Source organism: Serratia sp. BFP-2025 (assembly GCF_050880365.1).
Classification (GTDB): Bacteria; Pseudomonadota; Gammaproteobacteria; order Enterobacterales; family Enterobacteriaceae; genus Serratia; species Serratia surfactantfaciens.
Map to the genome: position 1 here is coordinate 57672 of NZ_JBPAFV010000004.1, position 56805 is coordinate 114476.

The 56805-nt window shown below is 61.8% G+C and carries 50 protein-coding genes (2 of these 50 running past the window's edge); 26 read left to right on the forward strand and 24 right to left on the reverse strand.

Features of this window, described 5'->3' with window-relative positions; translation table 11 throughout:
• Both gyrB and yidA read left to right on the forward strand, forming a co-directional pair.
• Positions 1–1054, forward strand: partial view of a DNA topoisomerase (ATP-hydrolyzing) subunit B gene (gene gyrB / locus ACRAWE_RS20980; RefSeq protein ID WP_049200580.1) — the 3' end only. 1361 nt of this gene lie to the left of the window's left edge; 1054 of the gene's 2415 nt are visible here — the last part of the coding sequence; its start codon lies off the left edge, out of view; its stop codon occupies positions 1052–1054.
• 124 nt (positions 1055–1178) lie between these two features.
• Complete coding sequence (gene yidA / locus ACRAWE_RS20985; RefSeq protein WP_063918278.1) at positions 1179–1994, forward strand: sugar-phosphatase; 816 nt, start codon at positions 1179–1181, stop codon at positions 1992–1994.
• 25 nt (positions 1995–2019) lie between these two features.
• On the opposite strand, the gene ACRAWE_RS20990 is transcribed toward yidA, so the two are convergent.
• A complete protein-coding gene (locus tag ACRAWE_RS20990; RefSeq protein ID WP_063918277.1) occupies positions 2020–2961 on the reverse strand; it encodes an ornithine cyclodeaminase family protein in 942 nt (313 codons plus the stop codon).
• The gene (locus tag ACRAWE_RS20995) at positions 2948–3916 is read right to left on the reverse strand and encodes a threonine/serine dehydratase (RefSeq protein ID WP_063918276.1); all 969 of its coding nucleotides are present in this window, start codon (positions 3914–3916) and stop codon (positions 2948–2950) included. The genes ACRAWE_RS20990 and ACRAWE_RS20995 overlap by 14 nt, the downstream gene beginning before the upstream one ends.
• 478 nt (positions 3917–4394) lie before the next feature.
• Between ACRAWE_RS20995 and ACRAWE_RS21000 the strand changes: the two genes are divergently transcribed.
• Complete coding sequence (locus ACRAWE_RS21000) at positions 4395–5675, forward strand: DUF3748 domain-containing protein (protein ID WP_019455502.1); 1281 nt, start codon at positions 4395–4397, stop codon at positions 5673–5675.
• A 30-nt stretch (positions 5676–5705) separates the two neighbouring features.
• Here ACRAWE_RS21000 and ACRAWE_RS21005 read toward each other — a convergent pair whose 3' ends face one another.
• Positions 5706–6053 carry a YceK/YidQ family lipoprotein gene (locus ACRAWE_RS21005; RefSeq protein WP_019455503.1) on the reverse strand — a complete coding sequence of 116 codons (348 nt, stop codon included), beginning with the start codon at positions 6051–6053 and terminating at the stop codon, positions 5706–5708.
• Positions 6054–6362: 309 nt separating this feature from the next.
• On the opposite strand from ACRAWE_RS21005, the gene ibpA reads away from it, so the two are divergent.
• From ibpA to ACRAWE_RS21020, 3 genes are all read left to right on the forward strand, one after another.
• Positions 6363–6776, forward strand: coding sequence for a small heat shock chaperone IbpA (gene ibpA, locus ACRAWE_RS21010; protein ID WP_004933919.1), 414 nt, complete (start codon positions 6363–6365; stop codon positions 6774–6776).
• Between the two features lie 106 nt (positions 6777–6882).
• The gene (gene ibpB, locus ACRAWE_RS21015) at positions 6883–7311 is read left to right on the forward strand and encodes a small heat shock chaperone IbpB (RefSeq protein WP_004933922.1); all 429 of its coding nucleotides are present in this window, start codon (positions 6883–6885) and stop codon (positions 7309–7311) included.
• A 167-nt stretch (positions 7312–7478) separates the two neighbouring features.
• Positions 7479–9137 (forward strand): putative transporter, encoded by a 1659-nt coding sequence (locus ACRAWE_RS21020; RefSeq protein WP_019455505.1) that lies wholly within the window; start codon positions 7479–7481, stop codon positions 9135–9137.
• Positions 9138–9179: 42 nt separating this feature from the next.
• Here ACRAWE_RS21020 and ACRAWE_RS21025 read toward each other — a convergent pair whose 3' ends face one another.
• Positions 9180–10433 carry a valine--pyruvate transaminase gene (locus ACRAWE_RS21025; RefSeq protein WP_432525838.1) on the reverse strand — a complete coding sequence of 418 codons (1254 nt, stop codon included), beginning with the start codon at positions 10431–10433 and terminating at the stop codon, positions 9180–9182.
• A 135-nt stretch (positions 10434–10568) separates the two neighbouring features.
• Positions 10569–12632, reverse strand: coding sequence for an alpha-amylase (locus tag ACRAWE_RS21030; protein WP_432525839.1), 2064 nt, complete (start codon positions 12630–12632; stop codon positions 10569–10571).
• A gap of 196 nt (positions 12633–12828) precedes the next feature.
• Here ACRAWE_RS21030 and ACRAWE_RS21035 point away from each other — a divergent pair, with 196 nt between their 5' ends.
• Positions 12829–12981: a hypothetical protein gene (locus ACRAWE_RS21035; RefSeq protein ID WP_019455508.1), complete on the forward strand. Its 153-nt coding sequence runs from the start codon at positions 12829–12831 to the stop codon at positions 12979–12981.
• 1 nt (position 12982) lies between these two features.
• Here ACRAWE_RS21035 and ghrB read toward each other — a convergent pair whose 3' ends face one another.
• From ghrB to ACRAWE_RS21075, 8 genes are all read right to left on the reverse strand, one after another.
• On the reverse strand, positions 12983–13960 hold the full coding sequence (ghrB, locus tag ACRAWE_RS21040) for a glyoxylate/hydroxypyruvate reductase GhrB (protein WP_063918273.1): 978 nt from the start codon (positions 13958–13960) through the stop codon (positions 12983–12985).
• Between the two features lie 73 nt (positions 13961–14033).
• Positions 14034–15302: an MFS transporter gene (locus ACRAWE_RS21045; protein WP_063918272.1), complete on the reverse strand. Its 1269-nt coding sequence runs from the start codon at positions 15300–15302 to the stop codon at positions 14034–14036.
• A gap of 131 nt (positions 15303–15433) precedes the next feature.
• Positions 15434–16399 carry a sugar kinase gene (locus ACRAWE_RS21050; protein ID WP_025160293.1) on the reverse strand — a complete coding sequence of 322 codons (966 nt, stop codon included), beginning with the start codon at positions 16397–16399 and terminating at the stop codon, positions 15434–15436.
• A gap of 7 nt (positions 16400–16406) precedes the next feature.
• Positions 16407–17159 (reverse strand): sugar phosphate isomerase/epimerase family protein, encoded by a 753-nt coding sequence (locus ACRAWE_RS21055; RefSeq protein WP_019455512.1) that lies wholly within the window; start codon positions 17157–17159, stop codon positions 16407–16409.
• Between the two features lie 165 nt (positions 17160–17324).
• Positions 17325–18359, reverse strand: a complete 1035-nt coding sequence (locus ACRAWE_RS21060) for a LacI family DNA-binding transcriptional regulator (RefSeq protein ID WP_019455513.1) — start codon at positions 18357–18359, stop codon at positions 17325–17327.
• A gap of 124 nt (positions 18360–18483) precedes the next feature.
• Positions 18484–19146: an OmpA family lipoprotein gene (locus ACRAWE_RS21065; protein WP_016929583.1), complete on the reverse strand. Its 663-nt coding sequence runs from the start codon at positions 19144–19146 to the stop codon at positions 18484–18486.
• Positions 19147–19392: 246 nt separating this feature from the next.
• Complete coding sequence (locus tag ACRAWE_RS21070) at positions 19393–19845, reverse strand: N-acetyltransferase (RefSeq protein WP_063918270.1); 453 nt, start codon at positions 19843–19845, stop codon at positions 19393–19395.
• Complete coding sequence (locus tag ACRAWE_RS21075; protein ID WP_019455515.1) at positions 19842–20408, reverse strand: DNA-3-methyladenine glycosylase I; 567 nt, start codon at positions 20406–20408, stop codon at positions 19842–19844. The genes ACRAWE_RS21070 and ACRAWE_RS21075 overlap by 4 nt, the downstream gene beginning before the upstream one ends.
• 196 nt (positions 20409–20604) lie before the next feature.
• Here ACRAWE_RS21075 and ACRAWE_RS21080 point away from each other — a divergent pair, with 196 nt between their 5' ends.
• The 3 genes from ACRAWE_RS21080 (at position 20605) to glyS (ending at position 26356) form a co-directional block, all read left to right on the forward strand.
• Entirely contained in the window at positions 20605–22593 is a 1989-nt protein-coding gene (locus ACRAWE_RS21080; RefSeq protein WP_432525840.1) for an autotransporter outer membrane beta-barrel domain-containing protein, read from the forward strand.
• Positions 22594–23359: 766 nt separating this feature from the next.
• Positions 23360–24277, forward strand: coding sequence for a glycine--tRNA ligase subunit alpha (gene glyQ, locus ACRAWE_RS21085; RefSeq protein ID WP_004933966.1), 918 nt, complete (start codon positions 23360–23362; stop codon positions 24275–24277).
• A gap of 9 nt (positions 24278–24286) precedes the next feature.
• Positions 24287–26356: a glycine--tRNA ligase subunit beta gene (gene glyS, locus ACRAWE_RS21090; protein ID WP_019455517.1), complete on the forward strand. Its 2070-nt coding sequence runs from the start codon at positions 24287–24289 to the stop codon at positions 26354–26356.
• Positions 26357–26397: 41 nt separating this feature from the next.
• On the opposite strand, the gene ACRAWE_RS21095 is transcribed toward glyS, so the two are convergent.
• The gene (locus ACRAWE_RS21095) at positions 26398–27459 is read right to left on the reverse strand and encodes a Fic family protein (RefSeq protein WP_244889055.1); all 1062 of its coding nucleotides are present in this window, start codon (positions 27457–27459) and stop codon (positions 26398–26400) included.
• Positions 27460–27610: 151 nt separating this feature from the next.
• Here ACRAWE_RS21095 and ACRAWE_RS21100 point away from each other — a divergent pair, with 151 nt between their 5' ends.
• The 4 genes from ACRAWE_RS21100 to ACRAWE_RS21115 all read left to right on the forward strand — a co-directional run bounded on the left by ACRAWE_RS21100 (position 27611) and on the right by ACRAWE_RS21115 (position 32638).
• Positions 27611–28330, forward strand: coding sequence for a DUF3053 domain-containing protein (locus tag ACRAWE_RS21100; RefSeq protein WP_019455519.1), 720 nt, complete (start codon positions 27611–27613; stop codon positions 28328–28330).
• 544 nt (positions 28331–28874) lie between these two features.
• Positions 28875–30788 carry a PTS mannitol transporter subunit IICBA gene (locus ACRAWE_RS21105; protein ID WP_019455520.1) on the forward strand — a complete coding sequence of 638 codons (1914 nt, stop codon included), beginning with the start codon at positions 28875–28877 and terminating at the stop codon, positions 30786–30788.
• Between the two features lie 58 nt (positions 30789–30846).
• Entirely contained in the window at positions 30847–31992 is a 1146-nt protein-coding gene (locus tag ACRAWE_RS21110; protein ID WP_063918268.1) for a mannitol-1-phosphate 5-dehydrogenase, read from the forward strand.
• A gap of 94 nt (positions 31993–32086) precedes the next feature.
• Positions 32087–32638 (forward strand): MltR family transcriptional regulator, encoded by a 552-nt coding sequence (locus tag ACRAWE_RS21115; RefSeq protein WP_016929575.1) that lies wholly within the window; start codon positions 32087–32089, stop codon positions 32636–32638.
• On the opposite strand, the gene ACRAWE_RS21120 is transcribed toward ACRAWE_RS21115, so the two are convergent.
• Positions 32635–33243 carry a LysE family translocator gene (locus tag ACRAWE_RS21120; protein WP_004933983.1) on the reverse strand — a complete coding sequence of 203 codons (609 nt, stop codon included), beginning with the start codon at positions 33241–33243 and terminating at the stop codon, positions 32635–32637. The two genes, ACRAWE_RS21115 and ACRAWE_RS21120, sit on opposite strands and share 4 nt — an antisense overlap.
• 142 nt (positions 33244–33385) lie before the next feature.
• Between ACRAWE_RS21120 and ACRAWE_RS21125 the strand changes: the two genes are divergently transcribed.
• Both ACRAWE_RS21125 and ACRAWE_RS21130 read left to right on the forward strand, forming a co-directional pair.
• Complete coding sequence (locus ACRAWE_RS21125) at positions 33386–34852, forward strand: PLP-dependent aminotransferase family protein (RefSeq protein WP_063918267.1); 1467 nt, start codon at positions 33386–33388, stop codon at positions 34850–34852.
• Positions 34853–34925: 73 nt separating this feature from the next.
• A complete protein-coding gene (locus ACRAWE_RS21130) occupies positions 34926–35288 on the forward strand; it encodes a YibL family ribosome-associated protein (RefSeq protein WP_063918266.1) in 363 nt (120 codons plus the stop codon).
• Between the two features lie 10 nt (positions 35289–35298).
• Here ACRAWE_RS21130 and ACRAWE_RS21135 read toward each other — a convergent pair whose 3' ends face one another.
• From ACRAWE_RS21135 to sodA, 4 genes are all read right to left on the reverse strand, one after another.
• Complete coding sequence (locus ACRAWE_RS21135; RefSeq protein ID WP_432525842.1) at positions 35299–36078, reverse strand: class I SAM-dependent methyltransferase; 780 nt, start codon at positions 36076–36078, stop codon at positions 35299–35301.
• 103 nt (positions 36079–36181) lie between these two features.
• Positions 36182–36853 carry a 6-hydroxyaminopurine reductase gene (gene yiiM, locus ACRAWE_RS21140; RefSeq protein ID WP_033631409.1) on the reverse strand — a complete coding sequence of 224 codons (672 nt, stop codon included), beginning with the start codon at positions 36851–36853 and terminating at the stop codon, positions 36182–36184.
• Positions 36854–36951: 98 nt separating this feature from the next.
• Entirely contained in the window at positions 36952–38880 is a 1929-nt protein-coding gene (locus ACRAWE_RS21145) for a methyl-accepting chemotaxis protein (protein ID WP_432525843.1), read from the reverse strand.
• A gap of 125 nt (positions 38881–39005) precedes the next feature.
• Complete coding sequence (gene sodA / locus ACRAWE_RS21150) at positions 39006–39626, reverse strand: superoxide dismutase [Mn] (protein ID WP_004934003.1); 621 nt, start codon at positions 39624–39626, stop codon at positions 39006–39008.
• Positions 39627–40054: 428 nt separating this feature from the next.
• Between sodA and fdnG the strand changes: the two genes are divergently transcribed.
• The 8 genes from fdnG (at position 40055) to selB (ending at position 50307) form a co-directional block, all read left to right on the forward strand.
• Positions 40055–43102 (forward strand): formate dehydrogenase-N subunit alpha, encoded by a 3048-nt coding sequence (fdnG, locus tag ACRAWE_RS21155; RefSeq protein ID WP_154618190.1) that lies wholly within the window; start codon positions 40055–40057, stop codon positions 43100–43102.
• Positions 43103–43114: 12 nt separating this feature from the next.
• Positions 43115–44017: a formate dehydrogenase subunit beta gene (fdxH, locus tag ACRAWE_RS21160; RefSeq protein WP_004934014.1), complete on the forward strand. Its 903-nt coding sequence runs from the start codon at positions 43115–43117 to the stop codon at positions 44015–44017.
• Entirely contained in the window at positions 44014–44649 is a 636-nt protein-coding gene (gene fdoI / locus ACRAWE_RS21165) for a formate dehydrogenase cytochrome b556 subunit (protein ID WP_004934017.1), read from the forward strand. The genes fdxH and fdoI overlap by 4 nt, the downstream gene beginning before the upstream one ends.
• Complete coding sequence (fdhE, locus tag ACRAWE_RS21170) at positions 44649–45578, forward strand: formate dehydrogenase accessory protein FdhE (protein ID WP_019455528.1); 930 nt, start codon at positions 44649–44651, stop codon at positions 45576–45578. The genes fdoI and fdhE overlap by 1 nt, the downstream gene beginning before the upstream one ends.
• Positions 45579–45692: 114 nt before the next feature.
• A complete protein-coding gene (locus tag ACRAWE_RS21175; protein WP_019455529.1) occupies positions 45693–46343 on the forward strand; it encodes a DcrB-related protein in 651 nt (216 codons plus the stop codon).
• A 40-nt stretch (positions 46344–46383) separates the two neighbouring features.
• Positions 46384–46989: a glutathione S-transferase gene (locus ACRAWE_RS21180; RefSeq protein WP_432525844.1), complete on the forward strand. Its 606-nt coding sequence runs from the start codon at positions 46384–46386 to the stop codon at positions 46987–46989.
• A 70-nt stretch (positions 46990–47059) separates the two neighbouring features.
• Positions 47060–48454 carry an L-seryl-tRNA(Sec) selenium transferase gene (selA, locus tag ACRAWE_RS21185; RefSeq protein ID WP_198636762.1) on the forward strand — a complete coding sequence of 465 codons (1395 nt, stop codon included), beginning with the start codon at positions 47060–47062 and terminating at the stop codon, positions 48452–48454.
• The gene (selB, locus tag ACRAWE_RS21190; protein ID WP_432525845.1) at positions 48451–50307 is read left to right on the forward strand and encodes a selenocysteine-specific translation elongation factor; all 1857 of its coding nucleotides are present in this window, start codon (positions 48451–48453) and stop codon (positions 50305–50307) included. The genes selA and selB overlap by 4 nt, the downstream gene beginning before the upstream one ends.
• On the opposite strand, the gene ACRAWE_RS21195 is transcribed toward selB, so the two are convergent.
• Positions 50297–51208: a LysR family transcriptional regulator gene (locus tag ACRAWE_RS21195; RefSeq protein WP_074055679.1), complete on the reverse strand. Its 912-nt coding sequence runs from the start codon at positions 51206–51208 to the stop codon at positions 50297–50299. The two genes, selB and ACRAWE_RS21195, sit on opposite strands and share 11 nt — an antisense overlap.
• A gap of 121 nt (positions 51209–51329) precedes the next feature.
• Between ACRAWE_RS21195 and ACRAWE_RS21200 the strand changes: the two genes are divergently transcribed.
• Positions 51330–51962: a LysE family translocator gene (locus ACRAWE_RS21200; protein ID WP_063918261.1), complete on the forward strand. Its 633-nt coding sequence runs from the start codon at positions 51330–51332 to the stop codon at positions 51960–51962.
• 52 nt (positions 51963–52014) lie between these two features.
• Here ACRAWE_RS21200 and ACRAWE_RS21205 read toward each other — a convergent pair whose 3' ends face one another.
• Complete coding sequence (locus tag ACRAWE_RS21205; protein ID WP_432525846.1) at positions 52015–53262, reverse strand: MFS transporter; 1248 nt, start codon at positions 53260–53262, stop codon at positions 52015–52017.
• Positions 53263–53478: 216 nt separating this feature from the next.
• Here ACRAWE_RS21205 and ACRAWE_RS21210 point away from each other — a divergent pair, with 216 nt between their 5' ends.
• Positions 53479–54471, forward strand: coding sequence for an acyltransferase (locus tag ACRAWE_RS21210; RefSeq protein ID WP_154747395.1), 993 nt, complete (start codon positions 53479–53481; stop codon positions 54469–54471).
• On the opposite strand, the gene ACRAWE_RS21215 is transcribed toward ACRAWE_RS21210, so the two are convergent.
• The 3 genes from ACRAWE_RS21215 to ACRAWE_RS21225 all read right to left on the reverse strand — a co-directional run.
• Complete coding sequence (locus tag ACRAWE_RS21215; RefSeq protein ID WP_154747394.1) at positions 54466–55389, reverse strand: GlxA family transcriptional regulator; 924 nt, start codon at positions 55387–55389, stop codon at positions 54466–54468. The genes ACRAWE_RS21210 and ACRAWE_RS21215 overlap by 6 nt on opposite strands.
• A gap of 2 nt (positions 55390–55391) precedes the next feature.
• Positions 55392–55943, reverse strand: a complete 552-nt coding sequence (locus ACRAWE_RS21220; RefSeq protein WP_160125831.1) for an isochorismatase family protein — start codon at positions 55941–55943, stop codon at positions 55392–55394.
• A gap of 100 nt (positions 55944–56043) precedes the next feature.
• A protein-coding gene (locus tag ACRAWE_RS21225; protein WP_432525849.1) for an amidohydrolase family protein crosses the window boundary here: on the reverse strand, positions 56044–56805 show its 3' portion. The gene runs 627 nt beyond the window's last position; only the last 762 of its 1389 coding nucleotides appear in the window; its start codon lies off the right edge, out of view; its stop codon occupies positions 56044–56046.

Sequence of the window (56805 nt, forward strand, 5' to 3'; positions counted from 1 at the left end):
GAAAGCGCGTTTCGACAAAATGCTTTCTTCGCAGGAAGTGGCGACGCTGATCACCGCGCTGGGTTGCGGCATCGGCCGCGACGAGTACAGCCCGGACAAGCTGCGTTACCACAGCATCATCATCATGACCGATGCCGACGTCGACGGTTCGCACATCCGTACGCTGCTGTTGACCTTCTTCTACCGCCAGATGCCGGAAATCATCGAGCGCGGCCACGTGTTCATCGCGCAGCCGCCGCTGTACAAGGTGAAGAAAGGCAAGCAAGAGCAGTACATCAAAGATGACGAGGCGATGGATCAGTACCAGATCGCCATCGCGATGGACGGCGCTACGCTACACACCAACGCCAGCGCGCCGGCGCTCGGCGGCGAGCAGCTGGAGAAACTGGTGGCTGAGCACTATAGCGTGCAGAAGCTGATCGGCCGCATGGAGCGCCGCTACCCGCGCGCGCTGCTGAACAGCCTGATCTACCAGCCGACGCTGAACGAAGGCGATCTCAGCGATGAAGCCAAGGTGAAAGCCTGGATCGCTTCGCTGGTGCAGGCGCTGAACGACAAAGAACAGCATGGCAGCAGCTATGACTTCGTGATCTTCGAGAACCGTGAACGCCAGATGTTCGAACCGGCACTGCGCATCCGTACCCACGGCGTGGATACCGATTATAAGCTGGACTTCGACTTCATCCACGGCGGCGAATACCGCAAGATCTGCCAGCTGGGCGAGAAGCTGCGCGGGCTGATCGAAGAGGGTGCGTTTATCGAGCGTGGCGAACGCCGTCAGCCGGTAGACAGCTTCGAGCAGGCGCTGGAGTGGCTGGTGAAAGAGTCGCGCCGCGGTCTGTCGGTGCAGCGTTATAAAGGTCTGGGCGAGATGAACCCGGAACAGCTGTGGGAAACCACCATGGATCCGGAAAGCCGCCGCATGCTGCGCGTGACCGTCAAGGACGCCATCGCCGCCGATCAGCTGTTCACCACGCTGATGGGCGATGCGGTTGAACCGCGTCGCGCCTTTATCGAAGAAAACGCCCTGAAAGCGGCGAACATCGATATCTGATGCGTTAATGGCTGTGAAAATCCGCGCCGGGCGACCCGCGCGGATTTTTTTACGCCTTTTTTGGCGCTGACAGCCGAGGCTGAAACGCGTTAGCATGGAAAAAAACCACTGGGAGAAGCGTTGAATGGCTATTGAACTGATTGCGATCGACATGGATGGCACGTTGCTGGATCCGCAGCACCAAATCACGCCGGCGGTAAAGCAGGCTATCGCGGCGGCGCGGCGCAAAGGGGTGCATGTGGTGCTGGCCACCGGGCGGCCTTATGTCGGCGTGCAGGACTATCTGCGCCAGTTGGACATTCAGGGCCCCGGCGATTTTTGCATCACCTACAACGGCGCGCTGGTGCTGCGTGCGGCCGACGGCGCCTGCATCCTGCAGGAAACCCTGGGCTTCGAGGATTATCTGCACTTCGAGCAGATGGCGCGCGAGTTCGGCGTTCACTACCAGGCGTTTGATTTCGATACCCTCTATACCCCGAACAAGGACATCGGCAAGTACACCATCCACGAGGCGGCAATGACCGGCATCCCGCTGAAATACCGCAGCGTGGAAGAGATGGATCGCCAGATGCGTTTCCCGAAAGTGATGATGATCGACGAGCCGGAGCTGCTGGACAGCGCCATTGCGCGCATCCCGGCGGAAACGCGCGAGCGCTACACCATTCTCAAAAGCGCGCCTTACTTCCTCGAGATCCTGCATAAGAACGTCGATAAGGGCGCCGGGGTGAGAATGCTGGCCGAGCACCTCGGCGTGGCGCGGGAAAATATCATGACGCTGGGGGATCAGGCCAACGATACGGCGATGATCGAATATGCCGGCGTCGGCGTGGCGATGGGCAACGCCATTCCCGAGCTGAAAGCGGTGGCGCAGTTTGTCACCAGCGCCAATACCGAAGACGGCGTGGCGCGCGCCATCGAGAAATTTGTGCTCAACGCCTGAGAAAACGGGGCGCTGCGGCGCCCCTTTATATTGCCGCCAGCACCCCTTTGGCGATCTGCAGATCCTGAATCGCCAGCCCGGTAAGATCGGCGATGGTGATGTGTTGCGGCTCGCTTCGCACCTGCTCCCCCTGCGCCAATGCGGTGCCAATTTCGACGATCGGCGTTGAAGTCAGCTTGTTCTGCCGATAAGCCGTCGCGATCTCGCCATATTCCGCACACTGCGTCAGCGCATCGACCAGCAGCGTGTCCGCCTTGGCCACCAGATCGGTCGCCAGCTCTTGCTTGCCGGGCGCGTCGGCGCCCACGGCGCTAATGTGCGTGCCGGGCCGGATATCTGCCGCCTGCAAGATCGGTTCGCGGCTGGGCGTGGTGGTCACGATCAGCTGGCAGTGCGCCGCCAGCTCCGCCGCATCCTGCGTGACCCACACCCGAAATCCCTCGGCTTCGGCATCGCGCCGATACGCCGCCAGCGCCTGTTCGTTGCGGCCCCATACCCATACCTCGCGGCAATCGGTCACCGGTTTCAGACACTGCAGCTGCAGCCGTGCCTGCAGCCCGGTACCGACCATGCCTATCGCCTGAATATGCGGCGGCGCGCATAGCTCGGCGGCGATGCGGCCGGCCAGAGCGGTGCGCAGCGCGGTCAACCACCCCTCATCCTGCAGCAGCGCGCGGGGCTCGCCGGTCTGGGCGGAGAACGCCATCATCAACCCCTGATTGCTGGCCAGACCGTGCTCGGCGTTGCGATAGAAACCGGCGGACACTTTGACCACGAACAGCTCGTCGCCTTCCAGCCAGGCGGATTTGATGCAGCAGTCGCCGGCGGCCCGATCGAACTTGAAATGCTGCACTGGCGGCTGTTGCACCCGTCGCTGCGAGTAGGCGATAAACCCCTGCTTCAGCAGCGGCGTAATGGCCTCGGCGTCGAACGCGGCGAGGATTTGCTGCCGGTTAAGGATGCGCATCGGCGATGGCCTTGAGGTATTTCTCCAGCACGATGTTTTTACCGCACAGCACCACCGCCACCTTTTTCCCCTGGTATTCCGGCGCCAGTTTGATCGCCGCCGCCAGTGCCACGCCGGCCGCACCTTCGATAATCCACCGATCGCTGGCGGCAATCAGACGCATCGCATGCTTGATCTCTGCCTCGCTGACCAGCACTTTACGGTCGATCAGCTGCTGGCACAGTGGAAAGGTCACGGCGCCCGGCTCGACGCCGCCTGCGGTGCCGTCGGACAAGGTTTCTTGCTCTGCCACCGGGAAGATATGGCCCGCTTCCAGCGCGCTGTACATGCTGGTGGCGTTTTCCGGCCAGCAGGCGATAAGCTGCGTGTTCGGCGACAATTGCCGCAAAACGGTGCCGATGCCGGCGATATAGCCACCGCCGCCCACCGCCACGAATACCGCGTCCAGATCGGCGAGTTGTTCAACCAGCTCCATGCCACAGGTGCCCTGGCCGGCAATGACCTGCTCGTCGTTATACGGCGAGATATAGGTTTTCCCCTGCTGGCGTGCGGCTTGTTCCCCCGCCAGTTCGGCGTTCAGCGCATCGCCCGGCACCAGTTCCACGGTGCCGCCCAGCGCGCGGATGGTGTCGAGCTTGATGCTCGCCGCCGTCTCCGGCGCATAAACCGTGACGCCAACGCCCATCAGCTGCCCCGCTAGGGCGACCGCCTGGCCGTGGTTGCCGGTTGAGGCGGCGATCACGCCGCGCCGGCGTTGTTCGCTATCCAGTAGCCGCAGCTTGTTGCTGGCGCCGCGAAATTTAAAGGAACCGGTGTGCTGCAGATGATCGCACTTCAGATACAGCTCGCAGCCCAACTGCTGTGAAAGCAGCACGCTGCGCTCCAACGGCGTGACCCGCACCTGAGGGCGCAGTTGCTGATGGGCAGAAACAATGGCATCGAAGAGGGGGTTCATACCGGCTCCAGAATTTTATTGGACTTAAAAATCCAGTTTGTACTTTTTTGTATTGGTTGTAAACCCCGTCGCCCGGGCGTCTGGCTAACCGGCCAGGCAGGGGAAACGGCATCGCGTTTGCGGTGAAAATAATCATTAATTTATCGCTTAGTGGCATGACCTTTTATTTATTTGCGTTAAGTAAGGCACCGCCACTGCCTTATTTTTATGAGGGAAATGAGAATGAAAAAATAGCGCTCGTCTCATTCACTTATACCGCATTGGCGCCGTTGAGTTTTTCCGCCAGGCATATGGCCGGCTAATCGGGCGCTTATTTCCTGCCGGTGCCGCCGATAGCCTTCAATGATAAGACAGGGGAAAAGTCTGGCGTAATTCCGCACCGAAAAAGCCCTTTGGGCTACCCTTGTTGGCTATGTGAAACGCCGCCGTCGATCCGGTAAGATGGCGGCTCAGTGCCAGCATGCGCAGGAGAGCCGTCATGAGCCATCGGGAAAAACAACTGACTTTCGACCCACGCGGGCATCAGTTAACCAATATCAACGTCTGGACGCCGGACAGCCAATGGCTCGCTTATGACGTGCGCCCGCGCGGCGCCTCTTTCACCGGCCTGAGCATCGAGCGGGTCAACGTCGCCAGCGGCGCGGTGGAAGTGGTGTATCGCGCCCAGCACGGCGCGCACGTCGGCGTGGTCACGGTCAGCCCCGATGCGCCGGCGCGCTATGTATTCATCCATGGCCCGGAGCATCCGGACAGCGCCTGGCAGTATGATTTTCACCACCGTCGCGGGGTGATCGTCAGCGAACCGGATCGCGAGTTGGCCATCACCCTCGACGCGCTGGATATCACAGCGCCCTATACGCCCGGCGCGCTGCGCGGCGGCAGCCATGTGCACGTTTTCAGCCCGGACGGCAGCCGCCTCAGCTTTACCTACAACGACCATGTGATGCATGAACGCGATCCGGCGCGCGATCTGCGCAACGTCGGCGTGGCCGTGCCGCTGCACGGGGTTAATCCGCCGAAACAGCACCCGCGCGAATATGACGGCAGCCACTATTGCGTGCTGGTCAGCGAGACCGTACCGCAGCCGCAGCCGGGCAGCGATCAGATCAATCGCGCCTACGAAGAAGGCTGGATTGGCCGCGAAGGTTACCGCAAGGCCGACGGCAGCCGGCAGCGTTGGGCGCTGGCGTTCATCGGCGATACGCTGTCCGCCGCCGGCGAGAAGCTGCCGGAGGTGTTTATCGTCGATCTGCCGGAAAACGACGCCGACTACGCCGCTGCGGGCGCTCTGCCGCTGCAGGGGACGGAAAGCGAGCTGCCCGCGCCGCCGCTGGGCGTCAGGCAACGGCGGGTGACCTTTACCGGGGAACGCCGTTTTCCGGGCGTAGCCGGCGCGCCGCGCCACTGGCTGCGCAGCTCGCCGGATGGCAGCCAGATCGCGTTTTTGATGAAGGATGACGGCGGCGTGGTGCAGCTGTGGACGGTGTCGCCGAATGGCGGCGAGCCGCGCCAGGTGAGCCGCAGCGAGCATGACATTCAGTCGGCGTTCAGCTGGCACCCGCAGGGCGGGACGATTGCGCTGGTGTGCGATAACAGCGTGATGCTGTGCGAGGTCGCCAGCGGCCGCCTGCAGCGTTTGACGCAGCGCAGCGCGCAGCCGCCGTCGGGCGATGCCGTGGTATTTTCGCCGGATGGCAAGAAAGTGGCGTTTATGCGTGAGATAGCGGGGTTCAACCAGATCTTCGTGGTTGAGGCGTAAGGCGGGCCTGACGGCCCGCAGCGTGCGTGATTAATGCGTGGCGGCGCTGTCGTTACCCTCGCCGGGATTGCCGGTCGCCGCCAGATTCTGCTGCTCGCTGCGCAGGATACGCGCTTTCGGCGAGTCTGCGGTGGCGTCATCGCCGGAACGCAGATAGTCGTAAGGTAACAGTACGGTATCCATCACCGCGGAGAACGGCAGATCCAGCGCCACCAGCGGCATCATCGCCCAACTGGTGTTGTCGTCCTTCAGCATGTCCACGCTGGCGCGGGTGCCGGGATAGTAACCCTGATTCGGGCCAGTATGGCTCATCACGCTGGAGCAACCGCTGGTCGCCAACAGCATGCAGCCCGTCGCTATCGCTTTCATCGTCGTCATTAATCCATCCTGCAGGGTTGCTGTGCCCCTTAATTAAGCCGATTTATAACATCCTGTTGCTGCTTGAAAAGAAGCAAAATCCCGCTCTGTGGCGGCTCTCTCACTTTAGTGTAAGTGGTAAAAAAACTTTCACCTAACCGGAATGAGCTTTTTTTGATCCTCGCCTGTTGAATTGATGAAATCAACCCCCATTTTATCATCAGAGCCGAATTGAGAATTCGCCGTAAGGGGATTCTGGCTTAATTAGCCTGTCCAGAATGGAAGGCGTATTTATTTCAACCTCGCTGAAGTGCCTTAGGAGGCTGTTTTATGCGTAATTTTGATCTTTCCCCGCTATACCGTTCCGCCATTGGTTTCGATCGCCTGTTCAACGCGTTGGAGGCCGGCCAGAGCCAGGGCAACGGCGGTTATCCGCCTTATAATGTCGAGCTGGTGGACGAAAATCATTATCGCATCGCTATCGCGGTAGCCGGGTTTGCCGAGCAGGAGCTGGAGATCACCACGCAAGATAATCTGCTGATCGTGCGCGGGGCGCACAATAATGAACCGGCAGAGAAAACCTATTTATACCAGGGCATCGCCGAACGTAATTTCGAGCGTAAATTCCAGCTGGCCGAACATATTCAAATTAAAGGCGCCAAATTGGAGAACGGCCTGCTGTATATCGACATGCAACGCATCGTGCCGGAAACATTAAAACCGCGCCGCATCGAAATTAAATAATTCCCGTTTCGCCGGCAGTTATGCTGCCGGTAAATATGCAGTCATGACACGCCCGCCGTCAGGGGGCTGAATAAACACATCTCGCTTAATGAAAGGAGTTGTTCCTATGCGTAATTACGATTTATCCCCGCTTCTGCGTCAATGGATTGGTTTTGATAAATTGGCCAGCTCAATGGGGGGCCAGGAGCCTCAGGGGTTCCCGCCGTATAACATCGAGAAAAGCGATGACAATCACTACCGCATTTCTCTGGCGCTGGCCGGTTTTCGGCAGAGCGAACTGAATATCGAAGTGGAAGGGCCGCGCTTGACCGTCAGCGGTAAACCCACACCGCCGGAAAAACAGGTCGAATACCTGCATCAGGGCCTGGTGTGCAAAGAGTTCCAGTTGACCTTCACTCTGGCGGAGCATCTGCAGGTGTCCGAGGCCAAATTTGAAAATGGCCTGTTGCACATCGATCTGGTGCGTCAGGTGCCGGAAGCCTTGCAGCCGCAGCGCATCGCCATCGGCGCGACGCCGGAGCTGGAAGCCAAATAACCGACTGAAAAACGGTCATCATCATGCGGGGGAGATCCAGACGGATCTCCCCCGCTGCGTTATGTGGCGCACGCCACAGACCCCCCGTCAGCCCGATGTCATAATCCTTGTTAATTGTGTGTCTTTGGCCGCAAACCCATTGTTCAACTTTGGCAAGGATGTGACCTATGAGCGATATCGCCCTGACCGTCAGCATGTTGGCGCTGGCGGCCGTCATTGGGCTGTGGATGGGGAACTGGAAGCTGTACGGCGTCGGGTTGGGCATCGGCGGCGTGCTGTTCGGCGGCATTCTGGTCGGGCACTTCGCCCAGAGTGGGCAAATTAGCCTGAACGGCGACATGCTGCACTTTATCCAGGAGTTTGGCCTGATCCTGTTCGTCTATACCATCGGCATTCAGGTCGGCCCCGGTTTCTTCTCTTCGCTACGCGTCTCCGGTTTGCGGCTTAACGCCTTCGCGGTGCTGCTGGTGCTGACCGGCGGCGTAGTGGCGGCGGCGGTACATAAGCTGTTCGACGTGCCGCTGCCGATCATCCTCGGCGTGTTCTCCGGTGCGGTCACCAACACCCCGGCGTTGGGCGCCGGCCAGCAGATTCTGACCGATCTCGGCTCCGATCCGGCGTTGGTGGACGGCATGGGCATGGGCTACGCCATGGCCTATCCGTTCGGCATTTGCGGCATTCTGCTGGTGATGTGGCTGATCCGACTGTTTTTCCGCATCAATATCGAGCGCGAGGCGCAGGCGTTTGAAAGCAGCCTGGGCAATCAGCGCGAGCTGCTGCACGCCATGAACGTGGCGGTACGCAATCCCAATCTGCAGGGCATGGCGATCAAGCAGGTGCCGCTGCTCAACGGTGAAGCGATCGTCTGTTCACGCCTCAAGCGTGGGGAGCTGCTGATGGTGCCGGCGCCGCACGAGCGGCTGGAGCTTGGCGACTACCTGCATTTGGTGGGCAAGCGCGAAGACCTGGAGAATGCCCGGTTGGTGATCGGCGAAGAGGTAGACGCGTCGCTCTCGACGCGCGGCACCGCGCTGCAGGTGGTGAGGGCGGTGGTGACCAACGAGCAGGTGCTGGGTAAAAAAATCCGCGATCTGAACCTGAAGCAAAAGTATGACGTGGTGATTTCACGCCTCAACCGCGCCGGCGTCGAGCTGGTGGCCGGCAGCAACGTGACGCTGCAGTTCGGCGACATCCTCAACCTGGTCGGTCGGCCGGAGGCCATCGACGCGGTGACGGCAATCGTCGGCAACGCCCAACAAAAACTGCAGCAGGTGCAGATGCTGCCGGTGTTTATCGGTATCGGCCTAGGGGTGCTGCTCGGTTCCATTCCGCTGTTCGTGCCCGGCTTCCCGGCGGCATTGCGGCTGGGGCTGGCCGGCGGGCCGCTGGTGGCGGCGCTGATCCTCGGGCGCATCGGCAGTATCGGCAAGCTGTACTGGTTTATGCCGCCGAGCGCCAACCTGGCGCTGCGCGAACTGGGCATCGTGCTGTTTCTGGCGGTAGTCGGGTTGAAGTCGGGCGGCAACTTCATCGAGACGTTGCTGCACGGCGAGGGGCTGACGTGGGTGGGATACGGCGCGTTGATCACCGCCATTCCGCTGCTGAGCGTCGGTATTCTGGCGCGCACGGTGGGCAAGATGAACTACCTGACGCTGTCCGGCATGTTGGCGGGATCGATGACCGATCCGCCGGCGCTGGCCTTCGCCAACGGTCTGCACCCGACCAGCGGCGCCGCCGCGCTGTCTTACGCCACCGTTTATCCGCTGGCGATGTTCCTGCGCATTATGTCGCCGCAGCTGCTGGCGGTGCTGTTCTGGACGCTGTAATCCACAAGAAGGGCGCCGTGGTGGCGCCCCGATGGATTGATCTTAGTTCGCTTCCTGATGCGCGCGTTCGATCTCTTCCGCCAGAATAGCCACGCCGCGCTCGATTTTCTCCGGGTCGGGCACGTAGTTCATGCGCATGCACTGGTGGGTATGTGGCCAGTCGTGCTCCAGCCCCGGGAAGAAGTAGTGGCCCGGCACCATCAGCACGCCGCGCTTTTTCAGGCGCTGATACAGCACCTCGGTAGTGATCGGCAGATCCTTGAACCACAGCCAGAGGAAGATAGCCCCTTCCGGTTTGTGGATCAGGCAGCGTTCCGGCGACAGGTAGCGGCGGATAATCTCGATGGTGTGTTCGACACGCTGTTTGTAGAACGGGCGAATCACCTCGTTCGACAGGCGCAGCAGATCGCCGCGCTCGATCATTTCCGTCGCCATCGCCGGCCCCATGCTGCCCGGCGACAGGCTGATGATGCCGTTCATGTTGGTCAGCGCGGTGATCACCTTCTCGTCGGCGATCACGATGCCACAGCGCGAGCCCGGCAGGCCGAGCTTGGACAGACTCATGCACAGGATGGTATTCGGGTTCCACAGCGGCGTGGCGTCGCTGAAGATGATACCGGGGAAAGGTACGCCGTAGGCGTTGTCGATCACCAGCGGAATATTGCGCTGCTGCGCCAACCGATCGAGCTTTATCAGCTCTTCGTCGGTGATCACGTTGCCTGTTGGGTTGGTCGGCCGCGAAACGCAGATCATGCCGATGTCATCGCCGATATTCAGGTGCTCGAAATCAACGTGATATTTGAACTGGCCTTCCGGCAGCAGCTCGATGTTCGGTTTAGCGGAGACGAACAGCCCTTCGTCCAGCCCGGCGTCGGCATAGCCGATATATTCCGGCGCCAGCGGGAACAGCACGCGGCGGCGTGAACCATCGGCGTAGCGGCCGGCGAACAGGTTGAACAAGTAGAAAAACGCGCTCTGACTGCCGTTAGTCAGTGCAATATTCTGTGGCGAGATCTCCCAGCCGAGCTCGTCGCGCAGCAGATTGGCCAGCGCTTTCAGCAGCGCGTCCTTGCCTTGCGGGCCGTCGTAGTTGCACAGCGCTTCGGTCAGTTTGCCCTGATCGAGCATCTCCTGGCACAGCTGTTTGAAGTAGGCTTCCATCTCTGGGATCTGCGCGGGGTTGCCGCCGCCGAGCATGATGGCACCGGGGGTGCGCAGGCCTTCGTTCAGATCGTCCATCAAACGGGTGATGCCCGCATAACGGGTAAATTTGTCGCCGAAAAGTGAGAAAGTCATAGGTGCAGCAGTACTGTTTTTTAGCAGGTAATCACCCACCATACCGCCAGATAAATCCCGCTGCAATGCGGCCGAAAAATAGACCACTGGGCATAAGTTTTACTCAATGGTCTATTGGTAGCATATTACGCTGAATTATTGTGACCGTTCGCCGGCCCACACTATCATCACCTTATCGTCGCCGAGCCGGCGGCTGAAGGCATAGTAAGCGGCGTGCGGCTGCGGGATTTGCACGCCGCCGCCGATCGCCGGGTGGCGGGCGCGAAACTGCCCCAGCCGCTGCCAGTGGGCCAGCAACGGAGCTTTCTCCCCCTGCAGTTCGCGCCAGTTCATGTTGGAGCGGGTGCCCTGCAGCGGATCGGAACCGGTCGGGCCGAGCGGGCGGCCGCTTTCGTCGCCGTAGTAAATCTGCACCGCGCCCGGCGCCAGCAGCAGCAGGTTCGCCGCCCGCTGTTGCCGGGACAGCGAGCCTTTGGCATCGTCGGCGAAGAACAGCCGGGTGTCGTGCGACGAGAGGTAGCTCAGCACGTTGAAATCCTGCAGCCGCTCGGCCATCTGCCGGTAGGTGGCGTCGATGTCGGCAAAGCAGCCCAACGCCTGTGACGCCTGGTCCTGGAAGTCGAAGTTGATCATCGCGTCGAAACCGTTCTGGTAATAGTCGCTTTTCATCACCCCGTGCCCCCAGGCTTCGCCGGTCATCCAGAACGGTGCGTCATCCAGCGCCTGCTGCGGGTGTTCCGCTTTCCACGCCGCCAGCGCCGCCGTGGCGCGTTGCTTCAACAGCACCAGCGTCGGTTTCTCCACGTGTTTGGCGGTATCGACGCGGAAACCGTCGATGCCGTAATCGCGCACCCACTGGCTGAGCCAGACGGTCAGGTAATCGCGGGTAGTGGCACCGGGGATATCGTGTGCGGCGGTGTCGGGCTTATGGCGGTAGAACAGCGGCAGGCCGCTGGCGCCGGGCGCTTCGGTTTTGATGTCCGGCAAGAAGGCCAGCGACATCGTCAGATCATCGTAGCCCGGCGCGTCATAGTCGCCGATATCGGTGCGGATCCAGTTTTTTCCCCACCATTGGCGCCAGCCCGCCTTGTCGCTGAAGTTGATGTAGTCGTTGAAGCTGTGCCAGTTTTGCCCCGGCCCAGGACGCCAGTCGCCCCAGTTTTTCCCCAGGATGCTTTCCACCTCCGTGCCCTGCAGATACAGCGAGCCGAAGTGAAACGTCTGCATATCCGCCAGCGTGGCGTAGCCGACGTGGTTCACTACCACGTCGAACAGGATGCGAATGCCGCGCTGATGCGCCTGCTCGACCAGCGTGCGTAGCTCCTGTTCGGTGCCCATGTTGGCGTCGAGGCGGGTCCAGTCCAGCGCGTAATAGCCGTGATAGGCGTAATGCGGGAAGTCGCCCTTGGCGCCGCCGCCGACCCAGCCGTGGATCTGCTCCAGCGGTGAGCTGATCCACAAGGCGTTGACGCCGAGTTGCTGCAGATAATCCAGCTTTTGCGTCAGGCCAGCCAGATCGCCGCCGTGAAAGGTGCCGATCTCCTGCAGGCCGTCGCTGCGGCGCCCGTAGCTGTGGTCATTGGTCGGATTGCCGTTCTCAAAGCGATCGGTCAGCACGAAATAAACCGTGGCGTTATGCCAGCTGAACGCCGCCGGTTTAGTGGTGGCGGCGGATTCCAGCAGCAACAAGCCGCCGCTGACGGCGGCGGGCTGCAGCGTGATTTTACCCTGGCTCACCTGCGCCGTTTGGCCGGAATAGAAATCGCGCAGCGTTTCGCCTTCGGCGAAGGTCGAGGCGACGTCGACCGTGACCGGCTTGCCGTCCCAGCACGGGCAGCTGCGGACGGCAACGGCGGCGCTTTCCGGCGCGCTGCGCAGGCTGAGCCGCAGCGTGGGGGTACCGCTGCGGGTGTCGATGTGCGCCTGATAGTCGCCGGCGCGGAACTGCCGCCAGCTGACCGGCGGGTTGACGCCGCAGGGCTGCAGCGACAGCGTCTGGTTAAGCTTCACCGCCTCGGCCGGCTGCCAGCATTGGTTGTCCTGATACAGCTGCAGCGGCCGCTGGCCTTTAGGCAGCGGGGCCTGGCTGATGAACAGCCCGGCGGCGGTTTCGTCGAAGGCCGGAAAGCCGGGCAGCGTCCAGGCGGCTAGCGCTGCTGGCGACAACAGCATCAACAAGGGCAGGGGTAACAGTTTCATGGCTCTCCTTACGCGCGGCAGGAAGCGTTTTTGTCGCAGGGTAGCGCCCAGTGTGGCAAACGGTGAAAAAACGGCCTCCTCCCTGCGGTTTTTTTTCGGGGAGGAGAGGGAGGGCGGAGCGTTTTCGGATTGATTCGGCTTGGCTTTGCGCGTGCGCTGCGGCAGATTAAACGATGAACATCAAAGGAGGTTAGCGATGACGGACAAAAACTGGCGAGAAGAGATCGTTCAGGCAATTCAGGATGCCGAATTGCAGCACTTCGCCGAAGAACATCAGCTGCAGGCGCTGTTCGCGCCGCAGCAGGAAGAGCAACACGGCCGGTTATCCGCAGACCACCGGCCGCGCTAAGTTATTTCTGCAACAGCTGCGGATTGACGCAGTTTTCTTTCACCGTGCCGGTCAATGCGGCGATCAAGTTATCCACCGCGCAGGCGGCCATGCCGTAGCGCGTTTCATGGGTGGCGGAGCCGATGTGCGGCAACGCCACCACGTTCGGCATGCTGAGCAGCGGCGAGTTGGCCGGCAGCGGCTCTTTCTCGAACACATCCAACCCGGCGGCGTGGATCACGCCGTTTTGCAGCGCTTCGATCAGCGCCTGCTCATCCACCACCGGCCCGCGGCCGGCGTTGATCAGAATGCCGCTTTTCTTCATCTTCGCCAGCTGATCGCGGCCGATCATGTGGAAGGTTTGCTCGGTCAGCGGCAGCGTGATGCAAACGAAATCCGACTCGGCCAGCAGGGTATCCAGATCGCAGCGGCGCGCGTTGAAGCGCTGTTCCGCCTCTTCGTGCGTGCGGCGGGCGTTGTACAGCACCGGCATGCCGAAGCCGAAGTGCGCGCGCTGCGCCAGCGCCAGGCCGATGCGGCCCATGCCGAGGATGCCGATGGTTTTGTGGTGCACGTCGACGCCGAACCAGTCTGGCCCGATGCTGCCGCGCCATTCGCCGGCCTTCACCCGTTCGGCCACTTCCACCACCCGGCGCGCGGTCGCCAGCACCAGGCTCATGATGGTGTCGGCGACGGTTTCGGTCAGCACCGTCGGGGTGTGCATCAGCAGCACGTTATGCGCGTTGAGCGCCTCGACGTCGAAGTTGTCGTAGCCGACGGAAACGGTCGAGGCCGCGCGCAGTTTGGGCGCCTGCTGCAGGAAGGCTTCGTCAATTTTACCGCCGGAACCGATGATCCCTTCGGCCTGCTGCAGCGCCTGGCGCAGTTCGTCGCGGTTCTCCGGCTGCAGGCCGTTGAAGGCGTGCACGGTGAAGTGCTGTTCCAGGCGTTCACGCAGGTCGGCAGGCAGGCTTTTGTACAATACGATAGAAGGCTTCATCACGAACTCCAGCTGGGCCAAAGGGGGCCTGGCGCCCCCCCGGTTGGGTTAACAGATAAAAAGTATAACCGGATCAAGCCAATTGCGGCTGGATCTCGTTGCGGGCGGGTTTGACGATCAGCGTCAGCACCACCGCCACCACCAGTGCGATGGCCATAAACATGTAAGAGGCCGCCGGGCTGCCGGTGGCGCCATTCAGATAGCCGACGAACCAGGAACCGAAGAACGAACCCAGCGCGCCCATGCTGTTGATCAGCGCCATGGCGCCGCCGGCGACGTTTTTCGGCAGCATTTCCGGAATGATGGCGAAGAACGGCCCGTAAGGGGCGTACATCGCGGCGCCGGCGACCACCAGCAGGCCGTAGGAGATCCAGAAGTGGTTGGTGCCCACGGCGTAAGAACCGAAGAACGCCAGCGCGCCGATCAGCAGCAGCGGCCAGACGAACAGTTTGCGGTTTTGCATTTTGTCCGACGCCCAGGAGACCACGATCATGGCGATGGTCGCCGCCAGGTAAGGTACCGCCGACAGCCAACCGGCTTCCACCATGCCCATCTGCATGCCGCTGCGCAGGATGGAAGGCAGCCACAGCACGAAGCCGTACACGCCGATGCTCCAGGCGAAGTACTGCACGCACAGCAGGATCACGTTGCGCGAGCGGAAGGCTTCGCCGTAGTTGCGCACGGCCTTGATGCCCTTCTGCTCTTCGTCCAGCTGCTGTTGCAGCGCCCGTTTCTCATCGGCGCTCAGCCAGCCGGCCTGCGCCGGTTTGTCTTTCGCCAACACCCACCAGCAGAACGCCCAGATGACCGCCGGAATGCCCTCGATGATGAACATTTCGCGCCAGCCGAAGGCGTGGATCAGGTAGCCGGACACCACCGACATCCACAGCACCGTCACCGGGTTGCCGAGGATCAGGAAGGTATTGGCGCGTGACCGCTCCGATTTGGTGAACCAGTTGCTGATGTAGATCAGCATCGCCGGCATCACCGCCGCCTCCACCACGCCGAGGATAAAGCGAATGGCGGCCAGCATCGGGATATTGCTGACTACGCCGGTCAGCGAGGCGCAGCCGCCCCACAGGATCAGGCACCAGAAGATCAGTTTTTTGACGCTGCGGCGTTCGGCGTAGATGGCGCCGGGAATTTGGAAGAAGAAATAACCGAGGAAAAACAGCGCGCCCAGCAGCGAGGCCATGCCTTTGGTGATGCCGAGATCTTCATTGATGCCGGCGGCGGAGGCGAAGCTGAAGTTGGCGCGATCGAGATAGGCCAGGCTGTAGGTGATAAACACGATGGGCATGATGTACCACCAGCGTTTGGCCGCGACAGTCGCTTTGTTCATGTTCAGTATCCTTCAGTGGTGTTGCATCCCCTTCGCCGGCATGCCAGAAGAAGGGGCAGATGCTCTCCCGACGCGTCCCGGTTGTAGGGCCAGAGGCTGACGTCATGCGGAGAAGTCGTATTTTTTTATTATTATTCGGCCAGCGCCGCGCGGGTCGGCAAGCCTTCGCTGTCGCCGATGGCCTGGATCGCCAGCGAGCCGATTTTGTTGCCGCGCTGCACCGCCTGTTTCAGCGTTTTGCCTTCCAGCAGGGCGCTGAGGGTGCCGACGGCAAAGCCGTCACCTGCGCCCACGGTATCCACCACGTTGTCGACCTTGACCGCAGCTACTGCCGCTTTATCGCCGGCGGCGGTTTTAAACCAGGCGCCGTCCGGGCCGGTTTTGATGATCACCGCCTGCACGCCGCGCTCCAGATAGAAATCGGCGATGCCTTCCGGCGTCGATTGGCCGGTGAGGATCTGCCCCTCTTTCAGCCCCGGCAGCACCCAATCGGCGGCGAACGCCAGCTGGTTGAGCTGCTCGATCATCACCTCGCGGCTGGGCCACAGCACCGGGCGCAGGTTGGGGTCAAACGAAATGGTTTTGCCCAGGGCGCGCATCTCGCGCGCCGCATGGTGGCACAGCGCCAGCGATTGGCTGGACAGCGCCGCCGCTACGCCGCTCAGATGCAGGTGGCGTGCCGAAGCGAAATACTCACGGTTGAAATCGGCGACCGACAGGTGGCTGGCCGCCGAGCCTTTGCGGAAATACTCCACGCTGGGATCGGTACCATCGGTGGTTTTGGACTTCACCTGAAAACCGGTCGGATACTGGCCGTCAACCGTGACCTGCCGGTAGTTGATGCCCTCTTTTTTCAGCTGCTGCAGGGTGAAGCGGCCGAACGAGTCGTTGCCGACGCGGCTGACCCAGCCGACGTTCATGCCCAGGCGCGCCAGGCCGATCGCCACGTTCAGTTCGGCGCCGGCGATGCGTTTGGTGAAGGTTTCCACCTCCGCCAGATCGCCGGTCTGTGCCGCCACGAACATCGCCATGGCTTCGCCCAGCGTGACCACATCCAGGGGCGCCTGTTGCGCCGTCGTTGCCGTTAACGTTGTCATCATGGGGTTACTCCGCACGCAAAATATTGACGTAATGGCGGGTGACGGCTTCCAGATCATCGCCCTGCAACGGGAATTCGATGCCGCGCGGCGCGTCGTGCGGCAGGCGGGCCAAGAGATCGCGCCAGCTGCCGTCGGTATCGTCCAGCGCCACGGCGCGCCAGCCGCGTGGGCCTTGGGTGGCGGCTTTGACGTGCACGTAACCGACGTGACGGGCCAGGCGATCGGCGGCGGCGAAGGCGTCTTGTCCTACCCACAGCCAGTTGGCCATATCGAAGGTCATGCTGACCGGCAGGTGGCTATCTTCCGCCGCATGGAAAAAGGCGTTCAGCATCGACAAAATGCCGCAGTCCGGCGTCTGGTCGTTTTCTACCACCAGTTTGACCGGGTGTTGTTCCAGCGCCACTTTCAGCTCGGTAAAGTCGAAGCCGGGGCGGAAATGGCCAAGGGACAGCTTCAGCTGGCGTGCGTTCAGCGCCTGTGCCTCCGCCAGCAGCGCCGGCAGGTTGGGGTTCAGCGTATGTTGCGGGGTGAACAGCGCCTCAGGGGCGGAATAGACGGCGAACAGTTGCTGGCGCTCGATCTCCTGCGCCAGCGCCGGCAGGCTGTCCAGCTCGCCGGCGGCGAACAGTTCGCGGCGGATCTCGACGCCGTCGGCGCCGGCACCGGCGATGAGGGGCAATAGCGCGCGCTGGCCGCCGTGTTGTTTGACGGTATCGGTGCCGTAGGCGCCGGTGACCACGATGATTTCTGTTTTCATTTTGACTCCTGAGGCGGCATTGTCGCCACCGCTGCTGTTACCGGTACGTTAAATGGAACCGGTTCCAGCGGGAAGCGACAGAGTGTAAAAATATGATCGCAATCACGAAGCTGAGCAAAAAACAGCCGATGCGGAGGGGAGGTCAACGGCCCATGGGAAAGTCAGTCAGCGGGTGGTGGAGCCGCGGACGATCAGCTCGCCGGAGAACATTTGATCGCCACTGGGGGCGGCCAGGCCCTGAATGCGCTGCACCAGCCGCTCCAGCGCCGCGTGCCCCATTTGGTAGGTGGGCTGCTTCAGCGTGGTGATGCCGACGCCCGCCAGCTCCGCCCACTCCAGTTCATCAAAGCCCAGCAGGCCGATGTCGTTGCCCCACTGGATGCCCAGCCGTCGCATGGCGCGCGCCACCTGCAGCGTCAGGGCGCCATTGGCGGAGATCACCGCCTTGCGCATGCCGCGATGGCGGCCGCTGAAATCGCTCAACACTTGCTCCAGCTTCTGCCGATCGTTGAGCGGCGTTTCGGCCTGCTCCGCCAACAGCGCGGGGTGCTGCGCCATGGTATGCCTGAAGGCGTGCAGGCGTTCCAGACGGGTGTTGACCGTGCCGAGCGGCTCGCTGAGGAACAGGATCGCTTCGAAACCTTGTTGCAGCAGATGTTCGGTGGCGACGGTGGCGGCTTCGCGGTTGTTCAGGCCCACCACGTCGCAGGCGAAGTCGGGGATCTTGCGGTCGATCAGCACCATCGGCAGCATCGACTGTTGCAGCGTGGATAAGGCTTCCTCGCGCATGCCGACCGCGTTGACCACGATGCCTTCCACCCGATAACTGCTGAGCAGCTGCAGATAGTGCTGCTCCTGATTGACTTCGTTGTTGGTGTTACACACCAGCAGGGTAAAACCGTGCTGGCGACAGGCGGCTTCAATACCGCGCATCACGTCCACCGAATAGGGGTTGGTGATATCGGCGAGGATCAGGCCGATCAGGCGGGTCTGGCCACCTTTCAGGCTGCGCGCCATCTGGCTTGGCCGGTAGTCGAGCTGCTGAATGGCCTGTTCGATGCGCTGTTTGAGATCGTCGGAAAGCAGGTGCTGTTCACCATTCAGATAGCGCGACACGCTGGTCTTGCCGGTTTTGGCGATGCTTGCCACATCGCTGATGGTGGCGCGTCCTGAGGCGCGCGTTGCCTTGCCTGTGCTCACAGCCGATCTCTCCCGCAGTTAATTGCCAAGGAGACTACCATACCCGATGTGCGAGCGGGAATGTTGAAGGATAAGGAGAAAGTCGGGAGGAAGCGGCGGGGCGTCGGTTGCGCCCCGCACGGGATTACTGCAGCGGGCTGAGGGTGATCTCGACGCGACGGTTCTGCGCCTTGCCTTCCGCGGTGCTGTTGGAGGCGATCGGGTTGTCCGGGCCGGCGCCGGTGGTGCGAATACGGTTCGCCGCCACGCCCTGAGTGATCAGCGCGCTGGCTACGCCGTCGGCGCGCTGTTGCGACAGGTTCATGTTGAGCGAGCGAGAACCGGTGCTGTCGGTGTAGCCGACCACGTTGACCGCGGTTTTCGGATACTCTTTCAGCACCATGGCGACGCCGGTCAGGGTGTTGGCGCCCGCCGGTTTCAGCGTGGCGCTGCTGCTGTCGAAGGTCACGTTGTTCGGCATGTTCAGCACGATGTTGTCGCCCTGGCGGGTGACGCTGACGCCGGTGCCTTTCATCTTGTCGCGCAGTTTGGCTTCTTGCACATCCATGTAATAACCCGCGCCGCCGCCGAGCGCCGCACCGGCCGCCGCGCCGATCAGCGCGCCTTTGCCGCGATCTTTCTTGGAGGAGGACAGCACGCCGACGCCGGCGCCCAGTGCGGCCCCGAGGCCTGCACCGATACCGGATTTACCGACTTCGGATTCGCCGGTGTAAGGGTTGGTGGTACAGGCCGACAGGGTGAGCGCTACGCTCACTGCGCCGGCAATAATGGCAATGCGTTTTTTCATGTTCTTGTCCTTAATGGCATCAAAATCTGTACGCGCCGGCCCAAAACGGGGGCGCAAAAAATGGGCGCCGCGGGAAGCCCGCGCCACCGCGCTACTATGACGCGCTGGTTCGCCGGCAGTTCCAGAGAAAAGCGTGACAAATGATGAGCGCGGGGGAGTGCTGGGGGGTGTTATGCGACAAAATGCCGGGCGGCGCCATGCAGCGGATTCCTAATTGCGCGCCGCCGGGGTGTGAATGCGCCTTTTTTAACCGCAACCGGTTGAATTTTCGATTGCTGGCCAGTTCATGATCAGCGTATAGGCCAGGGTTTCGTCGTTGAACAGGCGCTGTGTCACCTGAAAACCGTGCTTGTGGTAGAACGCGCAGGCGCGCAGGTTCTGCTGATAAACCTCCAGGCTGAGCCGGCGGTAGCGCTGCTGCACATGCGCCATCAGCGCCTGGGCGACGCCGCGGCCGTGGAACGCCCGATCGACGAACAGCGCGCCGATGAACTGCTCGTCCAGCACGCTGATAAAGCCGACGATCTCGTCGTCATGCCAGCAGGCCCAGCTTTGCGCGCGCGGCAGGTAGTTTTCTCGTACCAGCGCGGCGCTCTCGCGCCAGTATTTTTCCGCCACGAACGGATGGGCGGCGATGGTGCTGGGCAGCCACAGCGCCATCAGCCGGTCGATATCCTCCAGGCCGCTGGGGCGGATCACCGTGGCTTTGGGTAGCACATGCACCCCGTCAGGTGATCGTTCACCAGCCCGCTGGCCTGCATGAAGGCGTAACAGATGGTGGAGCCGATAAACTTGAAGCCGCGCTTTTTCAGCGCCTTGGACATGGCGTCGGACTGCTCGGTTTTAGCCGGGACCTGGCTTAGCGCTTGCCAGCGGTTGAGCTGCGGCTGGCCGCCGACGAAATCCCAAATGAAGGTGACGAAATTCTCCCCGGCCTCCTCCATCGCCAGATAGGCCCTGGCGTTGGTGATAATGGCTTCTATCTTGCCGCGATGGCGGATGATGCCGCTGTCCTGCAGCAATCGTTCCACGTCCTGCTCGCTCATGGCGGCGACCCGCTGCGGATCGAACTGGTGGAAAGCGCGGCGGTAGTTCTCGCGCTTTTTCAGCACGGTGATCCAGGAAAGGCCGGCCTGTTGCCCCTCCAGACAGAGCATTTCAAACAGCTCGCGCGCGTCGGTGGTGGGTGCGCCCCATTCCTTGTCGTGATACTCGAGATACAACGGATCGGCCGTCACCCAACCGCAACGTTCGTCTGCCATCCTGAATGTCCTTATGCTGTATTTATGAACAGTAATCATCGCTCGAAGCGGCGAACTTGGCAAGCCTCTGATTGTTTTGTCATCAGCCCGCTTGACGTGACGGAAAAGCCGACAATAGTTACTACATGGCCGGTGGAAAACCGGTCAACGATAAAAACGATATTGCCTTCATTTGCAGGCTCTCAGGAGTCGATTCATGCCTCTAAAAATAACGTGCATGCCCCGCCCGGCGGCGCTTGCAGTGGCGCTACTTTGCTGTGTGACCCTTCCGGCTCAGGCGTATGACCAACTCTACGTCTTTGGCGACAGCCTGAGCGATACCGGCAACAACGGCCGGTTCACCTATGACGGCAGCCAGCATCTGCTGTACGACGAGGCGTTGGCGCAGCGCATCGGCGCGGCGCTGGTGGCTTCGGACAACGGCGGTGAAAACTATGCCGCCGGCGGCGCCGTGGCGGTGCCGGGCCTGAATCCGGTCGATAATACCCAGGATCAGGTGCAGCGCTATCTGAACCGGGTTAACGGCCAGGCCGATGGCGACGGTTTGTACATTCATTGGATCGGCGGTAACGATCTGGCGGCGGCGGCGTTGAACGCCGCGACCGCACCCGGTGTGGCCTATAACAGCGCGGCGGCCGCCGCCGCGCAGGTGCATTCGCTGCTGAACGCCGGCGCCGGCACGGTGATCGTGCCGACGGTGCCGAACATCGGCTCCACGCCGCAGCTGATGGAGTTGATCATTCAACAGGCACTGTCTCCGGTGCAGGGGGCGGCAATCCAGGCGGCCTACGCCACGCTCAATTCGCTGGCGACGCCGGACAACGCGTCACGCACGCAGGCGATCCACGCGGCGTTGGCCGCTGCGGCGAAGCAGGGCAGCGCCATTCCTCAGGTGCAGCAGGCGATCGCCACCCAGCTCATCGCGGCGTATGACAGCCTGAGCGCGCAGGCCGGTCAGCTGACCGATTTCTATAATCAAAGTGAAGACCGTTTGCTGGCGCAGGGCGGCGGCAATATCGTGCGGGTGGACGTCAACAAACTGTTTGCCGAAGCGATCGCCAATCCGGCGCAGTTCGGCTTCGCCAACACCGCCGGCATGGCTTGTCCGCCGGGCGTTTCCTCGGCGGTCTGCCGTTCCGACATGCCCGGCTTCGATGCCAGCCAATCCTATCTGTTCTCCGACCACTTCCACCCGAGCCCGCAGGCGCACCTGCTGATTGCGGATTATATCCAGGCGGTGTTGGATGGCCCGGCGCAGGTGGTGGCGCTGAATCAGGCGACGGCGGCGATGGCGCGCGACAGCCGCGCCACGCTCGACAGCCGCTTCCAGCAGCTGCGCCACGGCGAAAACCCGCAGGGCTCGCTGGGCGTGTTCGGCGGTTACGCCGGCCAGCACTACGACTATGCCGATAACCGGGCGGCGGGGGACGGCAACGCCACCACCCACAACCTGACCGTCGGCGTGGACTATCAGCTGACCGACGGCTGGTTGATCGGTGCGTTGATCGCCGGTTCCAACGACGATCAGCATCCTTCCAGCCGTTATGATTACAAGGCGCGTGGGCTGCTGCTGTCGGCCTTCAGTTCGCTGGCGATATTCGAGCACGGTTGGGTCAACGCCGATCTGCACTATGCGGCGATGGATTATGACGATATTCGCCGCAGCATGCGGCTGGGGCCGCTGACGCGTACCGAAACCGGTTCGACTTCCGGCAAGCAGTGGGGCGCGCGCGTGACTGCCGGCTATGACTTCCCGATCGCTTCTTACCTGACCACCGGGCCGGTGGCGCAGTTCGCCTGGGATTACAGCCGCGTTTCCGGCTACAGCGAAGACGGCGATGACAGCACCGCCATGCGCTTCAACGATCAAACCTACCACTCGCAGATTGGTGCGCTGGGCTGGCGGCTGGATACGCAATTCGGCGTATTTAACCCTTATGCGGAAGTGAGCTATCAGCATCAGTTCGGCGACGACGTCTACCGCGCCGGCGGTGGCCTGAAATCGACGCAAACCTCGTTTACCCGCGACAGTGCGGGCCAGGACAAAAACTGGGTGGATGTCACGCTGGGGGCCAACATGCCGCTGACGGACAGGGTATCGGCCTTCGCCACCGTCTCGCAAACCGGCGGGCTGAGCAGCGGCGAGCAGTTTATGTATAACGTCGGCGTCAGCGCGCGTTTTTGAATGGATTGCCTGCAGAGCGCGTTTGCCAAAGGCGCGCTAAATGGCAATGCGTAAGCGATACGTTCGTATAAGGGAAGCTAATTAAGAGGAAGCGGACGGGAATTAATTATGCGGGCCGTCATGACGCTGACGGAAATACAAAAAAAAACTGATCCTATGAAAGGATCAGGTAGCCACTTGGCCAACACCAGGGAAAATTTTAATTATTATTGTATAACCAAAGATTAACTGTCAATGGGTTTCTGTGGCTCATTGTTGGCGTATTACATATCCGCTTGTTTCTCCTCGAGTCGCTGCATCGGCCCGTCGCGTGATATCGCCTTATTTTTCACGATATAAGAAATAATTTGGCGCTTAGTCACATTATCTGCCGGTGAGGCGAGTTTTTTAGTTGATAAAATTAACAAAAATAACATTGGCGTAACTTTGCCCTGTGGCAAATATAAGCATGTGTGCATTTCAATCTGCGTAAATAGGGTTGATGAGAACAGGTGCTGTGGGCGAATAAGTGACGATTTAAGCAACGATTAGTCTCGTTTTTTGTTAAGTTATTCTAATGTTTTTGGCGGGCCGTATTTTCGCCACGTTCGTCGCCGGTGAAATAAGCCGGCTAACCGGCGTCCTGTCCTGCGCGCGCCGCGCGCGAAAATCCAGCGCTTCTCGCCCCGATTCGCACTTGTTGCCGGATTCTGGCTGTATATCTTACGGTCAACGGGTATACTGGCTCATTCCATCTAAATCCACTTGTATCGCGTGCGAATTCAACATGCAAAAGTTTGATACCAAGACCTTCCAGGGCCTGATCCTGACACTGCAGGATTATTGGGCGCGCCAGGGCTGCACCATCGTTCAACCATTGGACATGGAAGTCGGCGCGGGAACCTCACACCCGATGACGTGCCTGCGTGCACTGGGGCCGGAGCCGATGGCCGCCGCCTACGTGCAGCCATCCCGCCGTCCGACCGACGGCCGCTACGGCGAAAACCCGAACCGTCTGCAGCACTACTACCAGTTCCAGGTGGTGATTAAGCCATCGCCGGACAACATTCAGGAACTCTACCTGGGCTCGTTGAAAGAGCTGGGTCTGGATCCGACCATCCACGACATCCGCTTCGTGGAAGACAACTGGGAAAACCCGACGCTCGGCGCCTGGGGCCTGGGTTGGGAAGTGTGGCTGAACGGCATGGAAGTGACGCAGTTCACCTACTTCCAGCAGGTCGGCGGCCTGGAGTGCAAGCCGGTAACCGGCGAGATCACCTACGGTCTGGAGCGTCTGGCGATGTACATCCAGGGCGTGGACAGCGTGTATGATCTGGTGTGGAGCAACGGCCCGCTGGGCGTCACCACCTACGGCGACGTGTTCCACCAGAACGAAGTGGAGCAGTCCACCTACAACTTCGAATACGCCGACGTCGACTTCCTGTTCTCCTGCTTCGAGCAGTACGAGAAAGAGGCCCAGTCGCTGCTGGCGCTGGAAAAACCGCTGCCGCTGCCGGCCTACGAACGCATCCTGAAGGCGGGTCATACCTTCAACCTGCTGGACGCGCGCAAGGCGATTTCGGTGACCGAGCGTCAACGCTACATTCTGCGCATCCGCACGCTGACCAAAGCCGTTGCCGAAGCCTACTACGCTTCCCGCGAAGCGCTGGGCTTCCCGATGTGCAACAAGAAGAACGAGAACTAAGAGGCAGCCATGACTCAACAGACTTTCCTGGTGGAAATCGGCACGGAAGAGCTGCCGCCGAAGGCTCTTCGTTCCCTGGCGGAATCTTTCGCCGCCAACTTCACTGCCGAGCTGGATAACGCCGGCCTGGAACACGGTGAAGTGAGCTGGTTCGCCGCACCGCGCCGCCTGGCGCTGAAAGTGGCCAACCTGAGCGCGGCGCAGGCCGATCGCGAAATTGAAAAACGCGGCCCGGCGATCGCTCAAGCGTTCGACGCCGAAGGCAAACCGAGCAAAGCGGCCGAAGGCTGGGCGCGCGGCTGCGGCATCACCGTCGATCAGGCTGAACGCCTGGTGACCGACAAGGGCGAGTGGTTGATGTACCGCGCCCACGTCAAAGGCCAGTCGGCGCAGCAACTGCTGGCCGGCATGGTCAGCACCGCGCTCGGCAAGCTGCCGATCCCGAAACTGATGCGCTGGGGCGATTCTGACGTGCAGTTCGTGCGTCCGGTGCACACCGTCACGATGCTGCTGGGCGCCGATCTGATCCCGGGCACCGTGCTGGGCATCGACTCTGCGCGTACCGTGCGCGGCCACCGCTTCATGGGCGAAGCCGAGTTTACCCTCGACAACGCCGACCAATACCCGCAGATCTTGCTGGAGCGTGGCAAAGTGGTCGCCGACTATGAAGCGCGTAAAGCGCTCATCAAGCGCGACGCCGAGCTGGCGGCGCAGAAGATTGGCGGCAAGGCCGATCTGAGCGACAGCCTGCTGGAAGAAGTGGCCTCGCTGGTGGAATGGCCGGTGGTGCTGACCGCCAAATTCGAAGAGAAATTCCTGGCGGTGCCGGCGGAAGCGCTGGTGTACACCATGAAGGGCGATCAGAAGTATTTCCCGGTGTACGACGCCGCGGGCAAACTGCTGCCGAACTTTATCTTCGTGGCCAACATCGAGTCGAAAGACCCGCAGCAGATCATCTCCGGTAACGAGAAGGTGGTGCGTCCGCGTCTGGCCGACGCCGAGTTCTTCTTCAACACCGACCGCAAGAAACGTCTGGAAGACAATCTGCCGCGCCTGGAAACCGTGCTGTTCCAACAGCAGTTGGGCACCCTGCGCGACAAGACCGATCGCATTCAGGCGCTGGCGGGCTGGGTTGCCGGCCAGATCGGCGCCGACGTCAACCACGCCACCCGTGCGGGCCTGCTGTCGAAGTGCGACCTGATGACCAACATGGTGTTCGAATTCACCGACACCCAGGGCGTGATGGGCATGCACTACGCGCGCCACGACGGTGAGGCGGAAGACGTCGCCGTTGCGCTGAACGAGCAGTATCAGCCGCGCTACGCCGGTGATGCGCTGCCGCAGTCGCTGGTGGCTTGTTCACTGGCGATCGCCGACAAGATGGACACCCTGGCCGGCATCTTCGGCATCGGGCAGCATCCGAAAGGCGATAAAGACCCGTTCGCGCTGCGCCGCGCCGCGCTGGGCGTGCTGCGCATCATCGTCGAGAAAAACCTGCCGCTGGATCTGCAGACTCTGACCGAAGAGGCCGTGCGCCTGTACGGCAGCAAGCTGACCAACGCCAAAGTGGTCGATGAGGTGGTGGAATTCATGCTGGGCCGCTTCCGCGCCTGGTATCAGGAAGAAGGCCACGCGGTCGATACCATTCAGGCGGTGCTGGCGCGCCGTCCGACCAAGCCGGCCGACTTCGACGCACGCGTCAAGGCGGTATCCCACTTCCGCACGCTGGACGAAGCGGCGGCGTTGGCTGCGGCCAACAAACGCGTCTCCAACATCCTGGCCAAATCTACCGAAACGCTGAACGACAGCGTGCGCGCCTCGGTGCTGAAGGACGCGGCAGAGATCCAGTTGGCGACCCACCTGGTGGTGCTGCGCGACAAGCTGCAGCCGTACTTCGCGGCGGGCAACTACCAGGAAGCGCTGGTGGAACTGGCTGCGCTGCGTGAGCCGGTGGATGCGTTCTTCGACAACGTGATGGTAATGGCGGACGATGCGGAAGTGCGCGTGAATCGTCTGACGCTGCTGAGCAAACTGCGTGAACTGTTCCTGCAGGTGGCGGATATCTCCGTACTGCAGTAAAACGGCTCTGTGCTGTGAAAAGGCGCCTGCGGGCGCCTTTTTTATGGCTGGCGTAACTGTTTGATACCGGCTGCGGTCAAGCGATAGCGTTGTAAACGGCTCTTGGGCTTATCCGGTAACGTCATTTCAATCCAACCGGCATTCAAGGCAGGTTGGAGATAGCGTTCGCGGAAAGATTTTCGATCCTGCAACTGTAGAACATTCTGGAGTGCTTCTCGCGACATCTCACCTTGCAGCGTCGCCAGCAAGTCAGCGACTTGGGGGGTGACTTGGGGGGTGACTTGGGGGGTAATACTCAGCTCAAGCGCTTTTAGAATCATTTCCAGCATGAATTCAACGAAGGGTGAACAATCGGTTTTTTGGTTGCTGGCATTCAGCGCTTGGTAATATCCGGACTGGTTATCATGCACCAGGCTCTCAACCGGCACGTTGGCGAACAACGGATCCCAGCGTGACAAAATCAGCGTTTGCCACAACCGTCCCATGCGGCCGTTTCCATCGGCAAACGGGTGGATGAATTCGAATTCATAGTGAAATACGCAGCTGCCGATCAGCGGTGGCAGATCGGTTTGTTGCAGCCAGATGAGCAGTTGGCGGATCAGCAACGGTACGCGTTCCGCCGGGGGAGCCATATGGATCACGACGTTGCCGTTCATCACGCCGACGCCGCTCTGACGATAGCGGCCGGCATCAGGTAGCAAGCTGTTCATCAGCATCCCATGTGCGGCAAGCAGATGGCGTTCATTTTCGGGATGCCAATGATTCAGGTTGGTATAGCAATGGATGGCATTCATCGCTTCCTGAACGTCTCGCGGAGGGGCGATGACGCGTTTACCTGCGATGATAGCGGTGATCTGCTCTTCGCTCAGGGTATTGCCTTCGATCGCCAACGAACCTTGAATGGTGCGGATCCGATTGATGCGCCTTAGCTGCAACGCATGCTCTTGTTCCGCTTGCATTGTCAAATGGGCCAACGCTGCCCCTACGTCTGTCGCCAGATGCAGAATGGAGGGGGTGATGGTCAACGGCGGTTGATAAGAGGACATGAGCAAGTTGGCCCGGCGATAAACGTTGGAAAAGTGTACCATGCGTACGTGGTACACGCAGTACGCCGTTTTTAACCAGACAATGTTCACCGCAAGCGGAATCGCGTATCGGAACGCCGCCAGTTGATCTATTCTTATAGGCGCACGGAGTGCGGAAAAAGGGGCGGAGTCCAATGAAAAAGCAGGTTTATAACAGGAGTTATGTCACATGGCGGTAGGGATCCAGAGCAGAGTTTTCGCGCGTTGGTTGGCACCGGTATTGGCATTGTTGGTGGTCATGCAATTGACCGCCTGCGGCGATAAAGAGCCGGAACAGCGCAAAGCATTCATTGATTACTTACAGAATACCGTGATGCGCAGCGGGGCGAACATCCCCACGCTGAGCGAAGACCAGAAACAGAAGTTCGGCAACTATGCCGGCGATTACGCGATTTTGGTCGGTTTTTCCCAGCAGTTGTCCAAATCGGTCGGCGCCAGCCTGACGCCGGCGCTGGACCAGATTAACCAGATCCGCACCGCGCAGGACTACCTGAACAAACGCGACGCGCTGCAGCAGTCGGTCGGAGCATTGAACCTGCTGGGCCAGCAGATCCAGTCCGCCAAATCGCAGGCGGATACCGCCCGTGCGGCGCTGAAGCAGCCCGACGATCTGAAGGCGGTGTACAACCAGGCCTATGACAAGATCGTCACCGCGCCGGCCAACGCCCTGATGCCGGCGATCCCGACCACCGCCAGCTTCGTGCAGGATCTGGTGCAGGTTGGCGATTTCCTGCAGAGCCAGGGCAATCAGGTCAGCTTTAACAACAACGGCGTGCAGTTCCGCACCGCGCAACAGGTGGCGCAATACAACACCATGATGTCGAATCTGGTGGCTAAACAGCAGAACCTGGTGAACGCGCAGAAAACCATTCAAAGCGTGACGCAATAACGCCCCCGCGCACGAGAGACAGGCCGGCATTGCCGGCCTGTTTTATTTCCCCCCTCAGCGTTTCCAATAACTTGCTGGCTTATTGCGCAGGCTTCTGTACTACACTTCAATTAATCCATTCATTAGGCAATGTAGTTTTCTTTCACTCATCACTTCGCTAGTTCCCGGCGGGATGAGTGCTCACAGGGAAGATCAAACAGCGCGTTGTTATCGGGCGCGGCGGCCAAAAATAAATTGTGATGTTTGTCACAATTTAAAAACAAAACACCAAGTTAAAAATGTGATGCGCATCACTTTATTGCGGGTTTTAAGGCGGTTTCTTTCTCACTGTGCTTTTTTTACACGCCATAATTGTGATCGGCATCACTATAAGTGGTGGTTTGTTGGGGTGTTGTATGTGATTTGTATCACAAAAAATTCGTGAAGTTCGCGTGACAAAAACAGCGTGATAGAGTCCGTTTCGCATACAGCGGCAACACGGCTGGATCGTCACAACAATAATCACGCGCTCTATTGTCAGCGCGTAACAATAGGGGTGTGTTTTATGTTTTCACCAGACATCAAGGTTAAAGTGCAAAACTTTGGCCGCTTCCTGAGCAACATGGTGATGCCCAACATCGGCGCCTTTATCGCCTGGGGGATTATCACCGCACTGTTCATTCCAACCGGCTGGCTGCCGAATGAAACCTTAGCCAAGCTGGTCGGCCCGATGATCACCTACCTGCTGCCGTTGCTGATCGGCTACACCGGCGGGCGACTGGTAGGCGGCGATCGCGGCGGCGTAGTCGGCGCCATCACCACCATGGGCGTCATCGTCGGCGCCGACATGCCGATGTTCCTCGGCGCGATGATCGCCGGCCCGCTGGGCGGCTGGGCTATCAAGCACTTCGACCGCTGGGTGGACGGCAAGATCAAAAGCGGCTTTGAAATGCTGGTGAACAACTTCTCCGCCGGCATCATCGGCATGCTGCTGGCGATCCTGGCCTTCCTGGGCATCGGGCCGCTGGTGGAGGTGCTCTCCAAACTGCTGGCGGCGGGTGTGCACGTGATGGTGACGAACAACCTGCTGCCGTTGGCGTCCATCTTCGTTGAACCGGCGAAAATCCTGTTCCTGAACAACGCCATCAACCACGGCATCTTCTCGCCGCTGGGCATTCAGCAGGCCACGGAAGCCGGCAAGTCGGTGTTCTTCCTGATTGAAGCCAACCCAGGCCCGGGCATGGGCGTGCTGATGGCCTACATGTTCTTCGGCCGCGGCAGCGCCAAGCAATCCGCCGGCGGTGCAGCGATCATTCACTTCCTGGGCGGCATCCACGAAATCTACTTCCCGTACGTGCTGATGAACCCACGTCTGCTGCTGGCGGTGATCCTGGGCGGCATGACCGGCGTCTTTACCCTGACGATGCTGAACGGTGGCCTGGTGTCTCCGGCTTCCCCTGGGTCGATTCTGGCGGTGCTGGCGATGACCCCGAAAGGCGCCTATTTCGCCAACATTGCAGCGGTGTTCGCAGCCTTTGCCGTCTCCTTCGTGGTGTCCGCTTTCCTGCTGAAAACCTCCAAGGTGAAAGAGGATGACGATCTGGAAGCCGCGACCCGTCGCGTGCAAGAGATGAAATCGCAGTCCAAGGGCGGCGCGGCCGCGCCGTCGGCGGTCGATGGCGATCTGAGCACCGTGCGCAAAATCATCGTCGCCTGCGATGCGGGCATGGGCTCCAGCGCCATGGGCGCCGGGGTGCTGCGCAAGAAAGTGGCCGACGCCGGGCTGAAGAACATCTCGGTGACCAACAGCGCCATCAACAGTCTGCCGGACGATGTGGACCTGGTGATCACCCACCGCGATCTGACAGAACGCGCGATGCGCCATGCGCCGCAGGCCCAGCACATTTCACTGACCAACTTCCTCGACAGCAAGCTATATGGCGATCTGGTCGAGCGTTTGCTGGCGGTGAATACCGCTGCCGCAGCGGCCCCGCAGAGCGGCGCGCACGCGGCTGCAGAGGCCGGCGAACAGGGGCTGTTCAAGCTAAGCGAGAGCAACGTGTTCCTCAACCTGCAGGCCAGCGACAAAGAGCAGGCGATCCGTTTCGCCGGCGAGCAGCTGGTGAAGGGCGGCTACGTTGAGCCGGAATACGTGCCGGCGATGCTGGAGCGCGAAAAGCTCACGTCCACCTACCTGGGCGAGTCGATCGCCGTGCCGCACGGCACCATCGAGGCTAAAGACCGGGTGCTGCGTACCGGCGTGGTGTTCTGCCAATACCCGCAGGGCGTGCGCTTCGGCGATGAAGAGGACGAAGTGGCGCGCCTGGTGATCGGCATTGCCGCGCGCAACAACGAACATATCCAGGTGATCACCAGCCTGACCAACGCGCTGGATGACGAGAGCGTGATCGAGCGGCTGGCGAATACCACCAGCGTCCAGGAAGTGCTGGACCTGCTCGGCGGCAAAAAAGCCGGATAACAGAATCATTTTAAAGGGTGCAGCTTGCTGCACCCTTCGACATTAAGAAGGTAGAGTTATGAAAGCATTACATTTTGGCGCAGGGAACATCGGCCGCGGTTTTATCGGCAAGCTGCTGGCGGACGCGGGCGTTGAGCTGACCTTCGCCGACGTCAATCAAACGGTGCTGGATCTGCTGAACAGCCGTAAAAGCTACCAGGTGCACGTGGTGGGCGAGCAAGAGCGCGTAGAGAGCGTCAACAACGTCAGCGCCGTCAACAGCGGCAGCGAAGCCGCGGTAGCGCTGATCGCCGAGGCGGATCTGGTGACCACCGCCGTGGGCCCGCAAATTCTCGCCAAAATCGCCGGCACGATCGCCAAAGGGTTGGTGTTGCGCCATCAGCAGGGCAATGCGCAGCCGCTGAACATCATCGCCTGTGAGAACATGGTGCGCGGCACCAGCCAGCTGAAGCAGCACGTGTTTGCCGCGCTGCCGCAGGACGAGCAAGCATGGGTTGAGCAGCACGTCGGCTTCGTCGATTCGGCGGTCGACCGCATCGTGCCGCCGGCGGACAGCAGCGATCCGCTGGAAGTCACAGTGGAAACCTTCAGCGAATGGATCGTCGACCAGACGCAGTTTAAAGGCCAGCCTCCGGCGATCGCTGGCATGGAGCTGACCGATAACCTGATGGCTTTCGTCGAGCGTAAGCTGTTCACCCTCAACACCGGTCACGCCATCACCGCCTATCTCGGCCAGCTGGCTGGGTTGCAAACCATTCGCGACGCCATTCTTGACCCGGCGATCCGCCGCGTGGTGAAAGGGGCGATGGAAGAGAGCGGCGCGGTGCTGATCAAGCGCTATGGCTTTGACGCCGATAAGCACGCCGCCTACATCAATAAAATCCTCGGCCGCTTTGAAAACCCGTATCTGCATGACGACGTCGAGCGCGTAGGGCGTCAGCCGCTGCGCAAACTGAGCGCTGGCGATCGCCTGATCAAGCCGTTGCTGGGCACGCTGGAATATGGCCTGCCGCACGCCAACCTGATCCAGGGCATCGCCGCCGCCATGAGTTACCGCAGCGAACAGGATCCGCAGGCGCTGGAATTGGCGGAACTGCTGAGCACCCTGGGGCCGAAAGCCGCGCTGGCGCAAATTTCCGGCTTGCCGGCGGAAAGCGAGGTTGTAGAACAGGCCGTTGCTGTGTATAACGCCATGCACAAGTAGATCCGTGATGATGAACACCCGAGCGCAGCTTGCTGCGCTCCTGCAACCCGAGTTCGGCATCGACGGCCCTCCCCACGCCTTTCGAAAAGCGACGATGGAAGAAGCACAGGCATTTGAAAACCAGGTTCTGGAAAAGCTGAACGCGGGCAAAACGGTGCGCAGCTTCCTGATCGCGGCGGTAGAGCTGCTGGCGGAAGCGCTCAACGTGCTGGTGGTGCAGGTATTTCGCAAGGACGACTACGCGGTGAAATATGCCGTCGAACCGCTATTGTCCGGCAGCGGCCCGTTGGGGGAGCTGTCGGTGCGCCTGAAGCTGATGTACGGGCTGGGGGTGATTTCCCGCCACGAATATGAAGACGCCGAGCTGCTGATGGCGATGCGGGAAGAGCTGAACCATGACGGTTCGGAATACCGCTTCGTTGACGACGAAATCCTCGGACCGTTCGGCGAGCTGCACTGCGTGGCTGCGCTGCCGCCGGTGCCGACCTTCCTGCAGCCGGGTGAGGCGGATGAAGCGCTGATCGCCATGCAGCGCCAGCGCTATCAGCAGATGGTGCGCTCCACCATGGTGCTGTCCATTACCGATCTGATCGCCGGTATCGGCGCCAAACAACCCTCCCGGCTTTCTCCTCTCGGCCGCGGCTAAGCAAAGGCCGCGCGCCACTCGTCGAACAGCAACCACAGCGCGGTGGCGGCCATCAGGCCTGACATCGCGCCGTTGAACACCCGCAGTTTCCAGGTGACCCGCAGCGCGTTGCGCAACCGATCGCCCAGCACCGCCCACAGCAGCACGCAAGGCAAGTTCAGCAGCGCGAAACCGGCGATGACCGACAGCGTATGGACAAAGGTGGCGCCTTCGCGCGGGGTGAACAGGATCGCCACGTTGATCACCATCAGCCAGGCCTTGGGATTGACCGCCTGAAACAGCGCGCCGTTGAGCAGGCTCATCGGCTGCGCCTGCTCTTTGGCGTCCGGCGAGGCGGCCTGGAACAGTTTCCACGACAGCCACAGCAGGTAGGCGCAGCCGATCACCGCCAGCGGGAAGCGGATGACGCCGGCCCAGCTCAACGCCAGCGCCAGCAGCGGGATAATGATCGCCAGCTGCACCGCGCAGCCGACGCAGATGCCGAACAGCATCGGCAGGGTGCGGCGCAGGCCGAAGTTGACGCCCGACGAGGCCAGCAGCAGGTTGTTGGGGCCGGGGGTGATCGACATGACGGTGACGTAGCTGACAAAGGCGGAGTCCAGCATGGCAGGTTCCTTGAAAATGACGGTGATAACGAGAGGATCAGCATAATCGCTGCGATGGGATGGTGACAGAATCACAAATCGTATATTGTCATGGTTACAGTTGTACGAAATGTAAACTGTACCCATTGCCTGGAGAGAAACTGTGACCCTGCTCGATGAGACCCCGGATACCCGTTACCTGCAGCTGGCGGATACGCTGGCTGAGGCCATTCGCCGCGGCACGCTGCTGCCCGGTGACCGCTTGCCCTCGGTGCGGCGCTGTGCGCAAACCCATCGCGTCAGCATCAATACCGTGGTGTCGGCTTACCGCACGCTGGAGGATCGCGGGCTGATTGAAGCACGGCCACAGTCGGGGTTTTATGTGCGCAGCACGCTGCCGGCGCTGAAGATGGCCTCGGCGCCCAGTGGCCGTATCGAACCGCCGGCGGACGACGTGCTGGCGCTGATCGATACGGTGTTCGCCGCCCAGCAAAACCCGGCCTTCACCAACATTGCGCTGGCCTGCCCGCAGACCAGCGATTTCTATCCCGGCGGCAAGCTGGGGCGCATGCTGTCCTCTCAGCTGCGCCGCCAGCCGGATCTGATCGGGCAGTACCCGTTGCCGCCCGGCAGCCTGCGGCTGCGCCAGCAGATCGCCCGCCGCTCGATGACGCTGGGTATGCTGCTGGAGCCGGGCGACGTGGTGCTGACCCACGGCTGCATGGAAGCGCTGCAGCTGGCGCTGCGCGTCACCACCCAACCGGGCGACTGCGTCGGGCTGGAGTCGCCGACCTACTTTTATCTGCTGCCGCTGCTGGCCAGCCTGGGGCTGAAAGCGCTGGAAATCCCCACCGACCCACAGCTGGGGCTGTCGCTGGATGCGCTGGAACTGCTATTGAACGAGAAGCGGCTGAATGCGGTGATCGCCATGCCGACGGTGCAAAACCCGCTGGGTTGCACCATGCCGCTGGCGGCGAAAAAGCGGCTAGCGCGGCTGATGAACGATCATCAGGTGCCGTTGATTGAAGACGGGCTGTATGCCGAGATCCAGTTCGGTGGCGCGCTGTCACCGGCGGTGAAGGCGTTCGATCGCGACGGCTGGGTGCTGTTTTGCTCCAGCTTCACCAAAACGCTGGCGCCGGATTTTCGCGTCGGCTGGATCTGCGGCGGCCGTTTCCATGAGGCGTTGCGCAAGCTGAAGGCGGTGTCATCGATGTCCGAGTCGCAGCTACTGTCGGAAACGCTGGCGACCTTCCTGGAGAGCGGCGGCTACGATCACCATTTGCGCAACCTGCGTAAGCGCTACGCCGCTCAGGTGGACGAGGCGCGGGCGCTGATCGCCCGGCATTTCCCGCGCGGCACGCTGGCCACGCAGCCGGCGGGCGGCTTCGTGTTTTGGGTCGAGTTCCCTCCTAACGTGGACAGCGTGGCGCTGTTCCATCAACTGCTGGAGGAGCAGATCTGTTTGACGCCGGGCACCCTGTATTCCCCCAGCGGGCGCTACCGCAACGCGCTACGGCTCTCCTGCTGCTACCCGTTCAACGCGCGTTACACCCAGGCGCTGGCCCGGCTGGGCGCCAAAGCCTGCGAGATGAGCGGCCTGCCGCCCGGTATTGCGCAGGACGGGTAACGGCGCGCGCCTTTTGCTACAATGCCGGTATTGTTGATTAGCGTGCCATTTTGGGCACAACGGGCCAGAGACCATGAAAGAGAAAGAAAAGGCAGAGATCAAGCGCCTGAGCGACCTGCTGGACGCCTTGAACCACAAAGACGCCACCGTGATCCAACAGGGCAATCCTGAGTTGATCGCGCAGCACACCAAAGAAAAAGAGAAGCTGGCGGCGGAGATCGAGCGCCTGAAAAACGTGCGCGGCGAAAAGCTGAGCGCCGAAGCGCAAAAGCTGAGCAAGCTGCCGTTCAGCCGTGAAATCACCAAGAAAGAGCAGGCCGATATGGGCGCGCTGAAGAAAAGCGCGCGTGGGCTGATCGTGGTGCACCCGATGACCGCGCTGGGCCGTGAGATGGGCCTGAAAGCGGTCACCGGTTACGCCAAGAAAGCGTTCTGAACCCCGGGCGTCAGACCTTGGTGGTGAAATACGCCTTGGTCTGATAGGGCACGGTTATCGTGTCCTGGCCCTGCAGCTCCTCTTCTTCCGCCACCAGTTGGCGCAATTGATCGATAACCTGCTCCTGTTGCGGCTGCGGCAGCGCGGCGATAAAGCTGGTTGAACGCACGCGGTTGTAGATCACGTCCTCCACTGCGCCCCGGTGGCCCAGCATAAACACCTGCTCCTGCAGAGGTTCAAAGCCTTTGAACGGGAAGAACTTGCGCCATTCACCGGTATAGAAACGCGGCGCATCGCCTTCGTGGCGATCGACGATCTGATTCAGTTTACGCACCCAACCGACGCGCGCATCGCGCATGTTCCACACCAGACCGAGTTTGCCGCCGGGCTTGAGAATGCGCTGGATTTCCGCCAGCGCCTGCGGCGTGGCGAACCAGTGGAAGGATTGGGCGCACACCACGGCATCGACCGACTCGTCCGGCAGCGGGATCGCCTCGGCGGTGCCCGCCAGCGTTTTCACCTGCGGCAGCGCCGCCGACAATTTTTCCAGCATTTGCGGCACCGGTTCGACGGCGATCACCTGCGCGCCGGTTTCCAGCAGGCGCGGGGTGAACTTGCCGGTGCCGGCACCGAGATCGATAACCGTCATGCCGGCGTGCAAACCGATGACGTCACGCAGCCAGACGGCGATTTCCGGCGGGTAATCCGGCCGGCCTTTCACATAGCGATCGGCATTGGTCTGATAGCCTTCGGCGGCGGCGTGATGAATCGAATGGGTCGGGGTGGTCATATACCTGGCTCCTGGCTGAAAAAACGTGCGGCTACAGTATAGGCGGAAGAAAATGTTTAGCGCGGCATCCGGCGCACGTTTTTCATCTTTTCCGCCCGCGTGTTCAACGGCCGAGCAGGCGGCGATTGAAGTCCTCGAGGCGCCCTTCGGCGAGCCGCGTGAGCATGGTCTTGCTCCAGCTGGCGGAGAGGCCGGCCACCGCCAACAGGCGGCGGTACTGTTCCGCGTCGAACGGCATATGCCAGGCGATGGCGATAGCTTCGGCGACCGTCACGTCGCTGCTGCGCGCCGCCAGCTCCAGCGGACGGTCGCCGCTGACCGCGCCCGGCGACACCACCCGATACAGCCAGCCGCAGCGGCCGCTTTGCTGCATCAGCACCGAAATATCCTCGATCGCGAAGTGATAGTTGAGTTTGAAGCACGGCGAGCGCGGCTGAGTGACCTGGATCAGCGCCTCACCCCAGCGGAAGATGTCGCCCATAAAGACGTTGTGCTCGGTCAGCCCTTCGGTGGAGAGATTCTCGCCGAAGGCCGGGGCGCAAAACTGCTCCGCCTGCGCCGGAAACTGCTCGCGCCAATGGAGGTAATGCTCGCGCGGGTAGTGGCACAGCGCGCGGTCCGGCCCGCCGTGATAGCTTTTCTCCGCCTGTTCGTCACCCTCCAGGCCGAGCGGCGTGAGCCGGATGGCGCCATCCACCTGGCGCTTGGCGATGGCGCTGGGGCGCCCGCCCTCATAGGGTTGAATGCTGCCGATGTAAACGTCTGGGTGATGCATGTGTGCCTCCGTGTCTCGCGTCGAGGGCTCAGCATAGCCTGAGTTGCGCCGGGGGGACATAACAACCCGCCCGAAATAATCAGGCGGGCGGCGGGGCGTCAGAAGGTGGTCCAGTTCTCTTCCGCTGCGGCGTTGGCGGCCGCGGGTTTGACGGTCGGCGCTTTCGGCGCGGCGGCTTTGGTGGCGACGGGCTCGGTCTGTTCCGCCAAGCGGAACACCGAAACGCTCTGCAGCAGCATCTCCGCCTGCTCTTCCAGCGAATCGGCGGCGGCGGCAGACTCTTCTACCAACGCGGCGTTCTGCTGGGTGGTGTGGTCCATTTCTACGATCGCCTGGCCAATCTGGGCGATGCCGCGCGTCTGTTCATCGGAGGCGGCGGCGATCTCGGCCATGATGTCGCGCACGTGGGTAACCGAGCGGACGATCTGCTCCATGGTGTTGCCGGTGCTTTCTACCAGTTCGGTGCCGGTTTTCACCCGGCTGACCGATTCGGCGATCAACCCTTCGATCTCTTTGGCTGCCTGGGCGCTGCGGCTCGCCAGGCTGCGCACTTCGCTGGCGACCACCGAGAAGCCGCGGCCCTGTTCGCCGGCGCGTGCCGCTTCGACAGCGGCGTTGAGCGCCAGGATGTTGGTCTGGAAGGCAATGCCGTTGATCAGGGTGGTAATTTCGGCGATACGCTGCGAACTGCTGGAGATATCGCGCATGGTGCTGACCACGTTTTCCACCAGCTTGCCGCCCTGCTGCGCGGTCTGCGAAGCGTCGGTGGCCAGCTGATTGGCGTGATGGGCGTTGTCGGCGTTCTGTTTCACCGTGGCGGTCAGCTGTTCCATGCTGGCGGCGGTTTCCTCGACCGCTGCCGCCTGCTGTTCGGTACGGGAAGAGAGATCGGTGTTGCCGGCGGCGATTTCCGCCGAGGCGGTGGAAACCTGGCTGACGCCCATCTGGATCTTTTCAATCATGGTGCGCAGATTTTGGCTCATCGCCGCCACCGCGTTCAGCAGCTGCCCCAGCTCATCGCGGCGGGTGCTGGTCTGCGCCTGACGCAGGTCGCCGCTGGCGATGCGTTCCGCCATCGCCAGCGTGCTGTGCAGCGGACGGGTGATCTGCAGCGTGATGCGCCAGGCGATAAGGACCCCGGCGATGATGGCGATCAGGGTGGTGATGCCCATCTGCAGCTGCGCCAGATTGATGTTGTTGCGCGTTTGCACCAGCTCGTCCTGCATAAAGGCGTTCACCAGCGTGCCGATCGCCTGCGCGCGTTCGCCGAGCTGCCGGCTGATCTGCTGCTCGTGCTCATAGGCCGGCAGGTAGGCCGCAATGCGGTTTTTGTAATCGTCCAAAGCGGCCAGCAGCGGCTGCAGCTGCGGGCGCTGCGCGTCGCTGACCCGGAGGCTCAGGGCGTTGGCCGCGTCACGCGCGTCGTCAATGGCCGCCATCAGCGGCGCCTCGGTTTCCTTGTTCAGGCTCAGCAGCAGGCCGCGCGCGCCGTAGCGCACCTGGGTCAGCTTTTGGTTCAGCTGGATAAAGGCCAGCTGCAGATCGCCGTTGGTCAGCTGACGTTCCACCTGGCTCAGGCTGGCCTGCACTTCCGACATGTTCCAGCTCTGGCGCACCGCATCTTTGGCCGCCACCGCCTGCTCAAAGACTTTTTGCTGCTGCTGGTATTCCCCGATCAGCGTCACCAGACGCTGCAGATCCTTGCGGCTTTGGGCGTCCCAGTCCAGCGCTTGCCCCTGGTCTATCAGTTTGACGGCGTTGTCGATATTGGCGCGATTGTTCTGAATATATTCCGGCTGGTAGGTCTGGCCATACATGGCGCGGTTGTATTTGGCCTGATTGATCTCCTCGTTCAGCCGGTTGCTGAAGTCGATGCGATCGGCGCGGGATTCGATGATGTGCAGGTATTGCGCTCCGGTGCCGGCGATGACGACCGCCAACAGCAGCAACAGCGCGAAGCCGAGACCGAGCTTTTTACCTACGGTGAGATGAGTGAACTTTCCTGCCAATGCTTGCAATGCCGCCATAGCGTTTTTCCTTCTCCGGGCGAACGTCAATTGAACAAACCATCGGCAAGAAGTGGTCAAACTTTAGCGGATTTCAGGCAAAAAAATACCCGCCGGCGGCGGGCATCTTCATCAGCGGGGGCGAATTACTTCTTCGCAGCGAAGCGTGCGGCCGCTTCGTCCCAGTTGACCACGTTCCAGAACGCCTTGATGTAGTCAGGGCGTTTGTTCTGATATTTCAGGTAGTAAGCGTGTTCCCACACGTCCAGACCGATGATTGGGAAACCGGAAGCGCCGGCGACGGCTTCGCCCATCAGCGGGCTGTCCTGGTTGGCGGTAGACACCACGGCCAGTTTGCCGTCTTTCAGCACCAGCCAGGCCCAACCGGAACCGAAGCGGGTGGCTGCGGCTTTCTCGAACTCTTCCTGGAATTTCTCAACGCTGCCGAAATCGCGCTCGATGGCCGCTTTCAGATCGCCGCCCAGCGTGGTGCCGGTTTTCAGGTTTTTCCAGAAGAAGCTGTGGTTGGCGTGGCCGCCGGCGTTGTTGCGCATGAAGGTGCGTTTGTCGGCAGGCACTTTATCCAGATCCTGGATCAGCTCTTCAACGCTGTATTTGGCCAGCTCAGGGTAGGCTTCCAGCACGGTGTTGGCGTTGTTGACATAGGTCTGGTGGTGTTTGGTGTGATGGATTTCCATCGTCTGCTTGTCGAAATGCGGTTCCAGTGCGTCGTAAGCGTACGGCAGGGATGGCAGTGAATAACTCATAATCATCATCTCCAGTGGTGTATGGGCGGCGCAAAGGGCGAGCACCGCGTAAGCAGTCGGATCATTATAGTTAATTAAATGATATTGAAAATGATTATCAATGCCCTGTGAAGTGTGTGGTTAATGAACAAATCGCTGCGTTAACAGACTGATAGAAAAGAAGCCTTGAGCGCCACCTGATGCCCTCGCGCCGACATGTTGGTTACTCTCTATACTGTAGAGAGCGCCGGGCCTGTACAGACGCCGAAATGTATCGAAATGTGCCAATGCGTTCACTGAATGAGCACGAGTGTGTAACAACCACAAGCACGCTGTGGTAATATCGCCGCGTCGCGTATCAGCATAACAACAGTGACATTAGCGCTCTGCCGTTTTTGGCGAAGAGCGCCATTTGAACAATGTGACAATCGAGAGTAAAGGAGACCCCCATGCAGGTCAGCAGAAGGCAGTTCTTTAAGATCTGCGCTGGCGGTATGGCAGGAACGACGGTGGCCGCGCTGGGCTTTGCCCCTGAAGTGGCGTTGGCGGAAACCCGGCAGTACAAACTGCTGCGCGCCCGCGAGACCCGTAATACCTGTACGTATTGTTCCGTCGGCTGTGGGCTGTTGATGTACAGCCTTGGTGATGGCGCCAAAAACGCCAAAGAAAGCATTTTCCATATCGAAGGGGATCCGGATCATCCGGTAAACCGCGGCGCGCTTTGCCCGAAAGGTGCCGGCCTGGTTGACTTCATCCACAGCGAAAGCCGCCTCAAGTACCCGGAATACCGGGCGCCAGGGTCGGACAAATGGCAGCGCATCAGCTGGGACGACGCCTTTACCCGCATCGCCAAGCTGGTGAAAGAAGACCGTGACGCCAACTTCATCAAAACCAACGATCAGGGCGTTACCGTCAACCGTTGGCTGACCACCGGCATGCTGTGCGCCTCGGCCGCCAGCAACGAAACCGGTTTTCTGTCGCAAAAATTTAGTCGCGCTCTCGGCATGCTTGCCGTAGATAACCAGGCGCGTGTCTGACACGGACCAACGGTAGCAAGTCTTGCTCCAACATTTGGTCGCGGTGCGATGACCAACCACTGGGTTGATATCAAGAACGCGAATTTGATTATCGTCATGGGCGGTAATGCGGCGGAAGCGCATCCGGTGGGGTTCCGCTGGGCGATGGAAGCCAAAATACACAACAATGCCAAGCTGATCGTGATCGATCCGCGCTTTACCCGAACCGCATCGGTGGCGGACTTCTACACGCCGATCCGCTCCGGGACCGACATCGCTTTCCTGTCGGGCGTGTTGCTGTATCTGATGACCAACAACAAATTTAACCGCGAGTACGTCGAGGCCTATACCAACGCCAGCCTGCTGGTGCGGGAAGACTTTGCCTTCGAAGACGGCTTGTTCAGCGGCTACGACGCGGAAAACCGCAAGTACGACAAAACCACCTGGAACTACCAGTTCGACGAGAACGGCTTCGCCAAGCGTGACGTCACGCTGCAGGATCCGCGCTGCGTGTGGAACATGCTGAAGCAGCACGTGAGCCGCTACACCCCTGACGTGGTGACCAACATCTGCGGCACGCCGAAGGACGATTTCCTCAAGGTGTGCGAATACATCGCCGAAACCTGCGTGGCAGATAAAACCGCGTCGTTCCTGTACGCCCTGGGCTGGACTCAGCACTCGGTTGGCGCGCAGAACATCCGCACCATGGCGATGATCCAGCTGCTGCTCGGCAACATGGGCATGGCGGGCGGCGGCGTCAACGCGCTGCGCGGCCACTCCAACATCCAGGGTCTGACCGATCTCGGCCTGCTGTCGCAGAGCCTGCCGGGCTACATGACGCTGCCGTCGGAGAAACAGACCGATCTCGAGACCTACCTGAAGGCCAACACGCCGAAGGCGCTGCTGCCGGGCCAGGTGAACTACTGGGGCAACTACCCGAAATTCTTCGTCAGCATGATGAAGACCTTCTACGGCGACAAGGCGCAGAAGGACAACAGCTGGGGCTTTGACTGGTTGCCGAAGTGGGACAAAGGCTACGACGTGCTGCAGTACTTCGAGATGATGGCGCAGGGCAAGGTCAACGGTTACTTCTGCCAGGGCTTTAACCCGGTAGCGTCGTTCCCGAACAAAAATAAGGTAGTGGCTTCACTGTCCAAGCTGAAGTTCCTGGTGACCATCGATCCGTTGAACACCGAGACCTCCAACTTCTGGCAGAACCACGGCGAGTTCAACGAAGTGGATCCGTCGCAGATCCAGACCGAAGTGTTCCGCCTGCCGTCCACCTGCTTCGCCGAAGAGAACGGCTCGATCGTCAACTCCGGCCGCTGGCTGCAGTGGCACTGGAAAGGCGCGGACGCCCCGGGCGAAGCGCTGAACGACGGCGAGATCCTGGCGGGCATCTTCAGTCGCCTGCGCGAGATGTATGCGCGCGACGGCGGTGCGGTGCCGGAGCAGGTGCTGAACATGCGCTGGGACTACCTGACGCCGGACAACCCGGCGCCGGAAGAGGTGGCGCAGGAGAACAACGGCAAGGCGCTGGCGGATCTGCTGGATGCCGACGGCAAAGTGCTGGTGAAAAAAGGCGAGCTGCTCAGCTCGTTCGCGCAGCTGCGCGACGACGGCACCACCGCCAGCGGCTGCTGGATCTTCGCGGGCAGCTGGACGCCGGCCGGCAACCAGATGGCGCGGCGCGACAACGCCGATCCGTCTGGCCTCGGCAATACGCTGGGCTGGGCCTGGGCATGGCCGCTCAACCGTCGCATCCTGTACAACCGCGCCTCGGCGGACCCACAGGGGAAACCTTGGGATCCGAAACGCCAGCTGCTGGAGTGGGACGGCGCCAAGTGGGTCGGGGCCGATATCCCGGACTACAGCACCGCAGCACCGGGCAGCGATGTCGGGCCGTTCATCATGCAGCCGGAAGGCATGGGCCGCCTGTTCGCCACCGACAAGATGGCGGAAGGGCCGTTCCCTGAGCACTACGAGCCGTTCGAAACGCCGCTCGGCACCAACCCGCTGCACCCGAACGTGGTGTCCAACCCGGCGGCGCGCGTGTTCAAGGACGATCTGGCGGCGATGGGCAAATCCGACAAGTTCCCGTACGTCGGCACCACCTATCGTCTGACCGAGCACTTCCACTACTGGACCAAGCACGCGCGGCTGAATGCCATCGCGCAGCCGGAGCAGTTCGTGGAGATCGGCGAGAAGCTGGCGGAGAAAAAAGGCATCAAGCAGGGCGATACCGTGAAAGTCAGCTCCAACCGTGGCTATATCAAGGCCAAGGCGGTGGTGACCAAGCGCATTCGCACGCTGCAGGTGCACGGCCAGGAAGTCGACACCATCGGCATCCCGATCCACTGGGGTTACGAAGGGGTGGCGAAGAAAGGCTTTATCGCCAACACGCTGACGCCGTTCGTCGGCGACGCCAATACGCAAACGCCGGAGTTCAAGGCGTTCCTGGTCAACGTGGAAAAGGTGTAACGGAGACGAATTATGGCCATGCAATCTCAAGACATCATTCGTAAATCCGCCACCAATGGCTTCACGCCGGCGCCGCGCGCCCGTGACCACCAGGAAGAAGTGGCCAAACTGATCGATGTCACCACCTGTATCGGCTGCAAGGCCTGTCAGGTGGCCTGTTCCGAATGGAACGACATCCGCGACGAAGTGGGGCACAACGTCGGGGTGTACGATAACCCCGCCGATCTGACCGCCAAGTCGTGGACGGTGATGCGCTTCTCCGAGGTGGAGGAAAACGGCAAGCTGGAATGGCTGATCCGCAAGGACGGCTGCATGCACTGCGCCGATCCGGGCTGCCTCAAGGCTTGCCCGTCGGAAGGCGCGATCATTCAGTACGCCAACGGCATCGTCGACTTCCAGTCCGAGCACTGCATCGGCTGCGGCTACTGCATCGCCGGCTGCCCGTTCGACGTACCGCGCATGAACAAGGACGACAACCGGGTGTACAAGTGCACCCTGTGCGTCGACCGCGTGGACGTCGGCCAGGAACCGGCCTGCGTGAAAACCTGCCCGACCGGCGCGATTCACTTCGGCACCAAGGAAGCGATGAAGCAGGTGGCGGCGGATCGCGTCAGCGAGCTGAACACCCGCGGCTACCAGAACGCCGGTCTGTACGATCCGGCGGGGGTGGGCGGTACGCACGTGATGTATGTGCTGCACCACGCCGACAAACCGCAGCTGTACCACGGTTTGCCGGACAACCCGAGCATCAGCCCGGCGGTGACCTTCTGGAAGGGCGTGTGGAAACCCCTGGCGGCCATCGGCTTTGCCGCCACCTTCGCGGCGAGCGTGTTCCACTATGTCGGCGTCGGGCCTAACCGCGTCGAAGATGAGGACGAGCACGACGAGTCGCATGACGAGGAGACGCGCAAATGAGAAAGGAAAAGCCCATTCAGCGTTACAGCGCACCGGAGCGCATCAACCACTGGATCGTGGCGTTCTGCTTCGTGTTCGCCGCCATCAGCGGGCTGGGGTTCTTCTTCCCCTCCTTCAACTGGCTGATGAACATCTTCGGGACGCCGCAGCTGGCGCGCATTCTGCACCCGTTTGTCGGGGTGATCATGTTTGCCGCGTTCCTGCTGATGTTCCTGCGCTACTGGAAGCATAACCTGATCAACCGGGAAGATATCGTCTGGGCCAAGAACATCCACAAAATCGCCATGAACGAGGAAGTGGGTGATACCGGGCGCTATAATTTCGGCCAGAAGTGCGTGTTCTGGGCGGCGATTATCAGCCTGGTGCTGCTGCTGGCCAGCGGCGTGGTGATCTGGCGGCCGTATTTTGCGCCGTCGTTCTCCATCCCGCTGATCCGCATCGCGCTGCTGGTGCATTCGCTGGCCGCGGTCGGCCTTATCATCGTGATTATGGTGCACATTTACGCCGCATTGTGGGTAAAAGGCACCATTACCGCGATGGTGGAAGGCTGGGTGCCGGCGGCCTGGGCCAAGAAACATCATCCGCGCTGGTACCGTGAGGTCCGCGAGAAACGACAGGAAGACAAACCCTGATGAGTATCCGCATCGTTCCTAAAGAGCAGTTAGGGGCACAGCGTGAGAAGTCCACAACGGCGGAGAACATCCCGCCGTTACTTTTCGCCAACCTGAAAAGCCTCTACAGCCGCCGCGCCGAACGCCTGCGTCAGCTGGCGGTCGACAACCCGCTGGGCGACTACCTGAACTTCGCCGCCGAACTGGCGCAGGCGCAGCAGCATGCGCTGCACGACAATCCGCTGGAGCTCGATCTGAGCGAAGCGTTGGCGCAGGGCGCCGCCAGCGGCAAACCGCCGCTTGATCTGAGCGTGTTTCCGCGCAGCGAGCACTGGCGCAAGCTGCTGACGTCGCTGATCGCCGAGCTGCGCCCACAGGCGCCGGAGCACATTCTGGCGGTGCTGGACAACCTGGAGAAGGCCTCGGCGCACGAGCTGGAGCTGATGGCCGACGCCTTGCTCAACCGCGAGTTCGGCAAGGTGGGCAGCGAGAAGGCGCCGTTCCTCTGGGCCGCGCTGTCGCTCTATTGGGCGCAGATGGCCAGCCTGATCCCCGGCAAGGCGCGCGCCGAATACGGCGAGCAGCGCCAGTTCTGCCCGGTGTGCGGCAGCATCCCGGTCTCCAGCATGGTGCACATCGGCACCGTCAACGGCCTGCGCTACCTGCACTGCAACCTGTGCGAAAGCGAATGGCACGTGGTGCGGGTGAAGTGCAGCAACTGCGAGCAGACCCGCGATCTCAACTACTGGTCGCTGGACAGCGAGCAGGCGGCGGTGAAGGCGGAAAGCTGCGGCGACTGCGGCACTTACCTGAAGATCCTCTATCAGGAAAAAGACCCGCAGGTCGAAGCGGTGGCCGACGATCTGGCTTCACTGGTGCTGGACGCCCGTATGGAAGAAGAAGGCTTCGGCCGCAGCAGCATCAATCCGTTCCTGTTCCCGGCGGAGTAACCGCCCGGCCCCGTTCGCGCGGGGCCGGATGAGCAATTTCAGAACGGGCTTCTGGCATTCGCCCGGGCGAGTTGCTACGTTTAGGCCATGACGCGCCAAGCGAAAGGAACCACGATGTTAAACACCCTGGCAAAACTGACTGCGGTCGCCGTACTGGCGTTCGGACTGGCGGCCTGCGACAACAAGGACGACACCAAACCGGCGGTGCCGCCACCCGATACCAAGCCGACCGTGACGCAGCCCGCGCCACCGCCGCCGCCTGCGCCGGTAGAGACGCCACCTGCGCCGCCGGGGCTGAACGTGTCGCTGCAGAAGGGCAAAATCACCTTCGAACTGCCGCCGGGCTTCAGCGATCAGACGCTGAACAGCGGCATCATCAACGACAGCACCTCCACCATCCAGCGTTTCCTCGACGGCAAGTCGCGCCAGAGTGCGGTCTCGTCCGAAGTGATCCCGCCGGATGACATGAAGCTCAACACCAGCGACAAAATGCTGAAAGAGCTGGCGCAGAGCGCCATCACGGTGTTGGCCGAGCGTTATCAGAACATCCAGACCACCAAAGAAGAGAACTTCACCGTCGGCAAACAGAAGTTTCGCCGGGTAGATACCGAGCAGACCGTCAACGGGCAAAAAGTGGTTTCCACGCTGGTGTTGACGGTGTTCAACAAGCGGGTGGTAACGCTGCAAATGCTGTCGCCGGCCAAAACGCCGGAGGTGCATCAGGCGTTGGTGCAGCGGATTATCGATACTCTGACGGTGAAGTAAGGGCGCCGCGCCGCGGCCAGGACGAAGCGGAGGAGAACGGATGAAACTTATCGGCAGTTACACCAGCCCCTTTGTGCGCAAGATTTCCGTGCTGCTGCTGGAGAAGGGGATCGCGTTCGAATTCGTCAACGATCCGCCGTATGAGCCCGGCAGCCGGGTGAAGGAATGGAACCCGCTCGCCAAGGTGCCGGTGCTGATCGCCGATGACGGCGAGGTGTTTTACGACTCGCCGATCGTGGCCGAATACCTTGAGCTGCTGGCGGTGGAACCGGCGTTTTTGCCGGTCGAGCGCGCCGCTGCGCTGCGCGTTCGTCAGGTGGCGGCGCTGGCGGACGGCGTGACCGAAGCGGCGGCGACGCTGTTTCGCGAAAGCCGGCGCGCGCCGGAAAAACAGGACGAAAGCTGGATGCTGCGCCAGCGCGACAAGCTGACGCACGGCCTGGACGCGCTGGAAACGCTGGCGTGGGAAAAAGCGTGGCTCAATGCCGAGCGGCTGACGCTGGCGGATATCGCCGTCGGCTGCGCGCTGGGCTACCTCAATTTCCGCCGCATCCTGCCCAACTGGTGCGTCGAGCGCCCGGCGCTGGTAAAGCTGGCCGAACGTCTGTTCGCCCGCGAAAGCTTCGCCCGCACTGCGCCGCCCTGAGCTTTCTTTTCTCCCCCGCCGCGGCGGGGTTTTGCTATGCCGATACGTCTAAACTGAAAACCGAGCGACCATGAGCACTGAATCCCACCTTCTTTACAGCCAACTGCCCGCCATCGACCGCCTGCTGCGTGAACCCGCGATTGAACCGCTGGTGGCACAGCATGGCCAGACGCTGATCGGCGAACTGCTGCGCCGGCTGCAGGCCCAGGCGCGCGACGCGATCAAACAACAGCAACGCTTACCGGCCTGGTGCGACGACTGGCCGCAGGCGCTGCGGGCCGAGCTGGCCCGGCAGCAACGCCCGGCTTTGTTGCCGGTGTTCAACCTCAGCGGCACCGTGCTGCACACCAACCTCGGGCGCGCCCTGCTCGCGCAGCCGGTGAAGGATGCGGTGAGTGCGGTGATGGGGGAGGCGGTGACGCTGGAGTACGATCTGGACGGCGCCGGGCGCGGCCATCGCGATCGGGCGGTGGCGAGTCTGCTGTGCCAGCTGACCGGCGCGGAAGACGCCTGCATCGTCAATAACAACGCGGCGGCGGTGCTGCTGATGCTGGCGGCGGTCGCCCCCGGCAAAGAGGTGGTGGTGTCGCGCGGCGAGCTGGTGGAGATCGGCGGCGCGTTCCGCATTCCTGACGTGATGCGCCAGGCAGGTTGCCAATTGGTGGAGGTCGGCACCACCAACCGCACCCATCTGAAAGATTACCAGCACGCCATCAACGAGCAGACCGGCCTGTTGATGAAGGTGCACACCAGCAACTACAGCATTCAGGGCTTTACCGCAGCGGTCGACGAGGCCGAGCTGGCGCAGCTCGGGGCCGAACGGGGCGTGCCGACCGCCACCGATCTGGGCAGCGGCTCGCTGATCGATATGGCGCAGTACGGTCTGCCCGCCGAACCGATGCCGCAGCGGTTGTTGGCCGCCGGCGTCGATCTGGTGACGTTCTCCGGCGATAAGCTGCTGGGCGGCCCGCAGGCCGGGATCATCGTCGGCAAAAAGGCGCTGATCGCTCGCCTGCAGCAGCATCCGCTCAAGCGCGCGCTGCGCGTCGGCAAGCTGACGCTGGCGGCTCTGGAGGCCACGCTGCGGCTCTATCTGCAGCCGGAAAAACTGGCTGAGCAGCTGCCGACGCTGCGGCTGCTGACCCGCCCGCAGCAGGAGATGCAACAGGCGGCCGAGCGGTTGCTGGCGGCGCTGACGCCGCAGTTCACCACTGATTTCGACCTGCGCGCCGAACCGTGCTGGTCGCAGATCGGCAGCGGTTCGCTGCCGGTGGATCGGCTGCCCAGCTATGCCCTGACCTTCACGCCGCGCGACGGCCGCGGCGCCACGCTGGAAGCGCTGGCCGAACGCTGGCGCCGCCTGCCGCAGCCGGTGATCGGCCGCCTCGGCGACGGCAGGCTGTGGCTGGATCTGCGCTGCCTGGAACAGGAAGGGGCGCTGATCGCAGCGCTGAGCGCATCATGATCATCGCCACTGCCGGCCATGTCGATCATGGCAAAACCACCTTGCTGCAGGCGATCTCCGGGATCAACGCGGATCGCCTGCCGGAAGAAAAGCGCCGTGGCATGACCATCGATCTGGGCTACGCCTATTGGCCGCAGCCGGACGGCCGGGTGCTGGGGTTTATCGACGTGCCCGGCCACGAGAAATTCCTCGCCAATATGCTGGCGGGCGTCGGTGGCATCGACCATGCGTTGCTGGTGGTGGCCTGCGACGATGGCGTGATGGCGCAGACCCGCGAGCATCTGGCGATCCTGCGCCTGAGCGGGCACCCGGCGTTGACGGTGGCGCTGACCAAGGCCGACCGGGTGGACGCGGCGCGTGTCGATGAAGTGCGTAGCCAGGTGCGCGACGAGCTGGCGCGCCAAGGGTGGCCCGATGCGCCGCTGTTCGTGACCGCGGCGGCGGCGGGCGAGGGCATCGAGGCGCTGCGCACGCATTTGCTGGCGTTGTCGCCCGCTGAACATGCGCTGACGCGCCGTTTTCGCCTGGCGGTAGACCGTGCGTTCAGCGTCAAAGGGGCGGGGCTGGTGGTGACCGGCACCGCGCTCGGCGGCCGGGTGAAGGTGGGGGATACGCTGTGGCTGACCGGTGCTGACGCGCCGGTGCGGGTGCGTGGCCTGCATGCCCAGAATCAGACCGTGGAGCAGGCGCAGGCCGGGCAGCGCATTGCGCTTAACATCAGCGGCGATGTCGACAAAGAGCGGATCGCGCGCGGCGATTGGCTGCTGGCGCAGCGTCCGCCCGAAGCGGCGGAACGCATTCTGGTGGCGTTGGAGACGGATCGGCCGATCCGCCATTGGCAGCCGCTGCATCTGCACCATGCCGCCAGCCACATCACCGGGCGCATTTCGTTGCTGAACGACGAGCTGGCGGAACTGATCCTCGATCGCCCGCTGTGGTTGGCGCAGAACGATCGGCTGGTGCTGCGCGATATCGGCGCGCGGCAAACGCTGGGCGCGGCCCGGGTGCTCAGGCTGAATGCGCCCAAGCGCGGCAAACGTCAGCCGGACTATCTGGCACGGCTGCAGGCCCTGGCGCAGGCGCAAGACGATGCGCAGGCGCTGGCGCTTGAGTTGCCGCACGGCGCGCTGTCGCTGGCGGCGTTCGCCTGGGCGCGGCAATTGACGGACGACGGTCTGAACGAGCTGCTGGCGAACGGCGATCTGCTGATCGTCGGTGACCGGGCGCTGGCGCTGGATCAGGTGCAACAGGCGGAAAGCCGCCTGCTGCAGGTGCTGACGGAATATCACCAACAGCACGCCGATCAGCTGGGCTTAGGGCGCGCTCGCCTGCGGCGCATGGCGCTGCCGCAGCAGCCTGAAGCGCTGGTGTTTATGATGATCGATCGGCTGCTGAAGGCCGGTGCGCTGCGCAATACGCGCGGCTGGCTGCACCTGCCGGAGCTCGGCCTGGCGTTCAGCGCCGAAGAGGCGCCGCTGTGGGCGCGCATCGAACCGCTGTTCGGCGACGAACCGTGGTGGGTGCGCGATCTGGCGCTCGAATTGGGCGAGGAGGAGAGCCGGGTGCGAACGCTGCTGCGCAAGGCGGCCCAACTGGGCCATGTGACGGCGGTGGTGGTGGATCGCTATTACCTCAGCCGACGCATCGAGCAGTTTGCGGCGCTGATCCGCGCGCTGGATGCGGAGCGGGGTGGCGCCAACGCCGCCGACTTCCGCGATCGGCTTGGCGTCGGGCGCAAGCTGGCGATCCAGGTGCTGGAGTTCTTCGATCGCAGCGGCTTTACCCGCCGCAAGGGCAACGAGCATCTGCTGCGCGACGGCGGGCTGTTCGGTAGCGAGTCCCCTACCCGATAAATCTGACGGCGGCCCGGCTCACGTCGGGCGTCTGGGCGGCGAGAAACGCCTGTAAGCGTTCGATCAGCGGCCGCTTCGCCGACTCCGCCGGCCAAACCAGATAATAACCGTCGCCGGTGCGCACGGCGGCGTCACAAGGCAGCGCCAATAACCCCTCCTCAATGGTCCGCAGGCTCAGCGCCAGATCGCCGATCGAGATGCCGTGCCCGGCGATGGCCGCCGCATTGCCCTGTTCCAGCGAGTCGAATACCTGGCCGCGCGCGAGATCGATCGGGGCTGCTATGCCGCTTTTCTGCAGCCAGCGCCGCCAGTCGCGCCGATCGGGCGACGGATGGATCAGCGGGCAGGTGGCGAGGTTGCGCTGCCCGTCGGCGAGCAGCGCAGGGGCGCAAATCGGGATCAGCCATTCGTCGAACAGCTTTACGGCGGCGGTGTTGGCGCCGAAATAGCCGTTGCCGAGCAGGATGGCGCAGTCGTAGGGTTCGCTGAAAAAATCCACGCTGTCGATGTCCATCCAGACGCTGGCTGCCTGCACCTCGAACGCCTGCGCCGTTTGCCGGAACCGGCTCAGGCAGTCCAGCAGCCAGCGCATGGTCAGGGTGGAAGGCGCCTTCAGCCGCAGCAGATCGCGGTGGCTCTTGAACAGCTCGCAGGCTTGTTCGATGCGCCCAAACCCTTGCTGCAGCTCGGCGGCGAAGATTTTTCCCTGCGGCGTGACCTCGATGCGCGGGCCATTGCGCTGGAACAGGCGACAGCCGAAGTGCTGCTCCAGCGTTTTGATGTGCTTGCTGACGGCGCTGGGGGTGAGGTGCAGCTCGGTGGCGGCCTGCGTGAACGAGCCGGTGCGGGCAGCGCTTTCGAAGGCACGCAGGGCATAAAGCGGCGGAAGGGAACTGGCCATCGCGGCGTCTCTCAAGATGAGTATGACTCACAGTAAACGACAGGATTACTCCTTTTTCAAGGCGGGGGCGGCGGGATGATAATGGCGCGAAGCCAACCGCCTGAATGTGAGTGAAATAAAGATGAACCTGTCGTTGCTGGCGGCGTATTTCGCCGCCATTTTCCTGCTGATCGCCACCCCGGGGCCGGTGGTGATGATGGTGGCCAACACCGCGGCGCGCTTTGGCGCCCGGCGCGCGCTGCTGACCGCGCTCGGCAGCAACTGGGCCTCCTTGCTGCTGATCGGCATCGCGGCGCTGATCATCACCGGGCTGTTCGCCGTGGATATGCGCATGCTGCAGTGGATAAGCCTGTTGGGCTGTCTGTTCATCGCCCGCATGGCGATTGTCTCACTCTATGAGGATTTATCTTCATTTAGCGAGGCACCGAGCGCGCCGCGCCCAGCGGGGCCGCACAAACGCTCGGCGATCGTGAACGGCTTTCTGGTGGGCATCGCCAACCCGAAAGATATCATCTTCTTCGTCGCCTTTTTTCCGCAGTTCATCGCCGTCACCCCCTCGGTCGGCGCCAGCCTGACGCTGCTGACCACGCTGTGGGTGCTGGCGGACTTCGCCATCTTGCTGGCCTATATCATTCTGCTGTCGGGCTCGGTGCTGCAGCGCGCGCGCCGGACGATTTCCATTCTGTCGGCAGTGCTGCTGTTGGTGGTGGCGGTGGTGGGAACGGGGTATGCGTTGTGGGGGCTGCTCGGCTGAAGCCGCATAAAAAACGCCGGTCGGAAAACCGGACCGGCGTTTATCGTCATGTTTAAGCCGCGCCGTTCGGCTGCGGCGTGGGGTCGCCGTTGCGGCGTTTGCCGAGGAACAGCGCCACCAGCGTCAGCCAGCACAGGCCGCTGATGAGGTTGAACAGGTTGAACAGCCCGCTGCCGCCCCAGACGTAGGCGACCTTGGCCAGCTCGATGCCGACGGTGAACACCATCATGCTCAGCATGCCCATGGTGGCGGACACCGTGCCTTTGCTGACGTTGCTGGAGAACAGCGTCAGGCGGTACAGCCCGGCGTTGGCGAGGCCAATGCCGAAGGCGTACAGGCTCAGGCCGGCGGTCATCCACAGGTAGGCGTGGCTGGAGAACTGGGTCGCCAGCGCGGCGATCAGCAGCCCCAGCAGCATCGGGCCCGCGCCCAGCTTGATCAGGCGTTCCACGCTGTTCTTGCCGGTCAGGCGCGCCAGCGTCAGGTTGCCGAGGATCAGCGCGCCGAACACCGGGATCTGCAGCAGGCCGTAGTCCAACGTCGACAGCGACTCGCCGCTGATCAGGATCACCGGCGATTGGGCGATCCAGGCCAGCAGCGGCAGGCTGGCGAAACCGATCGCCAGGGCGCCGCACAGGAAGCGGCGGTTGCCCAACACCTGGCGGTAGTCGCGCCACAGGTTGGCGGCGGAAAACGCCTCGCCCTGCAGCGTGGCGGTTTCCGGCATGGCTTTCCACAGGCCATAGAAGGCGATGGCCGCCAGCGCCGCAAACAGCACGAACATGCTCTGCCACGGCGCGACGTGGATCAGCGCTGCGCCGGCCAGTGGCCCCAGCAGCGGGGCGATCAGCGCCACGTTAGCCATCAGGGCGGTGATTTTGATGCACACCGCCTCCTCGAACGACTCCTGGATCGTGGCGTAGCCGACCGCGCCGATAAAGCACAGGCCGATGCCCTGCAGGAAACGCATGGCGATAAACTGCTCGATGGTGGTGACCAGCAGGATCGCCAGGCAGGAGACGATAAAGAACGCCACCCCGGTCAGCATCACCGGGCGACGGCCACGGCGATCCGACAGCGGCCCGAGCAGCCACTGCAGGAAGATGCCGCCGGCCAGATAGGCGGTCATCGAGGTGGGCACCCACTCTTCGCCGGCGTTGAAATCCGCCACGACGGCCAGCATGCCCGGCTGAATCATATCGTTGCCGATATAGGTGGCGAACTCGAACAGCACCAGACAAAGAGGGAATAAAAGCGCCTGCCGGCCCAAACGTGCCGCAGGTGGTAATGTTGTTTTCATATTATTGTACTGATAGTAAAAGAGAAAAAGGAACTGCCAGGGCGGGAGCGCAAACTGAGCGAGTTATGGCGGCTATTTTGCCGCCAATTGTTCACCTTCGCAATCATAAGGTGCGGTTTAAGTGCATTCTGATATTTCGCTTTTGGGTTGTCGCCGAACGCTGCGCCCGATAACCTCTTATTAACATATCAATATGACACAAGATCGAGCGAGCGTTTGAGCGAGAAAATCGGCTGGATAGACAACCTGCGGGCGATAGCGTGCATGATGGTGGTGATGATCCACGCCACCACTTATTACGTCACCAACGGCGCGGCGATAGGGCTGCATAACTGGGATATCGCCAACGTGCTGAATTCGCTGTCGCGTGTGTCGGTGCCGCTGTTCTTTATGATTTCCGGCTACCTGTTCTTCGGCGAAAAGAGCGCCGGCCGGCGACATTTCACCCGCATCATCTGCTGCATTCTGTTCTACAGCGCCATCGCGCTGATCTATATCGCGGCTTTCACCAAGATCGGTTTCTGGCCGTCGCTGCGCGGCATTCTGCAAAAGCCGGTGTTCTATCATCTGTGGTTTTTCTACGCCATCGCGGTGATTTACCTGCTGTCGCCGCTGATCGGCGTCAAGCCGGTGTCGCGCCGTTACCTGGCCGCCGTGCTGGTGGTGTTGGCGGTGATCGCCAACCCGAATACCGACAAGCTGACCTTCGGCAACGTGCACCTGCTGCCGGTTAACCTGTATATCTACGGCGATACCTTCTACTACCTGCTGTATGCGCTGGCCGGGCGGGCAATGGGCATGATGGAGGCGCGCGGGCGCGCCGTGGGCTGGCTGGCGGCGCTGGGATTTGCGCTGTGCGTGGCGCTGATCGCGCGCGGCACCAAGCACCAGCTGTTCATCAACGGCAATTTCGCCGATACCTACTATATCTACAGCGGCCCGCTGGTGTTTATGGCGGCGGTAGCGCTGCTGGTGTGGGTGAAACATTGCCTGCCGCAGCCGATCGGTTGGTTGGGCGTGTTTTCCCGCCATTCGCTGGCGATCTACGGTTTTCACGCCCTTATCGTCAACATGATGCGCAATCGGCACCTCGATTTCACCGGCCACCCGCTGCTGGATATCTTCTGGGTGTTCGGCGTGGCGCTGGGGCTCAGCCTGCTGCTGTCTGTCGGCCTGCAGCGGCTGGATACCCGCCGACTGGTGTCATAGCGGCGAGTGCTGGCGCTGCTGGGCGCGGCGCAGCTGCCGCCCGGAAGAAAAACCGGCCGCCAACGCGGCCTTTTCCAACCCATACCCTTGCTGCAGGCGCTGTTGCGCCACCGCCAACCGCAGCTGTTCATGATATTCCCGCACGCTGATGCCGACGTGGCTGCGAAACAGCCGCGCCAGGTGTCGGCTGCTGACGTGCGCCTTTTCCGCTACCTGCGGCACCGACCAGTCGGCCTCCGGCTCGGCGGCCATCACGTCCTGCGCGCGGTGTACCGCCGGGTGCAGGTGGTTGCGGTAGCGCAGCCAGGGCGACAGCTGCGGATCGTCGCCGGCGCGGCGGAAATAGACCACCATGTCGCGTGCGACGTCGCGCGCCCGGCCGGAGCCGCAGTGACGGTGAACCAGATGCAGTGCCAAATCGATGCCGGTGGTGATGCCCGCGCTGGTATAGACGCCGCGGTCTTCGACGAAGATGCGGTTCTCTTTCACCTGCGCCGCCGGCGCCTGCAGGCGGATGCGTTCGATGACGTCGTGGTGGGTGGTGCACTGATAGCCGTCGAGCAGCCCGGCCTGCGCTGCCAGCAGCGCGCCGGAGCAGATGCACACCAGGGTGATGCGCTGCCGCTGCAGATCGGGCCGCAGCGTCGCCAGCCAGCGGCGGGCCTGCTCGGCCTCTTCACCGGCGAAATAGCGCTGCGAATCGCCGACGCCCGGCAACACCAGAATAGCGCCGTCTTCCAGGCGTTCGGGCAACGGCTGCAGGCCGCTCAGTGTCATGCCGATGGAGCAGACGACCTGCGGCGCCGGGCTGAGGTAACGCAGGCTGAACGACCCGGCGAGGCGCAGGGTTTCCGCTGGGCCGCTGACGTCGAGCGACAGCACGTTGGGCAACAGCAGAAAATAGACGGCCTGCGGCATGGTTACTCCTGTGCGAGTTGCGCCAGCGCCTCATCCACGCTGGCGATGCGGGCGAAACGATCGACCAGTACGGTTTCAGTATGCCGCTTCAGCTGCGCGGGGGTAAAGACTTCACCGTCGGGATGGCGCATCGGGAAGGTCAGCGTCGCCTCGGTGACGAAGGTCACCCGATAACCGAGATCGGACGCCACCCGGGTGGTGGTTTCACAGCACTGTTCGGTGCGGATGCCGGAGATGATCAGGTGGTTGATATCCCGCTCGCGCAGCCAGGCGTCGAGGCCGGATTCGGTCAGCGCATTGTGCACATGCTTATGCACGGTGATATCCGCCTGGTGGGTGAGGAACGGCAGGCGTTGCACGTGGCCCGAAGCCAGCGAGAAAGGCCCCTGCGGCGAGACGTGCAGCACGTCGACCAGCGCCGCGCCGCGTTGCTGACAGCCCGCGATCAGATGGGTCAGCGCCTGTTGAAACGCCGGCAGATCGTCCTCCTGCCAGAATGGACGGTGCTGGAATGATTGCTGGACATCGATGATCAATAACGCGCTCTGTGACATTTTCGGCCCTCCGCCAGTGTGTGTAGCGACCATCTTGCGCCACGCCTTACTCTGGCAGAAGGCCAAAAACGGCCATCATGATGACAACAGCGGACCGACCTTAGGCTTTGCTCACCTGGCCGGCCACCAGACGCCCCTGATGGAAGGTGGCGCTGCGTGCCGGCAGGCGGGCGACCGCCTCGGCGGAGCAGCTGGCGTTGACCAATACGAACTCGGCGGCGTCGCCGGCTTTCGGCCAGACGCGCTGGCCCTTATCGTCCAGCGGCAGCACGCCGCCGGTAGAGATGGCCATGGCGCGCGACAGGTGAAACTCGTCGGAGCCGCGGTACAGCTGGGCATACAGGTTAGCCTTTTCCAGAATGTCGCCGGTGCCGAACGGCGACCAGTGGTCGATTACGCTGTCGGTGCCGGTCATCACGAACACCCCTTTCTCGCTGAGCTGCGGCAGCGGCATCATCAGGCCGCCGATCGGCACCGTAGAGGCGATGGTGATCTGCTGCGCCGCCAGCCGGGTGGCGGTTTCCGCCAGTTCGCCCGGCGTCAGCGTGGTCAGGGCGAAAGCGTGGCTGATGGTGACCTTGCCGCGCAGCGCCGGGTTTTGCTCCACGGTGGCGATCATATAGTTAATGGCGGCGACCCCGGCCGGGCTGGTTTCATGCAGGTGGATATCCACGCCTTTGCCGGTATCGAGGGCGATCTGGAACATGGCGTCCAGCGATTTCTCCATCGCGCCGTCGACGTTGGTCGGATCGAGCCCGCCGACGTACTGCACGCCCATCTGCATCGCTTCACGCATCAGCGTATCGACCCTGGAGTGCAGCAGGCCATGCTGCGGGAAAGCGACGATTTCACAGCTGAAGTC

Excerpts from the sequence above, each read along its gene's own strand:
- yidA (WP_063918278.1), top strand. The coding sequence starts at position 1,179 with ATGGCTATTGAACTGATTGCGATCGACATGGATGGCACGTTGCTGGAT.
- ACRAWE_RS20990 (WP_063918277.1), bottom strand. The coding sequence starts at position 2,961 with ATGCGCATCCTTAACCGGCAGCAAATCCTCGCCGCGTTCGACGCCGAG.
- ACRAWE_RS20995 (WP_063918276.1), bottom strand. The coding sequence starts at position 3,916 with ATGAACCCCCTCTTCGATGCCATTGTTTCTGCCCATCAGCAACTGCGC.
- ACRAWE_RS21000 (WP_019455502.1), top strand. The coding sequence starts at position 4,395 with ATGAGCCATCGGGAAAAACAACTGACTTTCGACCCACGCGGGCATCAG.
- ACRAWE_RS21005 (WP_019455503.1), bottom strand. The coding sequence starts at position 6,053 with ATGACGACGATGAAAGCGATAGCGACGGGCTGCATGCTGTTGGCGACC.
- ibpA (WP_004933919.1), top strand. The coding sequence starts at position 6,363 with ATGCGTAATTTTGATCTTTCCCCGCTATACCGTTCCGCCATTGGTTTC.
- ibpB (WP_004933922.1), top strand. The coding sequence starts at position 6,883 with ATGCGTAATTACGATTTATCCCCGCTTCTGCGTCAATGGATTGGTTTT.
- ACRAWE_RS21020 (WP_019455505.1), top strand. The coding sequence starts at position 7,479 with ATGAGCGATATCGCCCTGACCGTCAGCATGTTGGCGCTGGCGGCCGTC.
- ACRAWE_RS21025 (WP_432525838.1), bottom strand. The coding sequence starts at position 10,433 with ATGACTTTCTCACTTTTCGGCGACAAATTTACCCGTTATGCGGGCATC.
- ACRAWE_RS21030 (WP_432525839.1), bottom strand. The coding sequence starts at position 12,632 with ATGAAACTGTTACCCCTGCCCTTGTTGATGCTGTTGTCGCCAGCAGCG.
- ACRAWE_RS21035 (WP_019455508.1), top strand. The coding sequence starts at position 12,829 with ATGACGGACAAAAACTGGCGAGAAGAGATCGTTCAGGCAATTCAGGAT.
- ghrB (WP_063918273.1), bottom strand. The coding sequence starts at position 13,960 with ATGAAGCCTTCTATCGTATTGTACAAAAGCCTGCCTGCCGACCTGCGT.
- ACRAWE_RS21045 (WP_063918272.1), bottom strand. The coding sequence starts at position 15,302 with ATGAACAAAGCGACTGTCGCGGCCAAACGCTGGTGGTACATCATGCCC.
- ACRAWE_RS21050 (WP_025160293.1), bottom strand. The coding sequence starts at position 16,399 with ATGACAACGTTAACGGCAACGACGGCGCAACAGGCGCCCCTGGATGTG.
- ACRAWE_RS21055 (WP_019455512.1), bottom strand. The coding sequence starts at position 17,159 with ATGAAAACAGAAATCATCGTGGTCACCGGCGCCTACGGCACCGATACC.
- ACRAWE_RS21065 (WP_016929583.1), bottom strand. The coding sequence starts at position 19,146 with ATGAAAAAACGCATTGCCATTATTGCCGGCGCAGTGAGCGTAGCGCTC.
- ACRAWE_RS21075 (WP_019455515.1), bottom strand. The coding sequence starts at position 20,408 with ATGGCAGACGAACGTTGCGGTTGGGTGACGGCCGATCCGTTGTATCTC.
- ACRAWE_RS21080 (WP_432525840.1), top strand. The coding sequence starts at position 20,605 with ATGCCTCTAAAAATAACGTGCATGCCCCGCCCGGCGGCGCTTGCAGTG.
- glyQ (WP_004933966.1), top strand. The coding sequence starts at position 23,360 with ATGCAAAAGTTTGATACCAAGACCTTCCAGGGCCTGATCCTGACACTG.
- glyS (WP_019455517.1), top strand. The coding sequence starts at position 24,287 with ATGACTCAACAGACTTTCCTGGTGGAAATCGGCACGGAAGAGCTGCCG.
- ACRAWE_RS21100 (WP_019455519.1), top strand. The coding sequence starts at position 27,611 with ATGGCGGTAGGGATCCAGAGCAGAGTTTTCGCGCGTTGGTTGGCACCG.
- ACRAWE_RS21105 (WP_019455520.1), top strand. The coding sequence starts at position 28,875 with ATGTTTTCACCAGACATCAAGGTTAAAGTGCAAAACTTTGGCCGCTTC.
- ACRAWE_RS21110 (WP_063918268.1), top strand. The coding sequence starts at position 30,847 with ATGAAAGCATTACATTTTGGCGCAGGGAACATCGGCCGCGGTTTTATC.
- ACRAWE_RS21115 (WP_016929575.1), top strand. The coding sequence starts at position 32,087 with ATGGAAGAAGCACAGGCATTTGAAAACCAGGTTCTGGAAAAGCTGAAC.
- ACRAWE_RS21120 (WP_004933983.1), bottom strand. The coding sequence starts at position 33,243 with ATGCTGGACTCCGCCTTTGTCAGCTACGTCACCGTCATGTCGATCACC.
- ACRAWE_RS21130 (WP_063918266.1), top strand. The coding sequence starts at position 34,926 with ATGAAAGAGAAAGAAAAGGCAGAGATCAAGCGCCTGAGCGACCTGCTG.
- ACRAWE_RS21135 (WP_432525842.1), bottom strand. The coding sequence starts at position 36,078 with ATGACCACCCCGACCCATTCGATTCATCACGCCGCCGCCGAAGGCTAT.
- yiiM (WP_033631409.1), bottom strand. The coding sequence starts at position 36,853 with ATGCATCACCCAGACGTTTACATCGGCAGCATTCAACCCTATGAGGGC.
- ACRAWE_RS21145 (WP_432525843.1), bottom strand. The coding sequence starts at position 38,880 with ATGGCGGCATTGCAAGCATTGGCAGGAAAGTTCACTCATCTCACCGTA.
- sodA (WP_004934003.1), bottom strand. The coding sequence starts at position 39,626 with ATGAGTTATTCACTGCCATCCCTGCCGTACGCTTACGACGCACTGGAA.
- fdxH (WP_004934014.1), top strand. The coding sequence starts at position 43,115 with ATGGCCATGCAATCTCAAGACATCATTCGTAAATCCGCCACCAATGGC.
- fdoI (WP_004934017.1), top strand. The coding sequence starts at position 44,014 with ATGAGAAAGGAAAAGCCCATTCAGCGTTACAGCGCACCGGAGCGCATC.
- fdhE (WP_019455528.1), top strand. The coding sequence starts at position 44,649 with ATGAGTATCCGCATCGTTCCTAAAGAGCAGTTAGGGGCACAGCGTGAG.
- ACRAWE_RS21175 (WP_019455529.1), top strand. The coding sequence starts at position 45,693 with ATGTTAAACACCCTGGCAAAACTGACTGCGGTCGCCGTACTGGCGTTC.
- ACRAWE_RS21180 (WP_432525844.1), top strand. The coding sequence starts at position 46,384 with ATGAAACTTATCGGCAGTTACACCAGCCCCTTTGTGCGCAAGATTTCC.
- selA (WP_198636762.1), top strand. The coding sequence starts at position 47,060 with ATGAGCACTGAATCCCACCTTCTTTACAGCCAACTGCCCGCCATCGAC.
- selB (WP_432525845.1), top strand. The coding sequence starts at position 48,451 with ATGATCATCGCCACTGCCGGCCATGTCGATCATGGCAAAACCACCTTG.
- ACRAWE_RS21195 (WP_074055679.1), bottom strand. The coding sequence starts at position 51,208 with ATGGCCAGTTCCCTTCCGCCGCTTTATGCCCTGCGTGCCTTCGAAAGC.
- ACRAWE_RS21200 (WP_063918261.1), top strand. The coding sequence starts at position 51,330 with ATGAACCTGTCGTTGCTGGCGGCGTATTTCGCCGCCATTTTCCTGCTG.
- ACRAWE_RS21205 (WP_432525846.1), bottom strand. The coding sequence starts at position 53,262 with ATGAAAACAACATTACCACCTGCGGCACGTTTGGGCCGGCAGGCGCTT.
- ACRAWE_RS21215 (WP_154747394.1), bottom strand. The coding sequence starts at position 55,389 with ATGCCGCAGGCCGTCTATTTTCTGCTGTTGCCCAACGTGCTGTCGCTC.
- ACRAWE_RS21220 (WP_160125831.1), bottom strand. The coding sequence starts at position 55,943 with ATGTCACAGAGCGCGTTATTGATCATCGATGTCCAGCAATCATTCCAG.